Here is a 57,671-nt window from a genome sequence, read left to right on the forward strand (position 1 = left end):
GAGCTCGTCGGTCTTGACCGCACTCAGCATCTTGGGATGATAGGATAAGAACTCCTTGATCTGGGGAATAGAAGACTCTCTTGTCTTAAGCGTCGGAATATATCCCAGTTGATCCGCCATATCCGATTCCTCGATGAGAAATTTGATCCATGCCTTGGCGGCAGCCTTATTGGGGCTGTTCTTGTTGACGCCAAGAGAGTAGTCGGGGTTTAAATAGGCGTTGGGCGTTCCCGTCTCCGAGACCGGCAGCGGCATAAATCCGATATCTTCCGACTTAACCCCGGTATCCGTCTTCTCCAGAACCTGTGCAATGGCCCAGTTGCCCAGGTAATACATGGCTTCGTTTCCTTTGGCGATTTCGGATTTGGATTGTTCCCAGGTATCCCCGAACAGATCGCTCTCCGCGTAGCCTTTCTGCACTATGGTGCGGATCACCCCATAGGCTTTGCCGATTTCCGCATCTTCGCGGAACGGCCGATCGGTTCCGGTCATGTACTGGAGCCGGGACTCATCTCCTGTAAGGATGGGCGACATGGAACCGCCCCAGTTCGTTAAGGTCCATCCTGACGAGAAGCTTAAGTGCACCGGCGTAATTCCGGCTTGCTTCAGCTTCTCGCAGGCAGCATAGAATTGTTCCCGGTTGGTCGGAACGGATGTGATACCGGCGGTTTTAAATGCTTTTTTGTTGTAGATGATGCCCACGGCGGACACGCCGATGGTAATTCCATAGGTTTTTCCCTCATAGGCATTGTTATCGTTGAAGTAGAGATTCTCCCCCAGCCCCAAGTCGTCCAGCGGTTCAAAATAGTCCCCCAGGTTGCTCTTGTCCATGTCCAGCGGCAGAATCAGAACATCGCCGTAATGATTGCTAAGAATCTTCACCCGTATGTCTGTGGCGTAGTCGTTGAGCGACGTGACGTGAACATCGGTAACCGCCGGATATTTCTTCTTGAACTGATCAACATAGCGATTATAAAATCCGTTCTCGACCAAGTCCGGCCGATTGGAGATAAACGTAATCTCTCCTCCGATCCCGGAGGAGGCAGCCGACGGAGAAGCAACTTTCTCCCGCTGCGCCGCCTCTTTCCCTGTCTCCGAGCGCTGACAGCCCGCAAGAATCAGGGAGAGCGCCAGAATAGCCGCGAGCCATGACGAATAAGGTTTCCTTGCCATATCCATTCCTCCTGTATGGGATTACATCCTGAATAATGCCAACGACTTTTGCAACGATTCCGCTAGCTTGTCCATCTCTTCCGATAAACCGACCAGCCGCTTGCTCATCTCCAGCTGTTCGGCGCTGATGGAGGCAACTTGCTGGGAAGAAGCCGATGTCTCCTCGGATACTGCACTGACATTAGAGATTGACTCGTTCAATCCCTGCTGAGCCCGGCTCAGCTCTTCGACCGTGCGGGTGACCTCTGCGGATCTATCCATAAATTCATTCATCTGGTCCTTGACGCGAACCAGAATGCGGTTGGTATCTTGAACCGTGGCCGTCTGGGCTTGATAGAGCGGGTAAGCTTCCGTCAGGATTTTGACCGTATCCTGCATCTCCTCCTGCACTCTCCGGGTGATCCCTCCCACAATTTCAATAGACTGCTTGGACTGCTCCGCCAATTTGCGAATTTCACCGGCTACCACTGCAAATCCCCGGCCTGCTTCGCCGGCACGCGCTGCCTCAATCGTGGCGTTCAAGGAGAGAATATTGGTCTGCTGGGTCATAGCGGTCATCGTATTCAGAATTCCGGCAATGGAAGAAGTACTTTCCTTCAGCGCCCCAACCTTGTCCATCATCTCCCGGGTAACCCTCTCGGTGGACCGGGTCTTCTCTATAAGATCACTCATATATCGGGTTCCCTGCTCGCTGATCGCATTCACCTCGCCGGCCGCATCGTTCATCTCCCGGTTGGAGAGAACCACCTTCTCCATTTGCAGGCTTATGGCAGCGGACAAGCTATGACTCTTCTCAGCCTCAATGGCAAGCGAAGCCGCTCCTTGAGCAATCTGTTCCGTGGCGGCCGTAATTTCCAGAGCCGCTCCCGAAGATTGCTTGGAGGAATCCGTTAAATGCTCGGCTGTGGCCGATACCTGGTGCGCCGATTCATCCGTCTGCCGGACCAGCGCAGCCATGCTCTCCATCATCGCGTTGAACCCCTCGCCCAGTTGGCCGATCTCGTCCTTTGTGCGAATCGGCGCACGCACGGCCAGATTGCCGCGGGCGCCCTCGGCCATCAGCCTCTTCAGCCGGATGAGCGGGTTGGCAAAGATTCGAATCATTGCATAACCCAGTCCCACGGAGAGAATGGTAGAGACTATCAAGATAACGACAACGAACGCCAGAATTCGCTCGGCGCTGGAGAGCAGGTCACTGACCCGCACTTCGCCTGTCAGGACCCAACCCGTAACGGCCGATTGATCGTAAATTTCCAGATAGCGTGTGCCGTCTGAGTGGGTGGCGGTGAATATCCCCTGGCCCTCAAGCTTCCCTTTTGCGCCATCCAATTGCAAGAACGGCGACTTCCCGCCAATGCGGCCCATTTCCTTGTCATACACAATCGCCTGCGTCGCCGGGTCCAGCATGGAGACGCCGCCTTTGCCCTCCTGACTGGAAGTCGTTAAGGTCATGCCGGCCAGCTGCGAAGACAGCGCTTCGATCTTGATCTCAATCAGGATCACGGCTACCGGACCGTCATAGTTGCGGAGAACGCGCGCAAGTCCGATACTGTTCTTCCCGCCCACAAAGCCCTTTCTGGACGGAAGCCATACCTCTTCCCCTTGAGTCCGAGTCACGGCGCCGAACCAATCCGGTTTCTCAAGAGAGGCCAGGTTCAAGGAATAGGTGGAGGCGGCTGCCGAGCCGTCCGGATGAAAGAGCGTAATTCCGTTCAGGTTGTCTACAGAAGACATCGTCTTCTTCATATAGCCCACCAGATCACTCTGCTTGTTCATATAGTTCAGCGAGTTGCTCGGCATCCCCATGTACTCCGTCAGCCGCTTCATGAAATCGACATCGGAAATATACTGCAGGGAATACTCTCTGTACTTGTCAAAGACCAGGTCCAAATTTTGGCGCGCCTGAACCAGAGTCTGCTCGGAGGAATGCGATACCTCGTCCAGAATCGAGTCTTTGGCAATCCGGTAGGATTGAATCCCTACGACGCTGACCATGACAACAACGGTTGTAAAAAAGAATAAAAACAGCTTGGCCCCCAAGCTGTTTCTGGGATCAATCACTCCCTTTAGGCGTGAACTGCGCCCTCCCGGCGCAGACGTCTCTTGCCGCCTGTGATCCATTTATCAACACCTCCGTAAATTTCACTGACACCCAGGGTTAATTTCGGAGATAACTCTTATCTTTTAAATATAAAAATTTCGTTGTAATTCCTTGCACTTTCTGCCGTTTGGTTTCACAAATTTGATCCATTTATGTCATATCCATTCTCTGTCCAATGATGTATACTATTTATTTTGAACCCTCTTTATCTTCCGTTCGGGTAATGGAAGATAAAAATGACTGATAAAGGGTACTTTATGGGTATTCTTACTAGGGGATCTTTTTGCAGCAGACTATCGGTTACCATCAAGGGAGGACACAGCATGGCGGGTTTAGACAAGCAGAAAATTGCGGAGAGTGTGCCGCAGAAAGGATTTTTCGGACATCCTAAAGGGTTGTTCACTCTGTTCTTCACGGAATTTTGGGAGCGCTTCTCCTACTACGGAATGAAGGCTATCCTTGTTTATTATATGTACTACGAAGTCAGCCGGGGCGGCCTTGGCATGGAGGAGAGCACGGCTCTCGCTATTATGTCCATCTACGGTTCTCTGGTCTATATGTCCGGAATTATCGGCGGCTGGCTGGCGGACCGGATCTTCGGCGCCTCCAAGGCAGTCTTCTACGGCGGTATCCTGATTATGCTGGGCCACATCGCGCTGGCGATTCCGGGCAGCGTTCCGCTGTTCTTCATCTCCATGGTGCTGATCGTGCTCGGTACCGGCCTGCTGAAGCCGAACGTATCCAGCGTTGTCGGAGAGCTTTATACCGAACAGGACTCCCGCCGCGATGCCGGATTCAGTATTTTCTATATGGGCATTAACCTGGGAGCGTTCCTGGCCCCGCTCGTGGTGGGAACCGTGGGCGATTACAACTTCCATCTCGGCTTCGGCATTGCCGCCGTCGGCATGCTGCTGGGTCTGGTTATCTTTGCTTATACCAAGAAGAACAATCTTGGACTTGCGGGCACGAACGTCGCCAGTCCGCTGTCCCCGTCGGAACGCAAGAAGGTGTTCCGCAATATCGGAATCGGCGCAGCCCTTCTGGCTGTCGCGCTGGCCGTCACCATTCCGCTCGGCCTGCTGACCTTCGACTCGCTGATCGTGATTGTCGGCATTCTGGGTATTCTGATTCCGACGATGTACTTCATCGTCATGTACCGCAGTCCGCGCACCACCAGTGTGGAGCGCTCCAGACTGATTGCCTATATTCCGCTGTTCATCGCCGCCATTATGTTCTGGGCGATCCAGGAGCAGGGCTCCACCATCCTGGCGAACTACGCGGATAAGCGGACGCAGCTGGACTTCGCCGGCATTCATATCAAGCCCGCCTGGTTCCAGTCGCTGAACCCGCTGTTCATCATCACCCTGGCCCCGGTCTTCGCCTGGTTCTGGGTGAAGCTCGGCAAGCGGCAGCCTTCCATTCCGAAGAAGTTCTCTTTGGGCCTGCTGTTCGCCGGATTGTCGTTCCTGGTCATTCTGCTGCCGGCTTACTTCGGCGGCGAAGATTCTCTGGTGAACCCGCTGTGGCTGGTACTCAGCTATTTCATCGTCGTCCTCGGAGAATTGTGCCTGTCTCCGGTAGGTCTGTCGGCGACAACCAAACTGGCGCCTTCCGCCTTCTCGGCCCAGACGATGAGCCTGTGGTTCCTGTCCAGTGCGGCGGCTCAGGCTATCAACGCGCAGATCGTGAAGTTCTACTCGCCGGCTACCGAAATGGTCTACTTCGGCGTTATCGGCGGAGCGGCCATCGTGCTCGGCATTCTGCTCTTTGCGCTGTCGCCGAAGATTCAGGGCTATATGAAGGGAATTCAATAAGCCTGGCCGCCTCTGAAGCCGCCCCCCGGAAGAAGCGAGATTCGTCTCCGCTTCTTCCGGGGGGCGGCTTTTTTATTCTTCTGCGGATAGGCCCGGACGCCTTGATTCAAGCGCAGCCAAGAGGACCGGTAAAGGTGATATGATAAGGATAAACCCATACCCGAAAGAAGGGATTCTATTGATTATCCAATCCTATTCCGCCGAGGATTTTCAGGCCTGTGTCCGCTTGTTCATTCAGGTGTTCCGTCAGCCGCCCTGGAAGGATCGTTGGAACGAAGCTGACGCGGCCTGTTATCTAAGCAATTACATCCATACCCCCGGCTTCCGGGGAATCGTCGCGAAGGAGGGAGACCGCGTTCACGGGCTGATCTTCGGATTCCGCAAGAGATGGTGGAGCGGCGACGAGTTCTACATCCACGAAATGTGCGTGGACAGCGGTCTTCAACGGACCGGAACCGGGACGGAGATGCTGCGCCATCTGGAGAACACCCTGAAGGACGAGTCGGTAAGCCGAATTACCCTGTTGACCGACAGGGGAATTGCCGCCGAGGACTTTTACAGAGCGAACGGATTTGAGGAAATCGAACGGTTAATCTTTATGAACAAGGAGCTTGGAGAGGGGAATATCCGTTGAAGCGTCCAAGAAGGCCAAGAAGAAAGGTCATTCTGCTGGTGCTCGTTTTGCTGATCGGCTCCGCCGCCGCCGGTTCGCTAATGGTCTATGCCAAGCCGGTACGGGCTATATTGGTAGATTATTCGAGCATGAACGAAATCGGCAACCGTATCTATCTGGAAGCCGGTCTCCAAATGGAGGATACCCTGGCCTCCAACCTGCTGACCCAGGCCGAAGCGGCCGAGGATCAGGTGGCGGAGGTGTTCGGCAGTCGGGTCTCTGCGCCCTACTTAATCTTCGCCATAACGCCCAAGACATGGAACCGATATGCGGAGAACCCGACCGGACAAACCTATTATTACCCCTGGAGAAATTACATTGTCATCGGTCCTGAGGGACTCAACGAGAATGTCATTTCGCATGAATTCTCGCATGCCGAGTTGAGGGAACGGCTTCACAACAAGAAGAAGGTCCCGGCCTGGTTCGATGAAGGATTAGCCACCATGATCGACGGCAGATATCTCCACAGTGAAGCCGTATGGAAAGAACAGACGAACGACGGCCGGCAACCATTCAATATGGACACGCTGGATTCTTATCGGGACTTCGATTATGGAACCCCGGAAGCCTACCTTCATTATAACTTGGCATGCCACGAAGTGACGCGTTGGTACTCCTTGGTCGGAAGCGAGGGGCTGACCCGGCTCATCGACGAGCTCAATAACGGCAAGAAATTCGGGCCGCTGTACAGGGAGATCGAAGGCATAAGGGCTGGTTCCGGCGCGCAGCCCCGTTCATTCCCGGCATCCAAGGCCCCGGCCAAGTGACTCCGGTCACTAACAACGCGGCAGAGAGGTGTATACTGGGTCGGGTACAGCGATTACGCACGGGAGGAATTCTACAGCATGGGACGATATGAACAGCAGCGAAATTTCCTGAAGTCCAACTTTCTGGAGTTCAAGCACGTGAAGACGGACAAAATCAAGGGTCTGCCGCAGCCCCCGGCCGTCAAACCGTATTCTTCTTCATCCGTTATCGTCGATCTGCCGGAATTTAGCGGGGACATTGCGGGGCAGGCCACGGTCTATGACTGCATCAAATCCAGAAGAAGCACCCGCTTCTACGCGCAGGAGAGCCTGCGTCTGGAGGAATTATCCTATCTGCTCTGGGCCTCGCAGGGAATTACCGGAGCGACCAAAGGCGGACTTATGCTGCGGACGGTGCCGTGCAGCGGTGCTACGCACACGTTCGAGACCTATCTTTTTATCACGCGGGTCGAGGGTATTCCCCAGGGGGTCTACCGGTATTTGCCGGTGGAGCATAAGCTTCTCTTCCTGTTCGAGCTGGATGAGATTGATCAGAAGATTGATGCCATCACCCTGGAGCAGCCCTTTGTTCCGAACTTTGCCAAGAAGGCAGCTGTCCTGTTCGCCTGGAGCACGACGCCCTACCGTTCCGAATGGAAATATGACATCTCCGCCCACAAAAAAATCCTGATCGACATCGGACATGTCTCCCAGAACCTTTATCTCGCGAGCGAGTCCATCGGCGCAGGAGCCTGCGCGATCGGGATCTACGACCAGAACCTGATCGACGACGTATTGGGGCTGGACGGCGAGGAAGAATTCGTGCTGTTCTTGAGTGCGGTCGGGAAGAAGAGGGAATAAATCAGGCGAAAGAGGAAAAGGACAGGGCTTAAGCCCTGTCCAAACATTCAGTTTTCCAACAAGGAAAGCCTCCCCAACTGTCCGACAATGTAGTTCCGCAATTCTGGATTACAGCAATATACGAAACAACCCTTCATTCCTCTAGACATTAAGATTTTGTATATATTTTTAATTAATTTAGTAAGCTGCTCATTATTATTTTTCAGTCCTTTTTTTCCTTGTTTATCCTTATACTCGTCAAAGTCGGCATAAATATGCTTAGACTGAGGGTCATACTTTAAGTCGTTTCCTATAATGACACCCACAAAGTCAAATTCTAATCCCTGTGAAGTATGTACGCATCCCACCTGCTCAATTCCGCGTTCATCAATAGCCCACGTAGAAAGCGCCCGCCCATTCCAAGGCATCTCGAAATTGTACTCTGGTATAGTTACATCTCCAACTTCTCCATTTGGATTACCTTCTTTAGCATCGGTCCATTTCCATGCATATCCAGCCAACATCCGGGCCTTGTATCCTTCATTTACTTTTTCTTTTATTAGTTTATATACATCATTTGGATCTTCTACTAGTTTAAATCGAAAAACATCTTGGTCCCATCCATCAAAGTTTGCCGTTTCTCTGATTTGAAAAATGTGATCTATCCAATTTAGAAAACCTTCCGCTCCTGCACATCTAAATTGTGCAGATAAGGTATACTCCAGAATCTCAGAATGATTAATTGTCGCAATTCGCTTTATTTCTTCAACGCTGCCAATATCATCAGGCCTAATCCGTTGATTATCGTCAATGAAAAAAACATTTACTTTTGATGCTTTTATTATGTCCTCGACTTGATTTATACCCTGATACATATAAGCACCTTTACCCTTGAGACGGTGAGCTTCATCCACTATAAGTACATCAAAGAAATTAGCAGGCGAATTATAAAATTGACCCGAGCCAGAGAATAAAACTCTCGCTCTTGTTTTATCTTTTGCCTGCTGCTTAATTAATGTTTCAACCATAGCTGTTCTGAATGATGCATTGGGAGCGACAAATTTTACATTAAGCTTCTTCTTCAAAAGATCGCCTAAGGCATTCATTGAGATAACTGATTTTCCTGTCCCCGGTCCTCCCTTAACGATTATTGTTTTCTTATTTGTTAGTTCCTTTGCCTCGCTAAGAATCGATTCATAGGCAACCTTCTGTTCATCTAGTAGAGTAAATTCTGAGTTTCCTTTAAACAATCCATTTACGTGTTCAATTAATTTCTTAGAAGGGCGTATTTTTCCGTTTTCGATTAAATAAAGAAGATTGATTCCATCTCCTTTACCGATATGTTTATAAAGGAACTCCTGAAGCTTAACTCTATCCTCTGATAAAAATAGAGGAGCCTTTGCTATCGCAGATTGATATTGCTGATGTTGAAGTGGATCTGGTTGTCGGGTTCTATAATTATGCAAGTATGCACAAGAATAGCTCTGCAGATGATTCTTTTGGATTGCCTCGTTCATATCCTCAAGGTGTTGCCTGTATGACCATGCTTGATAGGACGGGTGTGTTACTTCTCGTTCCCTGCCTCCAACCTGTGCAATAACAACATCATCTCGGTTTGTTGATTTAGCTGAATCCCACTGTTTTAATTCAACAATAACAAAGTTGCTATTCCCAGATTCATCTCTCCCTGTGACAATGAAGTCTACCCGCTTGCTTGTCGTGGGAATATTATATTCAATCATTATTCCGCAATCATCAGAAACTTCTGAATTTCGTATAACTCGTTCCATAAATTGCATTGAATTATTCCAGGCCCTAATTTCCCCGCGGCTGGGACGCATACCCATTTTCTCGAAAAAAGCTTCCTCAATAGATATAGTAAGTAAATTACTATCCACTCTCTGCCTAAACTCTAGTGCGCTGCTGCTGTAAATAATCATCTGTTACACCTCTATAATTATGTGTATTTATCTTTTTTCCATAAGCCTTCTCTATCATTTCATTAACTTTAACTTATTTTGTATTAGATCTACTAGACTACTGTTCGTAATGGACCAGCCCCTGTCCGGGACTAGCGCAACTACAATGGAATAGGCTTGCATATTGCCGCTTGAAGAGGCGCCAATGCCTGCCTCCAGAATCTCGTCCAGCACTTCCCGGCTATTTCCGTATCGACCGTTGACCGGTAACCGTGGATAAGATCTATGAGCTGCACTGCATTTCCTCCCCCTGATGCCTAGCCGTTTATTTCCCTCATTATAGCGTATAAAAAGGGCCCGGTGGGCCCCTTTCCTTCTTTTTGGCTGTGCGCTGTCCGCTTACTGCTAACTGCCGGTAAACCTCCAGACGGCTACGGCATCGTCAATTCAAACTTCGTACCGGCATCGCCCGCAAAGACAATGGATCCGCCCCAAGGCAGCGCCGCTTGATTCTGCTCCTCCAACATACTGAAGGAGACGCAGGTTCCCTTTACATCATAGACCGCAAAGGATGCATTTTCAGAAGACTGGCCCACCTTGAGGCTTTTGCCTGCATCCTCCTCGCTGATTGTATACCACTGGGCATATCCGCTCGGCGGGATGATAACGCTTGAGCGCTTCGTCATGCCGAGCGGCTTCACGGCATCCTGGCTCACCAGAACCCGGCCGTTCGTCTCCAGGTATTCCACGCCGTTATGCTTGACGAACGTATACCCGGAGAGGTCCCGTCCGGCTGTTCCCGGAATTTGCAGTTCGGAGACCGCCGTATTCGGACCGGTTATTCGCTTATCCTGCACATAACCTGCCAACGGCTTCGATACATCCATCTGCTGAACGGGCTGCATCAGCATATAATAGAGCGATGAGTATTTCTCTGTCAGCAGGTAATACTTCTTGCCATCCCGCTGCATCCATGCCTTCGCGGTCGCTGCCGGGAGCTTCTGGGGTTCGAGCTTCTCGCCGCTATATTCCGATACCGCAGTCTGCCCGAGTCCCAACAGCGGCGTGTATTGGCGATTCCATACATAGGTATGACCGTTCCCCTTTGTTACGAAGCGGATCTTCGTATTTCCATCCGTACTCCGGAATGTGCCGTCCTCCGAATATTCGTAGCGTTGGTCCATACTTCCGGGCAGTTCACTGTGGACCGTCATCACGCCGTCTGCTGTAATTTCAAGGCTGGCCGTCGCCCCTGATGCGCCATAGACTCCTGCATACTGCATCATGGACGTTGGCATTTCGGCCTTTACCGAAACGCCATACGACTTGTCGGGCTTGCGCCCGGCAATCGTTCCTTTCTCCTTCAGCGCTTGCAGCAGCATTTCATTAGCCAGAAGCTGATCATGCGTGCTGACTCCTCCAGCCGATATGACAGCGGCCGCCATCTCCTGCTCGGGAAGCACCACGAGCGAGGCGTGATAGAGGTTGGTGTCCCCGCCCTTGGTGAGCGCCTTTATTCCGTATTCGCCAAAGGGATACAGATCGACACTGTCCCAGCCGAGGCCGTATCCGATGGAGCTGTCCGCCTCATCAGGCCATAAAGGCGTCTTGTATTCCTCCTCAGCCATCGCCGCTGCCGACTCGGCGGACAATCCCGTATTGGCATTCCCCGTGAACAATTGGCTGAACCGAGCCAAGTCCTCCGCTGTGGAATAAATGCCTCCCGTCCCGATCACATTGACCCGCTCATTCGGAAGCTGTCCGATATAAGCGGGATAGTAAAGACCCGCCATCTTCGTCTCGTCCAGCGAATCGAGCGGCGTCCCTGTATGCATCATATCGAGCGGTTCCGTCATGTACCGGTGAAGGTACGCCGTGAAATCCATACCGCTGACACGCTCCACCAGTATTTCAGCCAGGGTAAATCCGTCATTGCAGTAGACCGAATAGGCGCCCGGGTCCGCCTTCAAGGTCTGTCCGGCCAGTTGCTTCAGCAGCGTATCATGGGCATAGGTATCGCTGTCTCCCAACAAAAAGGCGTTGGTAAACGATGAACCGTTCAGGCCGGAAGAGTGATTCAGCAGCATGCGCGGCGTTATTTTCTGGTAGCGTTCGTCTTTCATCGTAAAGTCGGGGATATACCGGACGACCGGCGTATCGAGGTCGACTGTGCCCCGCTCAACCAACTGCATGACCGCAACCGCAGTGAACATTTTACTGACCGAACCGATTCCGTACAGCGTATCCCCGGTGAGCGGCTTCTGCCCTTGCTCGTCATTCTTCCCGGCTTCACCGGATACGGCAATGCGGCCATGGTCGATAAGGGCGTATTGCACGCTGTATGTACCCTGCCCTTTGGACAGGAAGTCGGCTTTCTCCCGTGCAGCTTGCACGGTTGCCGGATAACGGCTCACAGCCCCGTTCCCAAGCGAGTCCGAAGCCGACGCCGTCGGTACCATTGCCGGAACCGCACTTGGCTTAGCCGCGCCCGATGAGCTCGCCTCACAGGCGCTTAGCAGCAGACACGAAGACAGCAAAGCACCGAGGTACCATTGACTTGTTCTCATAATCATTCATCCTTTACTGTCATTCATATTTTCCCTCATCCCCATTCTAGCCGAGCACACCAAAAAAGACATGCAGTAACCTCACATGTCTTCCTGGTCTTCATAAACGATAATTAAGCGTTAACCGGAGCGAACTTGGCGAAAAAGGCTTCATTGTCGCCGAACAGCTTGAAGTTCTCCTTAATCTGCTCGTCGGGCCAATTCCACCATTGAACTTCATTCAGAATTCGAATCTGCTCCTCGGAGAAACGGTAGCGTTGAACCTTGGCGGGAACACCTACGGCCACGGCATAATCGGGGATATCCTTGGTTACAACGGCATTAGCTCCAATAATGGCTCCGTTGCCGATGGTTACGCCCGGCATAATCACTACATCCGTACCAATCCATACGTCATGGCCGATATGAACCTTGCCGTTCTTGGATATCTCATGCAGCTTGAGGGTCTCTCCGGGATTCATGATTCCCGGAACATTCTCGGGCGGGATACACACATCTTTATTGACATAAAGAAAAGTATGGGTGGTAATAAACTCCGTAGGATGGTTAGGGACAATCTTGGCTCCGGGATTAATCGAACAGAATGCGCCGACTTCAGCCAACAGACCGTTATCGTCGATCAGATGCTGATAACCGTAAGAGTACTTGCCTACCTTTACTCCCGTTATTACCTGATCCTGTGTAGTTCTCGGTTCAGCCGTTCGATTCGGCAACAATACGACCATATAGTGAATATCTTTCTTTAAGCCGTAAGACGCCAATTGGTTCGAGATGGCGGGATAGTGCGAACTGGCCACTAAGATAAAGTCGGTTGGCTCGGTCTGCTTCAGAACTTTAGGATCAAGCACCAGAAGCTCTGCTACCCTCTTTCCCCACATCGAGGAGTTGTTATCGACGAAACAAACCTCGCCCTCCCACTGAAACTGCTTCAGTACAGACAGAGACATCTTCCCAATTCGTTTCGTTCCGAAAATATAAATTCGTTTCTTGGTTCTCAAAAGATCAAGAGCATCCAGGATGCTGTCCAGAATATCCTCGTACAACCCAATTCCTCCTTACAAATTATGTATTACCTCTTAGTTATCGGACGAAGGATCTGGATTGTGAAGAAAGAACAACCCATCTTAAGGCATTGCCCCTGTGACCATTTACACTTTTTTCCACATGCAATATTGATAAAATTAATGGATTACAGATTCCCTGGAAAAAGGGTGAAGAGATATGATCATCACGTTTCGCGAATACCAGGAGGAAGACTTTACGAAGGTCCGCGATATGCTGTCTGCGTGTTTTGGATGAACGGGACCTACGACAGTTGGGAGATACCGTTGGGATCTGGGAAGAAGAGACGGGCAGAGTAGGGGCGAAGCCTTCTTTCAACTCCGCCACCCGCTACCCTCGGCAGTAATAGAAGAAATGTTTCTCTTTGCGGAAAAGCATTTGTCTGTACAAGAAGCGAATCGTCGGGTCTTGCGCCTGCAAATCCCCCTGGGAGATTCGCTCCGCGAATTGATCGCTCAGCTCAGAGGCTTCCATAGACTGGATGGCGACGATACCATGTTCGCCCTTTCTCTGCATCTTCTCGGTTTAGACCGCGCCAAGCCTCCGGCCTGGTCTTACCCGTGGCGGTCAAGGCAGGAGAATCAGCTTGCCGCGGGCCTGCCCTCCCTCGCTGATGGCGAGCGCCTCCCGCCATTCTTCAAGCGGGAACGTCCGGGCAATCGGTATAGTGAATTTGCCCTCCGCGGCGTACCCAGCGAATTCTCCCAGGACCTCATAGTGCGTCGAACGGTCCTCTGCCGAGGTACGGATTCCGAGTTCCGCAGCGGCAGCGAAGTCGCTGATGGTTTTGACCCGAAGCGGATCGCCGCCGGCGATCCGGATCAGATCCGGCAGCGAGCCGCTGGGCGGCGCTGTGTCGAGGACCCTGTCTACGGGCTTTCGCGTCTCTTCCCGCACCCGTTCGGCCATCCCTTCTCCGTATGGGATTACCGCGGCGCCCATCCTTCTTAATGGTTCGCCGTAGGTTGCACCGGCAGCGGCAATAACCCGAACGCCCCGAAGCAGGGCGATCTGGACGGCGGCGAACCCAACCATGGTGCCGGCTCCGTGCACGAGCAGAGTATCGCCCTCCTTAACCTCCAAGTATTCCAGGCTGCGGAAAGCGGTCTCGGCCACCATAGGCAGCGCCGCCGCCTGAATGAAGTCCAGTCCTTCCGGGATGCGGGCCCAGTGATCCAGAATCGCTCGGTCCGATGCGCCCGCGATAGGGGCACCGGCATAATCCGCACTGCCCAGCACGGCATCCCCTACGGCAACATCGGTGATGCCCTCGCCCACCGCTTCTACAATTCCGGACACATCCAGACCGACTCCGCAGGGCAGCTCGCCGGCAAATAATCCTCGGCACAGCGCCCAATCGGCCGGATTTAACCCGCAAGCCTTCACGCGGACCCGTATACGTCCCGGTGCCGGATCCGGAACCTCCGCCTGTTCCAGATGCAAGACCTCCGCCGGTTCGCCGTAACGGTTAAAGCGGAGCGACCGGGTCATTTCAAGGTTCCTCAAATCTCCCATGCTTCCATTTCCTCCCTTTGGTATAGTTAACTGGGGTGCTACTACCCGATCATAAACGATGAAGTTAACTTGAAGGAAAGAGGCGAAAGGAGAGACGGGGATGAAAATTAACGAACTTTCCGAAAAGACAGGTTTAACGCCCCCTACCATACGTTTTTATGAAAAGGAAGGCTTGCTGGACCACCGCCATGTTCAGCGGTTGGAGAACAATTACCGCGACTATTCCGATGACGCCGTCCGCCATCTGAACTTGTTAAAAAGGTTCCAGAGCGTGGGCTTCTCGCTTGACGAACTGAAAGAGATCAATCAGGAGACGGCCGGGAATCAATTCACCCTGGCCAAGTCTATCGAGGTCCTTCGCAACAAAATGTTGGAGATCGAGCGCAAAAGAGAGGAATTCGATCAAATCTACCGAACGCTGGAGGAAATGCTGGGGCACAAAGCGGCCATGATGAAGGATATCGAGGGAGGAACAGTACGCCGCACCAGCCTATAAAAGCGCCTGTCGCCCGGCTCCGCACCGCGAACGAATATTTGAAGGGTTCATGAAACGGAGTCTCATAGCTGCCGATCAACCATTGGAACAACCCTCTATATTCGTCAAGCGATGGAACGTCCATGTGCAGATACGTGAACAATTCGGGATGCTGCATAAGCTCGAAGGACTCCATGAGATCTTCCTCCGTATACGGGCGGATGATCAGCCGTTCGGACTCCAGACGCATCCGGGATAATTCAGGGTACATCAAAGTTCCTTCTCATTCTTTCTCTACAGTCTGATAATTAAGCCAGGTTCTGTCACCATTACGGGATACACTATAAATAAACCGGCAGGAAGATTAAGGAGGAGAACATCCGATGTCCAGAGAACAGCGTCAAGCACTCGATAAAAGCCTGCGGCAACCCCGGCCCGCCAAGCCCCGGAGCCTTGAAGAAATGCGGGCGGACTTCGCCGCAATGATGGCAGCCATGTCCGTACCCGGGGACGTCCGGACCGCCCCGACAACGCTTGGGAAGCGTCCCGCTGTAAGAGTGGAGCCTGAACAGGAAGCCCGTCCCGGTCTTATCCTTTATTTTCATGGCGGCTCTTATATTATGGGTTCCCCCTATACGGCCATGTCCCTTACCGCGAGTCTGGTCAGCAGAACCAGAGTACCGTCTCTCTCGCTCGATTACCGCCTGGCTCCGGAGCATCCGTTCCCTGCCGCTCTGGATGATGCTCTTGAAGCCTATCGCGAGCTTCTGCACAACGGGATGGAGGCCTCATCCATTGTATTCGCCGGCGATTCAGCCGGCGGCGGGATTGCCGTCTCAGCCTGCCTGATGGCACGGGCTGCCGGGCTGCCGCTGCCGGCTGCGGTGGTGATGTTCTCTCCAGGTCTGGACCGGACACATTCCGGGGACAGCATCGACAGCAAGGTGGGGCTCGACCCGTTCTTTACCCGTGAGAGCTTTGCTTGGACAGATCAGCTGTATCTCGCCGGGCAGGACCCGACTCACGAACTGGCGAGCCCCGCCAGATTTGCCGATCTCGCCGGATTCCCGCCTCTCCTGCTTCAGGTCGGCACGAACGAGCTGCTTCTGGATGACTCTACGCAGTTGGCTGATCGGGCACGAGCGGCGGGCGTGGATGTCATCCTTGACGTGACCGCCGGTGTTCCGCATGTGTTCCAGGCCTTCACGGGGATACTGGATGAAGCCGATCAAGCGCTGGACCGGGCCGCCCTCTTTATTGCACAGCATCTTTGATCTGCTTCCTCCCGCCTCTAACCCCGCTGATAAGGGGTATACGGCTTTATTGCTGTAGTTCAGCGGCTTGACTCTTTCATTTCCGTCCATGTCAATTCGGTCTCGCCCTCCTCTTTATAAGCAATAGCGGGAAAGTCTGTTCTGCTCTCACCTATGCGTTCAATAATCAGATGGTACGGCTTCAGTCTCTGATGCCAGTCGCTGTCTTGCCTTGTGGAGACAGAATCGGACAAATAATCATTGATGATCGTGTGTAATTCTTCCTTGGTTAAATTCGAGTCATAGCCGATTCCAATCTGGAAGATAAGATGGCTTGGGTCGGATGCATAACCGACCAGCGTAACGCCTTGCTCCTCTTTCAATTGGCTGGAATGAAGGGCAAGGCTCTTATTGATAACGGAGAAGTCACCATTCTTACCGGAGTCCCGGCAGCCCGTCAGTGTGACAAGGATCAGCGCACTCATTGCCGCCAGGATTTGCTTTCTGTCCTTCATTCCTTATTCCCTGCCCTCTACGTTCAACGCGTTGATATGTAATTTATTGGTTTTCGCTTGTGCCTATTGTATCAGCAGTTCTCGCCGATGATCAAGAAACATAAATTATACCCTCCATATATCCGTAAGGATACATAGAGGGCATGCCAATCACGGGTTAGCTGCTCCGATCACATCTACATTATAAAGCGAATAGCCCCAGCTCGTTGCTCTTTGAATTCCATAAACCCTTACAAACTGCGCATTTGTAGGGCTGAAGGTGATATCGTCAATCCCGCCGTCCCCTGTTGCGGTCGAATAGACATCCGTCCAATGGACAGCATCGCGGGATACTTGAATTTTATAGGCTTTCGCATACGCCGCTTCCCAGTTCAGCTTCACCTCGCTCACCAGATAGTTTCCAACGAGGTCGATAAATATCCATTGCGGGTCCGAGTATGAAGAGGACCACCGGGTGGCCGCATCGCTATCGAACGCGTTGGCCGCCGTAAAGCCTTCTTCCGCAGAGCTTGCAAATGCCGGCTTGTTGACGGCAACGCTATGCGGCTCTTCGGAAGCGAGCGCTGGCCGCCCGAACATTGTGCAGGATACCAGAACAGTTAAGGCCGCAGCTAACGTTACGATTCTCTTTTTCATAAACATGGTTGGATTCCTCCTCTATCCTATTTTCTCCTGATCCAATCTTCTCTTTTGGGCCGTATCTTGGAGTATCTATGTAAAGGGTTTGAAGAATTCAAGCTTCTCCCCCTTGTTGGATCGCCCAATTATTTTAATTTAATGTTATATGTTTCCATAATTTTCTGTCAAACTTCCTAATTTCTTTATTTTGTTATTTCCAATCATTTCGGCTTTATTTTCTTTTTTTTATCCAATTATTGCATGATTACTTCCAAATAACTTCAGTTTATTCCATTTTTCTGGACTTGTTATAAAAATTATTAGTTTATTTCTGTTATAAATCAATAAAAGTTATTATTCATCTGCAAAATCAAAAAGGCACCTCAACGGGTGCCCTGCTTGTGTGTTATGTCTTGACGTATCATTAAGTCTTTACGTATCGTTTCTTGGCTGTTCCTCCAGGATAGGGGACGCCGCAGGCTGCTGCACAGGTTCCTTATCATGCTGGAGAAAAGAATGGGATGTAACATGGTTCATAAAATCCCGGATGAACATCAGCTGTTCCTCTGTGTATTTCGCCAGCAGCCGAGCCGCGCCGGCCTGAACGCGTTCGTCGAACTGCTCGTGCAGCTTGTAGATGAGATCACCCTTTGCGGTCAGCTCAAAATATAGTTCCTTCTTATTGTCCGGAATGGTCACGAACTTAATCAAACCCAGCGCTTGAAGCCGCTTCGTCAGTTTAGAAACGGTCCCCTTCGGAATCTCGAACCGGCTCGACAGCGCACTTCCGTTCGCCCGGCCGAGCTTGCCGATCCCATCCAATACATGAACCATCATAAAAGTCATCTCGCTCAATAGGGCATGCACCTGTGGATCGGTAACCTGCGCCAGCAGCCAAGCCTTTTCCTCATCGTCTTCCTGGTGGATTTTCTTCGCAAATTGCCCAAATGCTTCGAACACTTCTTGAAGCAAACGTTCATCATGAGGCTGGCTCATGCTTCCTTCTTCCTTTCAATCGTAGGATTGTCCTTAGTATAACAAATCCCTTCCCAGCGCGTAATTATTGTTTCTAAGAAACAATATTGACAGTACCGTCCGCCGGTGCTATATTGTTTCCAGGAAACAAAAAAACAAAAACGGGAGTGACCGCCGTGAATCAATCTTCTGCTTCCGAGACGAATGCAGTTCTGGCAACAATCATGAACCATCGCTCGATCCGTAAATTCAAGAATATCCCCCTGACCACGATGCAAATCGAAGCGATTGTCCGGGCCGCCCAAATGGCCTCTTCCTCCAGATTCATGCAGGCCTACTCCATCATTGGACTTACCGATCCTGCCTTAAAGCACGAGCTTAGCGAAATTACGAAGACACCGTATATGGAGGAGAACGGGCACCTGTTCATCTTCTGCGCAGACCTTCAGCGGCTCACTCTTATGGCAGACGAGCAAGAGAAGCAGGAGATGCGGATCATGCTCGGGAGCTCCGCTCTCTATCCAATCGCAGTTACCGACACAGCGCTGGCGGCACAAAATGCCGTCTTGGCTGCAGAATCGCTCGGACTTGGCGCCGTCATTATGGGATCGGTCACCCAGGATATTCGGTGGCTTGACCGGATGCTGTCTCTTCCGGACTATGTCGTTCCGCTCTTCGGCGTTGCTGTCGGCGTACCGGATCAGCAGCCCGAGATTAAGCCCCGTCTTCCGCTGGAAGCCGTTTACTTCGAGAACTGCTACCCGTCTGAAAGGGATTTACAGGCCCACATCCAAGCGTACGACGATGACATGCGGCACTATTACCAAAACCGCAGCGGGAATAATCGCAACGCCTGCTGGTCGCGAAGCCACATCGAACTGCTTAAGTTACCTATACCGCTCGACGACATGACCGAGTACTTGCACGGCAAGGGTCTGAATCTTACCTAAGAGAAAACGACTTTACGACGCTGCGATAACTTCAAGCGGCAAATTGAGTTAAATCTCCGCTAGAGGCTGCTCTCCTTGATGAGATCGTCGCAGAAAGCCGCTACGTCTCTGCCCGTCACTTCAAGTACGCCTTTGCCCATGCCCGCGCCTTCTTCAAAAAGATCAAGGATTCCTGCGAGCAAATCATTTCCCTCGGTCACCTCGGCAGGGCCTGCTTTGAAGAGATACTTTTGTATCTCTGCATAGACCGTCTGATATTCCCGGGGGAGCGCCTTAACACGCGCTACATGCGCTCTCCATTTCTTTTTGCCTTCGAAGATATCCCGCAGGGTCATTTTTTAGCCCCCTGTCCATTTAGCTTTTTGGCAATCCTGTGGTTGAGCTGCTCACGCCATTTGTCCCGATAAGACTTTGCCCCTTCATCGCCGGCCAGTGCGGAACAGAAGCCTCTGATATCGTTGCCCAATGCCTCTTGCACAGTCTGTCCTTCCATCGCCATTTCTTCAAGCAGGCCAAGCGCACCGTCAAGAATGGGCATAAGGTTACGGCCGCTGAAATCAGCGTACGTCCAGAGATTGGCCTGAATCTCCTCCCATGCCGCCAGATAGTCCGCCGGGAGCTTGGCGGCTCGCCATTCCAAAGCTTTCATTTCTTTGACCATGTCGCTTCCCGTGACTTTTTCCCAAATATTCATTGCTTCTCCTCCTTTAACTCGCTCATTTTGGAGGATAGGAACCCCCATCTTTCCCAGAATTTCCGCAACTCCTCACGTCCGGCATCATTCAGCGCGAAGAACTTTCGCGGCGGTCCCATATCAGAGGGCTTCTTGGTGATCTCCACCAGCTGATTTCTCTCAAGCCGGACCAGGATCGTATATACGGTTCCGTCCACAACTTCGGTGAAACCAAGGGCGTTCAGCCGCCGTGTGATTTCGTAGCCATAGGTTTCCTCGCGGTTTATCATTTCAAGAACACAGCCCTCAAGCACGCCTTTTAGCATTTCCGTCAGGTTCTCCAGCAAAATCACTCCTTGCATGGTGTACGACATGTACTAAGTAATACTTAGTACAGCTATAAAGTAACACATAGTAGCGGGCGAGTCAATCCTTATGCGAAGTGACCTGTCCGATCACGCTGACTTCGATCTGGCGGCGCAATTCATCGAGCGGAACCCTCTCAAGCGGCGCATTCACGGCGATGCCGGCATTTAAAAAGACCGCCCTCCTCCCTGAACAACAGGTTGGATGGGCGATCTTCGACTTTCCTCTTTCCTAAACGGACTCATCGTCCGGCTGGCCGTTTAGAATGGCCGGCATGATGCTCTCCCGAAGGAGATCACTGACGTCTTGCCGGGGCGGCCCATTATAGCAGTGCTATATTCGAGTGTTCAGTGCGCCTCTCTCCAGGCGTCGTCCAGACGTCCCTTCTGAAGCAAATGATGGCGATAATGCATCTCGGTCAGCCTGAACCATTCCAGCGCGTTCAAGCCGCCGAATCGCGGATGGAGAACCGTATAGGGCGCCGCCTCCTTGCCCGAATCAAGCTCCGCCGTGATCCTGGATTCGATCTCCTCCATTCGGCGCAGCGTATCCCGCAGCCCCTCCGCAAGCTGCCCCTTGCTCTCCGGCTGCGGCGGCGTATACTGCGGAGACGGGGGAACATGGACGCGGTCCGGCGGGAAGCTCCCCGCCTTGAACACTTCCTCTCCCGCCTTCGTCTTGCCCGTCTGCGACACTTCCGTGCTCTCGCCGGGTTCCAGGCACAGGGCGGCGTTCCGTAGCTGCATGAACTGCGCGGAACGGATTAAATGCATGTACATCTGACCCAGCGACCACTCGTCCTCCGACGGCTTCCAGAGCAGCCGCTCCAGGCTTGAACTCTCCAAATCGCGAATATACCCGCGGACCGTCTCTTCGAATTGGCGCAGCGTTTCCTTCGTATCCATTGCCGAATCCAGCTCCTTTATCCTTCAACTGAACCCAGCTTACAAGAACGCCACTGACAGCTGTCTGTCAGTAGTGTTCGAGCATGTTTTGGATTTCTTCACGCACCCTTTCGCGCAGCGATTCCGGCTCCAGCACACGCACCGCCGCTCCCCATCCAAGCGTCCATTGAAGGAGGTCTTCCACCCGCCGGACACGGAACGTTGCCAGTCCCCTCTCCTCCCCCGGCTCGAACGACTCCATATAGAAATTGTCCGATTCCTGAATCCGGTCCGCAATGGAGGGATCGACCGACAGGCGCACGGTCACATTCCGGTCATCGGCAGCCCGGTGATTCCGGAATTGAAAGCCGGGAGAAACCTGGAAGGAATCTTCCAGAACAGCAAGTTCGTTCATGCGGGACAGCCGAAAGTGCCGGATGGCGTGCCTCAGCCCGCAGAACGCTACGAGCATCCATACGCCTTGGGACAAAACAAGCCCGTACGGATCGACCGTCCGCTCGTTATGGCGATCTCCGTCTGAATCCGGCAAACTCTTGGAATAGCGGAAACGAACCTTGCGTTTCTGCAAAATCGCATGCCGCAGCTGCTCGAACGTCTCTTTTTCCCGGCCTCGCATCTTCGACCCTTGTTCATTCAGCAGCCGGATCGAAGACCGGAACCGCGCGGTCTCTTCACGTACATTCTGCGGAAGAATCGCTTCGATCTTCTCCTGCGAGGCGCGGGCTTTCGCGCCGTATTCCGCATCCAGCCTCATCTCGACGAAGTCCGCTCCGATGAGCAGCGCCACCGCTTCTTCCGCCGTGAAGCTGACAGGAGGGAGAAAATAACCCTCCATCAAGGAATAGCCCACCCCCGGCGCACCGGCCACCGGAACGCCGGCTTCGCTCAGTGCCTGAACGTCCCGGTAAATTGTACGGATACTGGTCTCGAACTTGGCGGCCAAATCCTCGGCCCGCAGCACGCCCTTGCGCTGAAGCTCGATGACGATGGCCAGCATCCGTTCGGTTTTGTTCACCTTATCCGCTTCCTTTCCGGCCGGATTCTCTCAACCTTCCCGATAATCAACAGTTCAACAGCGCCAGAGCCTCTTCATTATCCGGCTCCAGCTCCAATAGCTTTTGCAAGTACCCCTTGCCCTCCTCGATGAAGTCCAACTCGAAGCAGCAGATGGCCAGGCAGTAATATACCGTGGAGACGACCTCATCTTGCTGTTCCTCTACGGAAATCTCCAAATAGAATTTGGAGGCTTCATACCTATCCATCTCGAACAGGATCAGCCCGGCATCGAGCGCCAGATCATACCGCTGCTCCATGATATAGTACGACGACCACATCCGCTGAATGCCATGAAGCAGATCCTGCTTCTCTTCATCATTGGACTCCGGAAGCAGGGCGGAAATGCGCTTTGTACTCTGAATGAAGAATTCCGCATCATAGCCGCCCAGACGCCAAAAGCTCAGGATCTGCTGCATCCCCATGCTGTCCAGATGGAGGTCCACCCACCATTTCATATTAAAAAAGTCATCCGGGCCAAAGCGCTCCATCCAGCGGCGGTAAGCTAACCGCAGATTGGGATAATCCAGCGGTTGATTCAGGTGGAGAATTGCGCCCACATTGATATTTTTATAATGATGAGGAGGGAATAACGCCATTGCCCCTTTTTGTTCATAGACATATTGAATCGCGTGGTAGTTAGCCGTTAAGGAGAAGCTTCCGTGGAGAACCAGCTCCGGCGGTTCCGCGAACTTCCAATTATCCAGCAAGTGGTCGCCTTTGTCTGCGGTGATCAACACAAACCCCGATAGGGATAACCGATTCAGCCGCTCCAGGCAAGCGATGCCGGCCGCAGGGAACAGGAAATGGGAGTCTTCCAGCTGCTCCTGATAGAGGGCAATCACATCGCGGTAAGGATACGTCTCCTGCTCGTACTCGGCTGCCCGCCGGTGCTCATAACGCAGCTTGATCTGCTTCAGCCATTCTGCGGGCTGCAGGGAAGCCTTCGATTCCGGTTGTTCCACGTATACATCCGCTTCATAGACTTTGCCATCGCCGATGTAGAGCAGTTCCTGCGGAATGCCGTCGAAGAAGTAGTTCGCCACCACGATTAACGGCTGCTGCAGCTTTCCCTCATCAATCGTAATTCCGGATACCACTAGATGCAGTACGGAATCCTGCACGGCATCAAATCGCGCGAAGTCCAGTACGCCCTCGGCAATGAACCGCTGAAGCGCCGGGTGCTCTCTCCACGCCTGAACGTTGTTCATCGCCAGATCCGTCATGATATAGCAGAACGGAGGCAGGGAAATGCCGGCATAATCAATGAGCTGAGTCAGCTCGATCAACACATGGAACGCCAGCCGTCCCGCGCCTGCTCCAAGCTCGACGATATACACAGGCTCCGAGCGATCTCCCGCAGCCGCCCGGTCTTGAAGGAACCCGAAGATCATTTCGGCATAAGCCGTAGCGATCATGGGATTACTCGTTATATACTGGGGAACCTGGTCATTGTTCCAGGCTTTTGTCCCCTTTTCTTCATAATACTCCCGCTGGGCTTGCCAGATTGGCGCTTCACTGTAACGATAACGAGTACCTTTCATTTAGGCCTGCCGGAAAAACACTTTGTCTTCGTTATACTTCGCTTTGCCTTCGTTAATGAGATACGTCTCATAGATTTCTCTATGGACCGGATCTTCTACGATGCACACTTCAATCTTGGTGACTTCGTCTCTGTGCATTCGGATCGGAGAAACGGAATCCTCAAAATGCTTTTTGATTCTCGGTCTTAGCTTTCTGGCTTTGCCGACGAACAGCAATTCGTCGTTCTCGTTGTAGAACATGAAGATTCCGCCCAGTTCTCGGGTAATCAGGTGAAACTCGGTGAAGCCGTAAATATTGCTTTCCTGGGGATCGATTTTCTTCGTAATAGTGACATTCGGTTCAGGAATAGTAATCTGGATCATGATCGTATACATCCTTTGTCTGTATTTGATAGTCCTTACAAGATATCATTATACCCCACTTCTTGCGAATGACGTACAAGGGTACTATGGCTTCCCTGTCACCGCTTTGTTAGAATGTTTCAAGAACAACCATCTCAAGGATATAAGGAGCGGTCTCTTTGCTTAAGTCTATCCGAATACGCAGCCTGGTCCTTTATATTTCCTTGGTCATTCTCATTTCGGTACTGATCTATGTTCCGGTCACCCTGGGGCTTGCCGATAATTCCGACTTTAACCGGACGATGAGAGCTTTTGGACTGACTTCCAGCAGCGGGATCAAGTATTGGAGTGCTGATTATCTATTTAAAATAGCGGGTCCTGCCAGTATATGGCAGTATTTCATCCATATTTTCCTGCCGGTTACCGGTAACCCTGCCGAATATTACTCCACGCAGTTCATCTTTACGAAGATCGCGTTATTCCTGAATGCCTTAGGCGTACGGCTTCTTCATCAGGCGCCGGATGTGTTCCATCTTGTTTTTCAGACGGTCCAGTATATTGGGATCTACGCCCTGGCCTTCTTCTTGTTCATGAAGGAAAAGTGGAGACCCCGCGCCTATGCCGACCTGGCCGTTAAGGCTGTATTTGCGCTGATCTTCCTGGACTGCGGTTATTTGGTCTATTTCAATTCCTTGTACGGAGAACCGACGACGCTTATCTTTCTGCTTCTTTCCTTCGTCCTGCTTCTGTACTTGGAGAAGAACAAGACGGCCTATTGGGTCTATGGCGGCCTGATCCTGTCCCTCCTGATGTTCTCGGGGTCCAAATCCGCCAACTTCCCTTCCGCCCTGCTGCTGTGCGTCCCTCTTGTCTACGCTATCATCCGGAAGGAAGGACGGAAGAAGAAGATTATTCTCTGCACCCTGATCGCGGCGATGCTCGGCGCCTCTTACGGCTATGTAAGGCTCATCCCGGATTGGATGAAGAACAGTACGACCTTCCAATCGGTGTTCTACGGTGTATTATACGATAACCCGTCGCCCGGGAGTGCCGTCCGGGAACTGGGCTTGCCCCGGGAACTCGCCGGCTTCGAGTCCATGACCGCATACAACTGGGCATCCTTAAGTTCCGGTCAGGCGAAGGATACCGACTTTCAGACGTTGTTTTTTGACCGCATCAGCCAGACGGGAATCATGAAATATTACCTCGCGCACCCGGCCTTCTTCGCTGAAAAGCTGGATATGAGCGCCGAGGCCGCTCTGCCGCTTCGCCCTACCTATTTAGCCAATGTCCATCTGCCTTCCCAACAGGCGGATTTGATCTTTGATAATCGAATGAATGTTTGGGAGAGCATCCGAAAGCAGTTTTCCGGGTGTGCATCGGTATTCTTCGGTCTGATCCTGGTGCTGTCCGTTATCAACGTGGGTGCTCTGCTGAGGACAAAAGCAGGGACCTACCGCATCCTGCTGCGGCTTGCGCTGCTCGGGGGCGCTGCGGGGCAATTTCTTGTACCCATTCTGAATAACGGGAACGCCGATCTGCAGAAGCATATGTTCTTGTTCAATGTCCACTTCGATCTTCTGATTATCGTTCTGCTGCTGGACAATCTGGATCTGGGGAACCGCATCTTCAAATGGATCGGCGGCGTCACCGCGGCGCTCCTCCTTGCGATCTCCTTCTATTCAAGCAAGCCGGAGACGTTATCCTTGGGCCATCAGAACGGACATCCGATTCAATGGTACGTGCTGGAGAAGAAGAACGGCTGGACCAAGGTCATCGCCAAGGATGCTTTATTCCGCAGCGCATATGGGACGACTTCTAATGATTATACGCAATCCGGCATACAAGACAGTCTGAACGCGAAGATGGACATCTGGTTCACGCAACAAGAACGGGCCCGTATCCGGCATTCCGAATATGAAGCGATTGCAAGTGAGGCCACCAGGCAGCAGGCGGATGCCGGAGACCGGCCCCATTACTGGTTCTCGCCGATCAAATATGCCGCTCAGGACAGCGGCCGGGCATTCCGGCATCGGTATTCCGCCTATCTGACGCTTCCTTCGGTAGACGATGCCGAGCGGCTGTTCCGCCTGTCGAAGAGCGCTTCCGTCTTGCCCGTCGATTACTGGCTCTCCACGCCTTACTACAGCAGTACCGATCAAACGCGGATGGTGTCCTCCGATTATCAGGTCTATTCCCGCAAAGTCGATGCGAAGCTTGGGGTGCGGCCGGTTATGTGGGTCCGGCAGTAAACGCGGAGAGAAGTCCCTTCATTTTATCCGCAGTAGGTCCATCCAAAGGAAGGTTAACGGTAACCTGGAGGTCCACGGCGTCTGTCGCCCGGAAGGACAGATGCCCGAACCGAAGGGAACCGGCAATCGGATGATGCAGCAGCTTCTCACCTTCCGGCACATTTATCACTTGATGCAGCGGCCACCATTCCCGGAACTCCTTGCTGTTCTGGTGCAGGTCCTCAATAAGCTCCTCCCACCCGGGGTCCCCGACGGCATGGGCATAATTCGCCCGGAACTGGGCCAATCGATGTCTGGCATTCGTCTCCCAACTGTCACCGAGCATCCGCCTTGCATAATCCGCAGTGAACAGACGCCATAACGAATTTCTCTCTCTTGCCGGCATGGCCTCATAATCTCCGAAGACAAGAACCGCAGCCCGGTTCCACGCGACGACATCCCACCTTGAATTCACGACATAGGCCGGGCATTCTCTCTGTCTGTCCACAAAATCCTGCATCAGCCGGCTTACCTCATTCTGCGGGGCATGAGCATTCGGCGGTACGTGGCCTGCAGCCAGCAAGAAGAGATGTCTGCGCTCAATGTCGCTTAATTGCAGCGCCCGGGACAGGCTGTCAAGCACCTGGGTGGATACCTGGATGTCTCTCCCTTGCTCGAGCCAGGTGTACCAATCCACACTGATGCCGGCGAGTATGGCCACCTCTGCCCGGCGAAGCCCCGGGGTCCGCCGTCTTCCACCGGAAGGCAGGCCTGCCTGCTCCGGGGACAGACGGGCCCGCCGGGTACGGAGAAATTCCGCCAGTTCCCCGGTCTTCTCACGTTCCTCCTGCATGTGATCCCTCCTTCCTGTCATTCTCCGTCATCTGGGAGTAACACTCCTAGGTTCATTCCCTCTCTCGTTATCCAATCTCCTCGATTATATACTGAACAAAGCTCATGATCACAGGAGGAGAGACGCTATGAATCAGGAAAAAGCACCTTTATTCGATTGGAACAAGACGGCCCTGGTCATCATTGACCTGCAAAAATGGATTGGCAATCGGTACGCGCCTTATTCCGCCGAAACGGTCATTGCCCATTCCGCTAAACTGGCGAAGCTATTTCGCAGCAAGGGGGCTTTCGTGGCTCTTGTACACGTCTCCAGTAAAGACTTCAAAGATATGCCTGCTCCCAAGCTCGATACTCCCCCGCCCGCACTGAACCTGATCGAGGGATGGGACGAATGGGTTCCCGAGCTCGAGGTGAGCGAGACCGACCACATCATCTCCAAGAAACAATGGGGAGCTTTCCATGGAACCGACCTTGATCTGCAGCTGCGCCGCCGAAACCTGGATACTCTCGTTCTATGCGGGATCGCCTCCGGCATCGGTGTGGATACAACGGCCAGAGAGGCATATCAGCACGGCTATCATCTTATATTCGCGATAGATGCCATGACCGGGTTCACCCAGGCCGAGCATGAGCACGTTCGGGACGTTATTTTCCCGAGGATAGGCCGGATTCGCACAACGCAAGAGATTCTTGAAGAGAGCGGTCTGTAACGGGCAAATAAAAAGGCTATCCGCAAAGGATAGCCATTCTTGTCCCTACTGTACGTTTATAAGTCCTTCCACTTCGCGACCGTAAGCTGCACCGTCTGCGGACCGCCCGACGGCGTCAAAGTGCGGTTCGCGATATCGGCTCCGCCCGGCGCCGTCTCCACGCTGGTCCAGGCTCCGCGCGTGAACTTGTACGTTACCGCCGTACCCGCCGGCAGACTCAGCGTAATGCTGTACGTCCCGTCGCTTCCCTTAGCCAGCTGGTAAGCCGGGTCGGCGGTGTTCCAGTTATTGAACGAACCCGAGAGGTAGACCGGCCCGCTGCCCGGCGTCGTTGCCGGCACAGTCACCTTGAAGGTCACACTGTCCGCTGCCGGAACGCCCGCGTATAGATTGCCGTTCACGAGACTCCACGTTCCGCTGCCAAAGTGATAGTTGGCCGTCCCATTGTTATCCCACGTGCTGCCCCCATTATTAAAGGCCGCCGTCAATCCGGCCGCCTTGCCCAGCGGAACCGTTACGGCGCTATAACCCGCATAGGCAGAGGCGCTCATCTTCACACCCGGCGGCGTCGTCCACACGGTGGTTCCATCCAGCTTGTAATGCATGTACGAGGTGCTGAACGAAGCATTCTTGTAGTAGATCGTAACGGAGTTGCCCTCGGCAGTCTTCACCATTGCCGCTGCGCTCGCAACCGAGACATTGCCAGCGGCGTCGAAGGCCTTAACGGTATAGCTGTAAGAGGTGCCGGCCGTCAGACCGGAGTCGGAATAGCTGGTTCCGGCTGTCGTCCCAATCTTCAGCTCGTCCCGGTATACCTCGTATCCGGTCACCCCTACGTTATCCGTGGACGCAGTCCACGTCACCGTCGCGGCAGAAGCTGAATCCGACGCTGCCGCCACGTTCGCCGGCACGCTCGGGGCTTCGATGTCCGGGGTCGGCAGCGGTCCCGGGAAGTTCTCGACAACTTGTCCGGCGCTGATCGTAGACACTCCGGAATAGAGCGTATAATTTTGACCCGAATTATTGTCCCATTTGCCGTTGCCGTCGTTAAAAGCGCCCTTTCCGTTCACGCGATCGGTTCCCGTATCGATCACGCCCTTGCTGTATCCGGGGAACTCGGACGGTGTCAGAAGAATGTCCTTCCATATCTCCGTCGTGCCGGCCGGCGAGATCGTATAGTGAAGATACGGCGTCTTCGCATTCGTTTGGTAATAGACGATAATTTTATCCGTGCTGGCCGGGGTGACGCGGATGACATTGCTGTCAGCCGACAAGTTCCCTGCCTTATCGGCTGCCCTTACCCTATAGGTATACGAGGCATTGGGATCGGAGAACCAGGTCTTAAACGTTCTTTCGGTAATCTCCACGAGCGGCAGGCCGTCTTGGTAGATGAAGTAGCTCTCCGAATCCCCGCTAGAAGACGGTTCCCAACTCAATCCGGCACTGCTCCGCGCCACATAAGGAGCCCATAGTCCTGTAATGGCAGACGGACCGGTGTAGTCCCCATATACGCTCACCGTCATACTGCTGGAGCTGGCTTGCGGAACGTTCACGTTGATTCCCGTATACTTGAACATCGCATTATAATAGCGGTCGCTATTCGGAGTCGTAAGCGGAGTGAAGCTCGTCCCGTTGCCCGCATAGTAATACGGATTGTCCGCGCTTACTTCCTCTAAATCGACGAGACGGTGAGCGTCGTTGTAGTTGCCCCCCATGCTCTGATCGATATGCCAGATCGCAACGCCGCCATGAACATTCAAGCTGCGGTCGTAGCCCTCGTACTCTCGGTTCTCCAGCAGGAAATACTGGTTGGGGTCCAGGGTCGGGACCTTGACGATATTATAGGCGCCTGTTCCCGTTGAATTCAGCGTATAGGATACGCTCGTATCCGACCGTGCGGTAACCACGTCGGCGAATCCGAGCATCTGCTTGCACCAAGCATCCATATGGACCGGAGTCGCTCCCAGATATTCGCCCGGCAGACTCCCCCAGCTGCCGTAAGACATCAAGCTATTGTTGCCGATGCCGCTTGAGCTGCCATCGGTATCATAGAGATCCGGCAGACCCAGCATATGGCCTAATTCGTGGGAGAATACCCCGATGGTTGCCTGATGGTCGTCATGCCGTTCACCTTGCTGGGTATATCCTGCGCCCATGGAACCGACGCACAGCTTCTTGCCGTCTAGAACCGGAGCATCCGAATCCCCCAGGCTCGTAAAATGCGCCCATACCGACTGAGTCGCAGACGAACCGTAAGACTGTTCGAATCCGGCGAGAATCGTAACGACTTTAAGTTCATCGTTCTGAATATAGCCGTCTCCGTCGGTATCGTAGCTTGCCATATTGATGTACGGATTAGCCGCATTCAGCGCTTCGACAACCGTCGTGGCTCCCGAAGCGTAGGCGTGATTGAGATGCACCTTAATGATTCCGTCGTTGGCCGTCCCTGCATTCTCAGTTGCCGGAACGAAGTTCAGGCGGCCTTGGGACACCTCGCGATAGTAATCCTTGATGCTTCGATTGGCCGTGCCGAAGAACGTCTGGTTCCACTGCGAATCGGAATATTTCAGAGCAATATCATTGAATTCAACCAGCAGGACAAGAATCGGCTGTGTACCGGTCGTAGCATTGCCGTCCATTCCGAAGAACAGCCCGGGCCCGCCTGCCGCCGCCGCTTCCGAAGAAACTGTGCCTTCCCGGAGAGCGGGTGCGCCTTCGCTTGCCTGAGGCGGACTCAGCCGCAGGGCTTCCTCGGCAGTGTTCAGTACCGCTGCGTTCTCCTCGAGCCATTTATCCATGTCCCGCTTATGCTTAACTGCTTTGGGCTTACTGTCAATCTGGACTCTGGCCGCGCTCGGCTTCAGCGTTGTAGAACCCAGCTCCGCATAATTCCAATATCCCTTCTTATCCCGAACGATGATCTCATCCTCAGGCGTAACCGCCCAATTCAATCGCTCATCCCCCTGCAGCCTAGCTGTGAACGTCTCCCCGCTAGGCTGCTTGAACACTTGCAGATCGGTTCTGGCCGGCGCTGCATACATGATACTTCCTGCACAGAGCATGACAACGAAAAATAAGGCAGAAGTAACAATCACCCGATAACCTTTCATTCTCCACTCTCCCATTCTATTCTTTTTTGCGCAAACGTTTGAATGCAAAAAGAGAATAGCATGAAAAACGCTGTGAATATACCACTTTTAGTTTATTTATGTTAAATAACTACTTTAGTCCCGTTAAATCCCTGTTCGCCTTTGCGCATTGGCTCCTTACAGCCGCTCAGCCCTACTCTGATACTGCCATCGCGCTGTCTGTAGCGAAAAAATTACGGCCAACCCTCTCGGGCTGGCCGTAATCCATCCTTTATTTCTTCGCAACCGGTATCCAGATCTCACTTTTAAAGGTCGTGGATGAGAAGTCTTTGCTTTCATTCCAGAGCATTTCCGGCCCCGCGGCCAGTTCGTAATTTGCAGAGGGGAACCATTCCGAATAGATGCGCCCCCATACGTTCTGCAAGGTGTCCGGAAATGGACCTGTCGCCTCAAAAACGGCCCAAGTCCTTGAAGGAACCTCTAATTTCGCCAGCTGCTCCGGACCCTCCAAGGTGGTCGCTACACCAATATAATGATCCAGCTCCCCATTCTCCTCCATCCGCTCTTCGGAGAAGTTCGTTGATGCTTGAATAATCCCGAACGGTTCAATATTAGAAAGTTTCTTGATCTGATCGATGTCATCCTTGGTTAGGTGGTTCCACATGGCTGAAATTTCAGGATTAACTCCGTTGAATTGAATGGGAACTCTCTTCATAGTGCCTACGATACGAAACGGTTCTTTCTCGACAATACGGTAATTCATGGCGCTTCCTCCCTGAATGGTTAATTGGAAGGTCATTCGCGGATAGGCCTTTAACGATGCAACCTGGGACTTTACCGAAGATGGCAAGATCCCGTGCAGATTCTGAAAGGCTCTGGAAAAGGCATCTGCCGAGTGGTAGCCGTACTTCACTGCCACATCCAGCACTCTCAAATGACTTGTCTGAAGTTCAAATGCGGCCAGCGTTAAGCGTCTTCGGCGGATATATTCCGACAAAGGGATGCCCGCGAGGAACGAGAACATTCTGGAGAAGTGATACTCCGAACAATGTGCCAGTCTGGCAGCCAACTTCAGGTCAATCTCCTCTTCCAGATTGTCTTCGATATAGGCCATTGCCTGGTTTAATCTTGCCAGCCAATCCATTCAAATAACCTCCTTTCCATTCCCAGAATAGCAGGGTCCGCAAGCCCTCGCCCGACTTCCCATGCACCGTATTGTCGTGTGTGGAGATCAATATTTAAGCTTCACATTCCTCCACAGACTATTCCCGCTCTTATCATAACCTGTCATCTCGGTGGCGCTTATCAACTTGCCTGTCTGAACATCTCAAAGTCCTGCCTATGGTACGCGGTCTCTATGCTGACCGTCTAGCTGCCTGGGAAGCCTAGGAGAACGTCTTGAATGCAGCGCAGGGCAGGTCTGTGCAGTAAGTTGCTGCAATTGGATAGGAGCGGACGTCAAGGAACCTCTCCGATTTTTCGGAGAGGTTCCTTGTCTAAAGCTGCTTAATGATCTCTTCCAGCTCGTCGACCAAGACCTTTGCCTTTTCAAAATCCGTATTGTTCAGGGCTAATCCGATCTGCAATTCAACGGCCTTTTTCTTTTGTTCGTTCTCCAAATAGTCTTTATCAAAATGACGGGCGTAAATCATCTGTCTGAATTTGCGCATACTCATTTTCCGGATCGTCTTGTTCTCAATGATCAGCACATAATCCATGCCGTTTACGACGGAATAGAAATCGTGCGAAATCATCAGAATCGCGCCTTTATAGTCTTCGATAGCTTTCTCCAGTGCAATCTGCGCATAGAGGTCCAAATGGCTGGTCGGTTCGTCCAGCAGCAGCAGGTCGGCTTGTTTACCCGCGACTTTAGCCAGTTGAAGCATGTTCTTTTCTCCACCGGATAAAGATTGGATCTTCTGATCCAGGATTTCACCTTCAAAGCCGTAATTCACAAGATGCGCTCTAATCTCGTCATACGTGCTGAACCCCGCGTCGATGAATTCATCAAGGATTGTGTTCGAGTCTTGCAGCGTTTCGTCCTGAAGCTGCGATAAATAGGCCACTTTCACATCTGCCCGGATTTCGATGGAGTCATGGTGGTTTTTGAAGATTTCGCGGAGCAAAGTCGTTTTCCCGGTGCCGTTCGGGCCGATGATCGCGACTTTATCTGTAGCTTGAATCTCGAAATTAACGTTGTGCAGAAGCAACTCGTCGAAGGCTGCGCTGTAATCGGCAACCTTTACAATAGCAGCGTCTTCTACTTCATGATCCAGCTCAAAACGAATATTCGGCTGCTTGATCTCCACAAACGGCGCTTTGATCCGGCGCGCTTCCAATCTTTCCTGGAACTTTACTCTGGCTTTCAACGCACGGCCTCTGGACGCGTCGGCAACATTCGTTGCGATCTCTCTAAGATTATCGATAATGTGATCGTATCGCTCAATTTCTTCGGCTTCGGCGACTGCGATTTCTTGCAGCTCGATCTTGGTCTGAAGCAGCGAGAAGTTATAATCGATATACCGCCCGTCGTACTCCTGGATCTCCATGTTTTCAAGGTGGATGATTTTATTGAAGCAGTGATTCAACAGATAGCGGTTGTGCGTCACGACCAGCAGCATGCCTTTATGGGAATTGATCAATTTCTTGAGCGCATTGAGATTGTCAAAATCCAGAAACACGTCCGGTTCGTCCATGATTATCAGGTCGGGGCTGCCGAGCATCTCTTTCATCACTTCAATCAGCTTGAATTCTCCGCCGCTCAAGGAAGAAACTTGGGCGTCTTTCAGCTTCATCAGATTGGCGAGATTCAGCTGCTTATGAATCGTGCTCTCGAAATCATCCCCGCCTATCGCATCGAGTGCGTCCAACGCCGATTGATACTTCTCCATCAGCGCATCCATATCCGGCGTGGTTGCCATCTCCGCATAAATCGCGGTGAGTTCATCCTGAATCTTGATAAAGTCTTCCCCGATATATTCAAAAACGGTCATTTCCTTCGTTCTGTCCACCTGGGAGAACTGACTGACGTACCCGATTCTGCAATCGGGGTCGATCTCCAGCTTGCCCTCGAACAAATGTCTCTCCGGGTCCATCAGCATCTCGAGCAGAGTACTTTTCCCGCTGCCGCTCGTGCCGATAAAGGCGCAGTGTTGGCCCTCTTCGAGCGTGAAGGAAATATTTTGGTAAAGTTCCTTTTGCGGAAACGAGAAGGATAGGTTGTCTACTTTAATCATGGTGTACCTTTCTGAATCGCCGTAACGGCGGATATTGTGGGGGGTTCGGTCTGTCTGCTTAAGGTTGCCGATTTTCAGATTAACACTGTTTGGTGGGGAGTACAAATGATTTGTAGAAATGTTCCTGAAGTGAATACGAACGGCTTGCCGGTGCCCTCCAGCGCTGCACCTAATGTCTCAACAGCGCGGAGATCGGCTGCAACTGCACCTGCAAAATCCGAGAAATCGGTCTGAAGCCCAGATGAATGACTCCAGCCCTACTCGGACAGCATTAATCCTTCTTGATAAGTTCAAGCGCAATGCTGATCTTGACTTCTTCACCGACGACGATGCCCCCAGCTTCGAGTGCAATATTATAGGTCAGCCCGTAATCCTTGCGATTAATCACCGTCTCTGCTGCGAAGCCGGCACGTTCATAGCCCCGATGGTCCTTGACTAAGCCGCCATATTCTACTTGAAGCGAGACTTGCCGGGTGATACCTCGCAGCGTAAGATCCCCATTCAGGATGTATTCACCCTGTTTGCTTCGGACGATTCCCGTACTTGCGAACTGAATCAGCGGATATTGATCCGTTGCAAGGAATAGCGCTCCCCTGACGTCCTCATCCCGCTTAGGATGGTCGGTCGTGAAGCTTGCAGCGTCGATCGTCACGTTAATATCCGCTGTCGTCATATCCTCGGGATCAGCTTCAATATCTGCCTCGAAGCGCTCGAAGCGCCCCTTTACTCTAGAAATCATCATATGTCTAACCGAGAACTCAATCATGCTATGAGCCAAATCTATCGTCCATTTCGATCTGTTCATTTTCCTCGCTCCATTCTTTATAATTTGCCTGACCTCGCTCCAGAAGCCTGCTCCAGATTGCTACTAGCCTTGCGAATTAGACGATGAAAGGTTTCCCGTTCCTCGATTGAGAAGTCGGCAAGCATCCGTTGTTCTAGGCTGTTCCACTGCCTATTGGCCGGTTCGTACAATTTTTGGCCCTCTTCCGTCAAGTAGACGCGTGAAATGCGGGAATCCTGCTCATCCCGAGAACGAACGACAATGCCACCCTGTTCCATGCGTTGAATCGATTTCGTCACGGTGGGCAATTCGAGCTTCAGACGTGAGGCCAGCTGCGACTGAGACAAGCCGTCTTCTTCTCGGAGAAGGAATAGGATCAGGTCTTGGGCGATATGCAAACCTATGCTGCTAAGTGCCTCCTCCGCCAAAATACGATGTTTCTTAACTAGATGAATTAGTGCATATCCGATATCTTCTTCAAAATGTCCCATGGAAGCCTCCAATCGCTCCATATATACTTAGCCGGCTATTTATTATTATCACAGACGGGAAAATCTGTCAACCGTTGAGCCCTCCGACGGGCAGAGACAAAATGATTATGTTTATTCCCGCTTAAATCAACTATAATGGGGGATGGATTTATCATTTATTGGAAGAAGGTTGAGAAGTGCCGCTGCGCAACTGGAAATATACACCGCTGCTGTTGATGTTGATTTTCCCGGTGCTCGGGAAGATGTATGCCTGGGTCAACAAGCCGAGAGGCAAAGTCTATCATCTGATGACCTCATGGGATAACGCCATCCCTTTCGTCAAATATTTTGCACTGCCTTATTCCGTTTGGATCTTTTATATTTATCTATGTCTTTACTATTTCTTCAAGAAGGATTTGCGTGTGTATTACCGTGCTTTGTTGATTTATACCGTATGCGCCTGCATTTGTTACGGCATTTACTCTGTCGTCCAAACAACGGTGCCTCGTCCCGAGTTGGTGGGGCATGACGTCTTTACACTGATCGTGCGCTTTGTGTACCACCGGGACCAGCCGTTCAATTGTTTCCCCAGTATCCATGTGTTCTCCAGCTACATGGTGTTCCGCCTGACCGCCCGCAGCGGCTTCCGGAACAGATGGAACATGCTCCTAATCGGGGGGATGTCCGGGATGATTATACTGTCTACGCTGTTCATCAAACAGCATTCGATTCTCGACGGCCTTGCCGGTATGATGCTGGTTGAAATTGTATTGCACGCCGTTCTGCTGGCGGAGTACTTGTTCGCCCGCAGCAGCACTCCCCAAGAGCGTTCTTTACAGAGATAGTCCTCAAAAATCCTGGAGCCCCTTCCGCAGATAAACGAAGGGGCTTGTGTGTAACCACTTTCATCTACACAATCTCTTTATTAAAATGTCCTCTTGTGTCCGTCTCCTGATCAAAGACAGCATGATTCATCGAGCCGTTTAATTTGCCTGACGCCATCTGAATGACTTTCATAACCTGCTCTTTTGATTCAATGGTGAAGTTTAATCGGAATGCCTCAATTCCCTTGATGGTGTGCAGCTCATCTAATAGATTAAGCGTCTTCCCATTAAGGAGAGTCGCTGTACAATCCTCATGGGAAAGGATAGGGAACGTTCCATGCTCATTTTTTAACTCATAGCTTCTCGTTTTGCAAATGCTGCATTGATTCATTTTTTTCATCGGGCAGTACTTGGTAAACATCAGAGGAGTCCTGCCATACACAATCATTTCCAGCGCAGGAAAGCCATCATTTTGTTCATAGTAGGCATTCATTAAATCTTCAATTTGGCTCTTATTCAACTCATAAGATAAAGTGACTCGTTTGGCACCTAATTTATATAATTCATAGCAAGTGGCCGCATTAACAACATTGAGAGAATAGTCTGTAACGAACGGATTTGTTCCTTTATAGTGATAAATTCCCCCGTATCCGCCAATCAGCAGCTGCCCTACTTTGTCCTTATACCGGTTCTGATTTCTTCTAACCACGTTATCAAAATAGATCTCCTTAATTCCACCGCTCACGCAAGCGTCATACTGTTCCTTCGTCGTTACCGAGGCTGTAAGGTAGGGTTTTACAGGGGCAAAGCTTATTTGTTCGTCTGGCTTCAGAGTCTTGGTTCTTTTCTTTTGGCTGTTAAGCTTTAAGTCATATAAGCCCAGGACAATAACTCTTCTTGCTGCATTTAACAGTTTCGCTGGAATAAATGCATTGCATTCCTCAAAATCCACATGATTAAGTTCGAATATCGTATCATTTAATCTGGAAAATTGTTTGATTACCTGGTCTTTGGTTGTGGGATTATTAATAGCTTCGCTTAGAATTTCCTCGCTTTCATATGAATAATGATGGCCCAAGCCCTCCGCATCGATGCGAAGTTTGGAATCCGGACTTGCATATACGCTAATATCCAGGCTAAACCGCTTAAATTCTTTTTCCAGCGATGCTTCCAATTCTTTGTTATAGAAATAATCCTTTGTTTTATAGACTTGATCACCCACAGACAGCTTTTCTTTCACTTTGATATAGCAGACATGATCTGCTTTGTTGATCAATTCGCCGTCTTTATCGTACAGTTTTACAACAGTTAAATTAACATCCTCCCGGTTGTGACTTATCCGGATGGTATCGTTTTGGTTTAAAGTACGGGTAAGTGTGAGTTCATACGTGTCTTTAACCACCTTGCTGATGGTTCCAATTGCATAACCAAAGTTATTCGGTCTTGCGGTGTTTGTTATCTCTCTCTTATCTTCGCGAAATAAATACCCTTTCGTAAAGGTTCGATTGAATGTTTTTTTCAAATTCTCCTTCTCTTCTTCGGTGATTTTATGATCTAAGGCCATGCGGTATTTGGATACCACATTAGCAACATAGGTAGGCACTTTCATTCGGCCTTCTATTTTTAAAGAATCGATTTCTTTCAAATCCTCGATATAATCGATGGTGTTCAAGTCCTTCGTAGATAGAATATAGCTTTCCCCTAGAGAGGTATCGGTTGTCTTATCCATGAGTTCGTACGCCTTACGGCATGAACCCACGCATCTTCCGCGATTAGCGCATCGATAGCCGATTAATCCTGACATGAGACAGTTTCCAGAATAAGATACACATAACGCACCGTGAACGAAAATTTCTAAAGGGATTTCAGCACTTCTTTTGATCTCTTTTACTTTTCGCATCTCAACTTCACGGGACAGAACCACTCTTTTTGCACCAAGCCCTTGAAATAATAAAGTTCCGTCTACATCGTCTATTCCCATTTGAGTTGAACAGTGGGCTTCCATATCAACAAAGTTTTTAACGATATAATCGAATGCGGCCAGATCCTGAACGATAATGGCATCCACGCCGATTTCATTCAATTCGCGTATCTGCTCTTTCATCTCTTCAACTTCGTTCTCAAAAACGACGGTATTCATTGCCACATAGATTTTAACGCTTCTCAGATGCGCATACGCAACAGCTTCTTTTAACGATTCCCAATCAAAATTAGATGAGTATGCACGTGCACCAAATTTTTGCATCCCTAAGTATACGGCATCACAACCATTCGAAATTGCAGCTTTTAAGGCTTCCATATTTCCCGCCGGGGCTAGTAATTCAGTCATTTTTTACTCCTTATGACCCATAATTAATAAATCGCTATCCTTGAGTTTATCCCGATGGAGCAGCATGAGGCTGTGACCCAGCGCATGGAGGATATGAGGCGGGCTATGAAGAAAGGACAGAGCGGTCGCCCCTGTCCTCTTTTGCTGGAACTAGATTTTTCTGTTATAGATTTTAACTGTAAGCGGAGCGACAATCACAACAAGGAGGATGCCGATAAAGAGGGTCATGGATGCGCTTGAAGTGAACTCTCCCTGATTGGCTAAATCTTTGAAAGCCGTGACCAAATAAGTAATCGGATTATGTTCAGCTACGCTCTGCAGAAAATGGGGCAACGTATCAATAGGCACGAAGGCGTTGGATAGAAACGACATCATCATGGTGACCATGGTCGAAATACTGGAGATCGTTGATGCAGACTTGGACAGCAGACCAATTAAGGCAAACACCCAACTGATTGCGCAGGCGCCGAATATGGCCAAGAGCAAAGCGACGACCAACCACCCCCACCCGGCTTCCGGACGCCACCCAAGAATGAAGCCCGTACCGATCGAGAAAAAAGCCGCCGCGGCATACCGCAAAATATCCGATACCACTAAACCAGCCAGTGGAGCAATCCGGACAATGGGTAATGATTTAAACCGATCAAAAACGCCAGTATCCAAGTCTTCCCGCAATTGCGTGCCCGTTGCCGCTGACGACATGACCAGGGTTTGAATGAGAATTCCCGGCACGATGATGGGCAAGTATCCTTGTACACCTCCAGCAATCGCACCTCCGAACAGATAAGAAAAGACGATCATGAAGAAAATAGGGATGACGGTTACATCGATCAATTTATCGGGATTATGTTTGATTTTCAGAATGTTTCTTTTTGCCATTACAACAATATCATACAGAGCGCTCTTTAAGTTGTTTTGCTTACTTATCATGGATTCCATGTCTATCCCTCCTACTTATTTAGTCAGTTCCAGAAACACCTCATCAAGCGTCGGCTTTCTAACCGAGAACTCTTTGATTTCTATATCTTGCTGAGCTAGATCTAAGAGTAATCCCGTCATCACTTTCGTGTCTGCCAGCTTAACGGTCAACTTGGTTCCTTCGGGTGAAATCATAGCCTCCTGGGCGATTTTCGCCTTGATTAGTCCTTTGGCCCTTTCGGCATCGCTCCTATGCTCCAGAGTAATTTCGAACTGGGTGTCGCTTAACAAGGACTTCAATTCATTCGGCGTTCCCTGAGAAATGATTCTTCCATGATTAATGATCGCCAGTCGATCTGCGAGTTGATCCGCTTCCTCCAAATACTGAGTTGTCAGCAAGATTGTTGCCCCGTCGCTTGCCAAGTTGCGGATCACCTCCCACATCTCTCCTCGTGTGCGTGGGTCTAAGCCCGTTGTCGGTTCATCCAGAAAAATGAGGGGTGGCTTCACGATTAGACTCACCGATAAATCCAGCCGTCTACGCATCCCGCCCGAAAATTCACGAATCGGCCGATCCTTTGCCTCGGTTAAGGAAAACTGGTTGAGAAGTTCAAGCGCCCTCGCTTTGGATTGACTCGCTGATAAACCGTTCAATTGCCCGAAGAGCTTCAAGTTCTCCATCGCGGTCAATTCCTCATCAACGGTTGCATATTGGCCGGTCAAGCCAATCAAGCTTCGAACCTTTCGAGCATCTTTGGTGACGTCTTTGCCAAAAATCATGGCTCTGCCTTTTGACACTTTCGTAATCGTTGCAAGCATTCGTAAGAACGTTGTCTTTCCTGCACCATTCGGACCCAGAATACCGAAGATCTCTCCTTTCTTAATATCCAAAGAAATACCATCGACTGCTCGCTTGTTAGGAAATTCTTTAACGAGCCCTTGAGTGGAAACGGCTAGCTCTGTCATTCTGTGTTCTCCTTTGCCTATTTAATAAGGATACCTTACTAATAAAATAAGGTACCCTTATCAAATTGTCAACACCCTAATTTGAATTACTTCGGTGACCTGATAAAATAGAGGGGGACGGAGAACACATAAGGGGAAATGGGTATGGATGAAAAACAGCTGAATATCGATATCACTACGAATTTTATGAAATATTATGATTTACTCACCATGTTCTTAAAAGAAAGCATGATTAAAGGCAGCGTGTATACGATCCAAAATCGAGGGCAAGGAAAAATACTGGGCATTCTTCGTCAAACACCACATCTTTCTCAAAAAGAATTAGTCAGTCAATTAGAGATGCGCCCGCAATCTGCTTCTGAAATGATTAAAAAGCTGGAAAAAAAGGGGCTTATTGAGCGGTATAAATCGGAAGAGGATCAACGCGTGATGATGATTACGCTAACTAAAGCCGGCAAAGTGGTATTAAATCAAAACGGAGATTTTCAGCCTGCATTCTCAAATGTTCTAACCATAGAGGAAAAACAACAGTTTAATCGAATACTCGAAAAGCTTGTATCCGAAATTGAACCCGAAGTCGCGAAACTTCGCAACAAGCCATAGGGGCGTCATCTAAAGATGACGAAGGGGGTTACCCGCTCCACGCCTGAATTTCCGGAGAAGGTAGATTGCGATTAGCAAAGGGAGCCGTCCCTAAGTCGATGACTGGGACGGCTCCCTTACGGATTCCTTCACTTGGAGCAGCCACCATGTTCGCGGCAGTCTCCATCCTATGAACTTGTGGCCAGAGGGTCATTACGCAGATGTACCAAATACTCCATCGCTATACGTTCTTTATCGGCAATCTCGAGTAAAAGCTTGGAAATCCGGGTTAACTCCTGATGGTCTCCCGTCCTTCCTGCCAGGTCGATCAAAGAAGATACGGTAACCCACATTGGAGCGATATCTGTAAACGCCAAGTATGCCTGTTCTACTTGTGGGTCTCCCAACAGATCCACACATTCTTTTAGAAAATCTCGATATAAATTTCGAAACAGAGCGCCGCCGGTTCCCGCTCTTTCCATTAACAATGCAGTTAAGCATAAATCATGCTCAAAATTGTTGCTGCGAGAAGGCCACTTCAGGATTTCACGGCTCATTTTCACAATGCCTTTATTCCCCATATTGCGAATAGGCGGATTCAAATAGTCCTGTGCATTCTTGGTTAAGGATGATCGGATAGCCGGGATAAGCGGCGGAAGGGTGCCAATCGGATCGATTGTAAAGGAACGATTCCTGGAGCTCATGGGCCCCTTTGCGTTTCTGGCCATAGCCAAATGGGCCAAACTCGTCTTCACAAGTCCTCCCTGTTGTCTAGTATCCGCCATGTAGGCGTATTCGTCATCCATGCCATATATGACCGCATAATGGGCGGCAAAGTGCACTTTGTTCGTGAAATAATCCAAATAGTAGGAGTCTAGCTTAAGCCCTACCGGAATTCCGCTTTCGAGGAACCTTCGTACGTTCTGCCACGCTTTTTCAACAGACGAGGTTTCTTGCGCCTTGATGGATAAGTTGAGTCGGGATGCTAGGCAGTCCGTTAATTCATCCGGCTTCACCCTTCCTCCAATAAAAGGGAAGTCCATCCCCTTGGAATCCCAATAAATGAATCCCAACCCTTGGCCCAGACCGAATAACATTGGCTCCGATAGTTGAACTCCCGCAAAGTGAAGTAAATTGCCCATTGTTGTCGTCTCGCAGTGCTCCCCTTGAAAAGGGCGGAACCCTTCAATGATAGTAGGCATGATCTTTCATCTCCTCCAACAATTCATTGATTAGGTTCGAAACGAATACTTGTTCACTCTCGATAAGACTCATTGGATGGAGGAAAAGCATCCTTACATGCAGCGGCAATCGAATGTCCCCTTGCGATTCATACTTCTGCCTTATATTTTCCGAAGCCTCCCCAAGAAAATCCAGCCGCTTCCGCATAGCTTCAACTGCTTCATTTTTATCGATAAAGGATAATGCGGCAAGACCGAGATCGAATCGTTTATCACGCTCTCGCGAAGATGATAGGCAGACGATGATTTCATTCCTCAGGGTTGTCCTGCCGACTTCCGTTACGACATATCGGATTGGCATAGGTCCCTTGCCTGACTTCTCGCCTGCTACTTCGGACTCGATCAAACCTTTCTTGTTCAATTTCTTCAGTCCCGCGTAAATCATTTCAGCGTTCCCTCCCAAAACATTTAAGGTGCCACCTAAGTGTACTCAGCAATTGTAACTATGTTTTATTTCTTTGCCATCAAAAATAGTTAACTAGAAACCTCTGATGTTATTGGAGGCTCACCATGTGGTTTCTTATGCTTGCTTTGAAACAATATATAGCATTTTCATCTTCGCATGGTAGTTTATCAAGTGCTCACAGTACTCCTATTCTCTAGCACCAGCTATCCCTCGGACCTATCGCTTCGTCCAATCTATCAGGAATTAAATCTTTTATTCCTGAAATATGTAAACTTAATCCACGTAGCAGTACAACGTAGCTCCTCTTATTACGACCAAGTATCTGTATTAAATGTATATTTCTTATCAATAATGTCAAACTCAATCTGATGGTCGCGAATTCGATTGCGAAATACGCAGGGTTCACAGGATTCGGAGTACTGATCCATACCCAATAGTCTAGGGTTCCATTCTTTTCTGGCTTTGAGATTCTCTGCCTAGAAACTCAAAATTTACATATTCCTATTAATTCCATAAATCCTCTTATTTTTGTAATATACGAGTAATACTTGTTGGTGTGATTGACTGGAGTTCCCCGGAACTCAAATAATAGTAATTACAAACATATAAAATATTATTAAAATTCAAGGGTATCGGTATCTTTATCTCTGAGAGCTTTTCTAATAATTCATTTCTATCGATACGAAATAAATTTTTCAATAATTTTTTATTATCTTTTAGCAAAATAGTCTCAATATCTGCATTTAATGGTGTGTTTTCAAATCTCAACCTAAATTTATTTCGCATCATGGGAATAATATTCGAATCTCTATAGTTTCGGTATGATAAGTCAGAAAATAGCGTCATTATTGACCAGTCGCAGGTTTCTAGAGTCGCTACTAAGCCGTTTAGTGTTCTAGAGTGTTCGTCGTAGGCTCTCCATTCTTCTTCACATTTATATCTCAAATCATGTTCAACCTCATGCCATCCTTCAGAGAATACTGTTCTTAATTGTAACTCAAAGGTGTTATCGATAAACTTTCCATGTATAGCTGGCAGTATTTCACGAGTAGTTACATCATCCAACCTATAAATAATATTTGTCCTTGTCGGTTTAAATGTAGAGGAGTCTGGTTTGTCTATCGATTCTCCCAATTTTTCATATATTCTAGAAATTAGTTTTCCGCATATTTCAATATCATCATTAAAATACAACACTATTCTTACCCCTATAATGTCCTGCATTTTTTTATTATCACTATAGTCCTTAAAACTAAACTTCTTTTCTATTGAGTCGTTGGTTTTTACTCTAGAAAAAATCCTATAAAATAATCCGATTTTATCTAGTTCTCTAATTATTTTTTTTTCGATAGGTTTCAACAATACCTCCGGCACAATGATGTCTTCTCTATCCATTAAATTCCCACACACCTTTTCCATTCTTAATCTCCTGAATTTCACCCATTTTGCTAACTTCAAGAATATACAATGTAGATGAAGCGGCCTTAAGAATCCCTCTTTTCTTTAATCTTTCAATTGCCATTTCAACATATACGTGATCAATATGTTCTACCCCATAGAATAGTGTCCTATATGCTCTTTTCAACTGTGCTGCTTTTTTTCCTGGTGGCCAAAACTGTTCGATGACAATTCTCTCATATTTTTCTATTATATCGTCTTCAGTAATACCATTTGATTTAGTATCAGGGCTATCCTCTATCAGCATATACTCTTCATTATCACTACTACAATTGATAAAATGTATTAGCTGGTTATTCCCAGTGTCACAATTAAAAGAACAACTGAAAAACTTACAATCTATAAATGTAGTTTGATAAAATATAGATTTATTAAAAATCATATTTGTAAAAACACATGAGTAAAAGACACTTGATTCAAGTGTTTCATTAAATGAAAAATTATTAAACATTCTATTCTCAACTGACAGTGATTTGTATCTATTAGTAAGGCTGTTCTTCAATTTAATGTCTACTTCTAACTTCTCCATATCCATAAGAGCATCAGATATCTCTCTAACTTTCTCATATAACCGATTCTTACTTATCTCATCTCTTATTTCAAACGAGGTACAAGCAAGATCAATAAATTTCATATCTAAATATTCCATCGTCGGTTGTTTACAAACCACATTGCCAAGAAGTATTCCGAATATAAATTCGTTAATAAAACCAACTTCATCTGAAGAACCGTTTCTATCTAAAAGCACATGACCTGCTAAAGTATTTGCTATACTCTCGGAATCCGGTTTATCAGAGCCATAATAATTTTCAAGAGACTCTTCAATCATCTCCCAGTTATCTTCATAAATCATAGATTTAATGTTATCTCTACTGTCAGAAGTAATTCCGTTAATAGACATTTGGTAAGCAAGACTTTCAAATATGTTTATTTGTTCATTAACACTAAGCCTTATGTTTTGGCGTGTCTGTTCTCTAGTCAGAAGAGTAATAAAATAATCATCAATGAGCTTTTCTATGTTCTTGTTATGCAGATCATCAACTGTGATGTTCTTTATATATGCCAAAATTACAGGATTCAATAACATTCCTACGGATGTTCCGTGGCCATTAATAATTGATGTTTTTTCTAGTCCAATCCAATCTCGTGTTGAGGGTTCATTTAATGTTATCCTTGTAACTCCGAAAAAATTTTCTCCATTATTAAGCCAACTGTGAAATTTATCTCCTGATAATAATGCTGTTTTTCTAGATGTAAGTATTATTTTTGCATTACCTTTCAACATTTCACCAATTGTTCTCAACATTGATTCAATATCATCAAATTCGCTTACTGTATCACTACTATCTTTATTAGCATGACTACGAATCAATAATTCATCGAAACCATCTACTATGACAGGAATTCTCCCACTAAATATTTCCTTTTCGACCAACTCCGAATTTAACCCTGGAAAATTCTTATCTATTTCATCCAACAAAACATATCTAAATATTTTCGCTTTTCTATTTCTTGAAAGTTCGGTCATAAGAGGTATACAATAATCACCTGTATTGAGTGCTATTTCATTATTGAGCTCATACACAGTACACGTTTTTCCATATCCTGCTGCTGCTTCTAATACAATAAGCTGAGGCCCCTCTTCGTCTAACTTCTCGATCATACTCTTAATAAGATTATCATACTTTAATTCTATATCTTCGTAATAGGATCCTTTAATGTACTCATAGTCAAATCCCAATATCTTAGTTTGGTTTTCCTTAAAGCTCTGATACCCTTTTTTCACTTTAGATTTATAACTATCAACTTTAAAAAATCCCTTAAATAATTTTTGATTTAATTTTTCAATTCCTGGAAACAGTGTCACTTGAGGTGTGTACTCTAATACCTTCAAGCTTTCCAGTAGTTCATCGTCTACTTTAATATCTGAAAATTTTATTACCTCTGCGTTTTTGAAATATCCCTGATCATAAATAAAAACAAGCAGATCTGGTCTTTCTTCGAAAAGTAAAAACCCATACAGTTCATATAATTTTTTAACTTCTTCTTGTAGCTCCATATTTAATAAACCCTCCCTTTGGCCGCTTTTCAGTTACCTTTATTTAGTATAATCAATCAATTAGGTCTTAGGGAAGGTATAAGGGAAAATATTCCTACCTTCTGATTATTTTCACCCTACTTATGATACGGTTCACCGTATCATTTATAAAGCGAAACTTAGGGTACCCAGTTGGGTACTCTTTCTTAGTTTGAACCTAATATGTAAAATTCTAGATATAAAGCTTGAAAACTATTCCAAACGTTGTATTACTGCATCCATAGCAATGACTTGTCCAACAAAAATTGTTACAATACTACTACGGAGGGCCTATTAATGATAAACAACTATTTTTATAAAGCTTTAAGCATTACGTCAGACACAGAATTAAAAGCATTCTCAAAAAATTCTGGTATTAAACTGAACAAACTTAAATATTATGCTGAAGAAATGATCTATCCTCACAGGGGCGATCTAGAAAAAATATTGGCTATAACTGGTCTTAGTGAAATAGAATTACAACTCAAACTAGGGCATATGAATAGTGATCTTAGAAACCTTTTATCTTTGCACTCATCTCAAATATCTGAGATTCTTAAATTAGTCGAAGAAAATAAAACAGCTAGAAGTACCGACTCTATTCAACCTGTTTTTAAGACTCAGTTCGGGCAACTCTTCCAGAATGATTGTATGGCACTAATTGAATCACTTCCCCATGAATCTGTAGACTTAGTTTTTGCAGATCCCCCCTTTAACCTTAATAAGGAATATGAGTCGGGTATAAATGATAAACTCTCCAAAAGAGAGTATTTAGAATGGACTGAAAGATGGGTGCTCGGTTGCATTGATTTGCTGAAAGAGGGCGGATCATTGTTCATCTGGATTTCACCAACCTGGGGAACACACATAGCTGAAACTCTCAACAAACACCTTACATTTAAACATTGGATAGCTGCAGACATAAAATATAGGCTACCTATACAAAACCGTCTTTATCCTGCTCACTATGCATTACTTTATTATACAAAGGGCGATAAACCAAATACCTTTAACGGGGAACGACTTCCACTCGAAATATGTAGGCATTGTGGAGGAGACATCCGGGACTACGGAGGGTATAAAGACAAGCTAAATCCACTCGGTATCAATCTGAGTGATATTTGGTATGATCTATCTCCGGTAAGACACAGCAAATATAAAACTCGCACAAGCAATGAGTTACCCCTAAAATTATTGGAGAGAGTAATATCGCTTGCTTCAAATGAAGGTGACACCATATTTGATCCGTTTGGGGGGAGTGGAACCACCTTTATTGTTAGTGAAATTCTTAAGCGCAAATGGATCGGAAGCGAGATTGGACCAGTTAACACTATCCGGGATCGTTTTAGGGATATTGAATTTCATGAAAAAGTTATTCGTGACATCCAAAAGAATAAAAATACACTTTTTACAGAAGAAGTCCGGAAAATTCGAATTAAGAATGGGAAATGGCTTCCAGAAACCTTAAAAAATTAGATTCTCAACCCATCAAATTACACAATTAACTCTTGATCTTGTGGGTACATTAAAATTTATATGCAAAACGACTAGGGACTCACATCCTTAGTCGTTTTTTGAAATTTATTATGGAATCCTCTTCAGTGCTCTAAAGTCTAATACTCTGTCCCTTAGTTCCTCAATATTAGATTCTAGATCTGTATAGTCAGGTCCATATTCTAAGGGATAGATATTATAGCAATCTCTCCAGTGTTGCTTAATTTCTTCCTCCAATCCATCCTTTACTACTACATAATGCGGGCTACTAAGCGATCTTGCATTTGCAGCTAACTCTAGGATTAAATTAATATCAGGATCATTTAAGCTGTACCCTAAAAAAACTACCGTGTTTGTTAAGAACAACGCACTGAGAATATTATAGAAAACTGGATGCTTTAGCTTAGCATTATAATATTGCTTTTGAGTAAAAACAAGATTATCAACATCATCAATTGTCCCATGGGCTTTTATAATAAGATTTTCGGTTGATCGCATATTTGTAATTATTTTCGAAATTTCGAAATAGTTTGCAAATACATAATCACTACACAAATTTTCATATATTCTATCAAAGTTAGTTGTTATAACTATTTTGGAATCAATATCTTTTATTAATTGATGCGTTTTAGATGCTCTATACCGAGGTCTGCTGTAAACTTCTCTTAGATACGCTGCATAAGCACCTGGGTCACAAGAATCGGCTATTGCCTGTAGAGCCAACAAATAATTTTGCTGATCCAACATTTTACTAATGAAATCCAATTTCTCTTGTGAGGGTCTATTAATTAGACTAATAGCATCTCTAATGAACTCCCCCCATTTTTTTGGAGAAACTCCTTCTTCATTCTGAGCAGTAGCGGAAATGCCAGCGCCTACAAAAATAACACAGCGACGATATGCAATCTCTTCTATTAGATGGCTTGGCCAATTAATTTGCATCCGAATCTCCTAAGTTATCTCTAATTTTATTACATACGACTTTTAGCATTTCTTTATACTTTTTTACTGAACTTGATTGTCCACCAACCACACCATCAGCACGAGTAAGATCGTACATTGGAGCTTTGCTAGTTTGAGCTAAAGGTACTAAGCTATATAAATACGGAATATCTCCTAGATTTAGGTCATCTATCGTTAATCCATTCTTAATTAAAACCTGTAAGTGGGTTTCTATAGCCTCGGGAACGTTTTTAATGATTTTATCATATGAGGCAATTGGTCGTCTTCCACCTTCAGCAAATGTTTTTGTTACATATTGTTGTATAGAAAATCCGACTAGTCTTGACGCATTCTCTATATTCAAGTTAAGTGGATATTTCATAATTGATACAGGATTATGTTTGTCATGTAACAATCCAACGGCTGTTCTATAAGAATTCATCCAGTTTCTTACCCACGTCGACATATTTGAAATTCCAATAAGGCTGAAAATATCTGATCCCATAGGGGTAATAATATAATCTGTATTAACTAAAATACTTCTATTTAAGGCACCTAAAGATGGCCCAACATCAATAAAGAGGTAGTCATAGGAATCTTTAAAATATTCCTTTAGTAAACTTAGCCAATTTGTTTTTCTAAACCCGCCTAAATCTCCAGAAATACACTTATTCCAACCATCACTTAGAATGTCCTCAATAATCGCTAAACTAGGATGTCCTGGAATCAAATCTACAGCAAATCGGTTCTCAGTTTTTTTAAATGGAACATCGACATACACAACATCCGAGTTTCCCTCTTCTATAGAGGTTAAATAATTCATTATAGTTGGTCGCTTTGCATCGAATCCATAAAAATCTTCCCATATTTCATCAGGAATCATCATTTGAGTTGAGTTAGCCTGTGGATCCGCATCTAAAAATAAAATTCTATTTTTCTTCTCATACTGAGTGGCAATAAATGATGCAACATTAACTGCAAGAGTAGTTTTTCCGACTCCACCCTTATTATTGAAAAAAGTTATTACTTCCATATTATACGCCCCTTCAGTTGTAATGAAATATATCCCAGTCGAGCTAATCTGGTATGCCTACTTATGTATTAGTACTGAATATAGTATATTGTATCAGTTAAATGGTTTTTTTTTCTACATAAAATCGGGAATTCTCTATTATTCATTCTTCTTTATATTAACACTTATACAGCATACAGGGGCTAATACATTAACAACAGTTAAACATGTCTTATCATATTTTTACATATTTATTCTTCATTTTAAAAATGTTTTTATAAAAATTATAGTTATATATTATTAAAATGAAGGCTGCCTCATTAGGCTGCCTATTCTATTATGGAGGCTCATATATGCGCATTATCCAAACCCAGCAAGACCTCACCTCTCTACATTCCTCAAGCCTTATCCCACCACTTCTATCTCACATCGAACGCTATTTCGACCAGCTGAGGGAAATGCACGGCGACACAGAAGACACCGTCTTCACCCTTCAAAAGCACGGCTACATTGTTATCCTGGAGCCAGGCGACAATCTATACGATCTGAGCATTGTCGGACTAAACCCGGAGGATGCTGGACTCATTGGTAGCAGGCCAGAATATGTAGAAGCCATTGATCTAAATGGCATCACATTGTACAAGATTGTGGTCATGTACACGGACGACTACCTCATGACCTTCTTCACGCTAGCCAGTTGGCACGATGACGTAATCGAAAGGTGGCTACGGCAAGAAGCTGGAATAGGTTGGTGGGCAGACGAGCTCATAGCAGACAAGCTCAGGAATTTGTTTGAACGAAATGACCTCAGTGCTGAAAGCCAAACCGGAAGCAACGTCTGGGTTTCTCTTGCGTCAACACTTTCAATCACCGAAAGTACCCCCTCCGATCTTTTCCCCGAATACGCCCGACCATTCACATTTGATAGTGATCCCTTTACCTTAAGTAATCAGCCTACTCATATTGTCCGCACCGTTCTACGTACCACAGACCCTGACACAGGAACCAGCGAATATGTAGATGGGAACACCTTTCTATTTCGGGTCAATGAGGCAACAGACAAAGCAGAACTCATGTATGAAGAAGACTCTTTCGGAGACTCGCCGGATTTTCAAGGTGGCAATGTTCCTGATGCCTATCGCTGGGTATTCGAGTTGGCCAAGCCCTTCTATATACGTCTGAAAGATCCTTTCCTCACTTCAGCACAACGCACTCTCCTCAATTGCCACGATCAAGACGAGCCGCTCTCCGATCTCACAGTAACGCCAGCCACTCCTCCATCTTCTGATACGATCGAACTCTCTCCTGAAGATTTCGAAGGTCTCTTCTAGCTCCCCAAAACACCGCCATTTTCGCCATTTCCGAATACTAAATGAATAGGAGTCCTATCCAGTGAATCTTTCCCTCAGTGAAAGCAAGAAAAAAGCGCTCTATGGCCTCATCACCCAGCGCTATGATGTGCATATGTCCCGCTTCCCTTACGCCAAATACCCTTCCGAACCGCTTAAGGAATGGCGGAAGCAGTTTGCTGAGCCTCAACATGTCCGCCCGGACATGATCCGTTCTGCCTTGAACTGGCGATGTGGCTTTTGGCAGCGCAGTAACGCGCCTTTTCCACAGAAGAAAATCGCCATTTCCGCCATTAAGGCATGGCCGGAGTTCATAGAACAAAAACTGACTGACCAAGCGGCAATTCTTTCGTTCTGGATGGACAAGCTCGGAGATACTACTTTCGGTTTTGACGCAGCAGCCTTTCTCCTGCATCTTCTCCATCCCCCCGATCTGGAACTGGCGGATACTCAGCGGCTAACTGCTATGCGTGATCTGCTTGCCGAGGTTGGGTACGAGGTACAACCTGAGGCATCTGCTTACAATCTCGTCGCTTTGTCGCTTTACACCGAGTTTTTCCGTAGCCTCCTGCCCAAGATGCAGTTACAGCACGGCGAGCGGGCAACTCTCAGGCTCGACCGGTTCCTCATGACATACGGGAACCGGGAGGCACTGGCCAAGCTCTCTGAAAAGTTTGGTCCCAGCGTTGAACCAATCGTTTCCTACTTGGACTGGGACGATCTGAACAGTGAGCATTTCCTTCCTGACAAAATACTCGGACGCGCCAACGCCGATATTCTCTTCGCCTGTCTCTTGCTCGCCTTGGATCACAATCCCGATAAGGCATCCGTTCTGACTGTTGAAGGAGTTGTCGAGCTTCTCCCTCTCGGTAGCGGGGGCATTTGCAATCCGGGTAGCTATCATTACGCCATGATCGCCTTGTTTGGAGGACAGAAGGAGCGGGATTTCTTTGTATTTGAGGATGAAGCTCTCTCAAAAGCATTCACTGAGCAGGCCAACAATTCTACACGTGACATGCGCTTCTATCGCAAGCACGGACATGCCAAGATCAGTATCAACCCCAAATATATCAGTACCTAAACCTCACAAAGTTTCCTCAATTCCGTCATAGTCGACAAGGGCGATATGGACGATACAGGGTCTAAAATAATATGGTCATTATCAAAAAGCATGGGAGTAAACGCAAATGAAAAAGAAACCTCGACAGGAGATGGCACGCCTTACCGAGCAGGAGGATGACCTGCTTCAAAAAGTAGAAGCCACCCAGTATTTGCTTACGGCAATTATCCGTCATGTTGAAAGCGAACGTACCCTGGATTACAAATCAGCCCGATCCGTTCTCTTCGAAGCTCATAGGCTCTTTGCTCAGGCAGATCGAAAACTCATGAAATGTCGCCTCAAACAAATCTATTTCAAAAGCCATACACATGACGAAACGTAAAAAGGCAAGCAAACTAGCCTACGCTAATCGCTCACCCCCTAATTATCTCTCGATTTTCTCCTGATCCAGCGTATCGAACATATCCTTGGCCATGCGCTGGACCAGTTTCACCTCTGCCAGGCTACGTTCACGTAGCAAGGAAATATGGATATCCAGAACGTTTTGCTTGTCCTTTTCCTCCTCCAGCACTTCCAATCGGCCGAACTTTAGAGCCTCCGCCGGGTCGGCCTCCAGGGCTGACATAATCCTTTCCAACGAGTTAAGGGAGATATTCCGCTTTCCCCGTTCCACCCCACCGATATACGTATCTTGAAGGTCAGCCATTTCAGCAAGCTTTGCTTGCGACAGACCCTTTTGTATTCTGAGTTGCTTTATTCTAGCTCCTACCAGCGTCAAAAAATCCGCCATCCCCTACCACCTCTACTCTCAAGCGTAAGGATTAGAGCCTGCCTCCGACAGGATAACAAACTACAAGAAAATGCTGTAAATATAACTTATAAGTTCGTATAATGGAATTACTGAACGATTAGTGCTGGTAGAACACTTATAGAACGCTAATCGACAATCTTACATGAGAGGATGCAATAACATGTCACGTATAGAAGTCATACAGGAAGCCCCTTTGACCGACGATCCCCTCTACGCTCACGAGATCATTGGATACGTCCTCGTCACCTGCAAAGAGCTGGGTATGGAACGGTACCATGGAGATCACCTCGCAGTGCAGACAGCTATCCAGATCAAGAAGACCAGTCCAAAGGTTGCCGAACGTGCTTTCAACAACGCGAGTTCCCTAAGCAAGACGAAGGGTATGGGCGTAGGAGAGCTGATGAAGTGGAGCAAAGCCAAGTCCCTAATGAAGAAACCCGTGGCACAAGAGATTCTGGATAGAATCTCCGCTGATGAGGAATTGGATAGCAAAGAGGTTTCCGAAATCCAAGCCGCTGGATACCTAAGTCTGGCTGCGCTGGAACTGAATTTCTTGAGTGGGCAGCTTACACCGCTTGAGATGGAGTTCAACTATCAGCTTAGGGTATTGCCCCCAGACAAGGCTAATACTTTCGGCCTGAACTTCCTAGGGCTGGAATTGGAAGAAAATTAAGGGGCGAGTATGAAACTCACTCTACTTCCTACTTCCATATTACTGATCCAATTTCACAATATTAGCTCAAGGAGCAGATCGCATTGACAAGCAAACAATTTACAACATTTCGAATTCCAATACTCAAATTTTACTCGCTGGGGCTGCTGCTTTTGACGGCAACCCTTCTGTTGGTCTCCTGCACAAATAAGCCGCCTAGCCAAGACAAGCAGATCAAGGTCGTTCAGGAGTTTTTCCAGGCTATCATGACTCACAATACCCAGTACGATGAGAGCCTATCTGACCAAGTATCCGATTCCGGCAAGCTGTGGACATATGCTGAACAAGCTGGGCTGACCAAGCAACTCTCCCCAAGTTATCTTGATCCTTACAACTTTAACTCCTCATATACGGTATACTCAGAGGTCGAAGAGAATCTAATGGAGGAGTTTCGTCCAATAATCAACTACTTGCAAGGTTATGAAATGGACGACCTTACCTTCGACTACAATAAGGAGCTCGAGGTAATAACCGTCTCCATTAAGCCGGACCGCGTAGCTAATGGTATCTATTTTCTCAATGACCCGAGCACGCCCCTCTTTTTCACTTTCTATGTAGACAATGTCAAGGAAGACGGTGTAAAGATCGTTTCAATGGCCTGCGCTCAGCCTGATGCTGTTATCAATAAGTATGAGTGGTACACGAAGGAAGCCTTGCAGGACCTAAAGGACCAGTATGGTCATGTCTCAAGAGAAGCGGATACAGGAGTTTTAGCTGAGGCAACACCACCTTCAGTGCCAGCCTCGGATATTGAACCTACAGCCCCCCCGCAGGACGAGACACTGAACGATGAGGAATACGTCACTGACTTAGATGAACCCCTTGAGGGAGACACCCCAGAACTAGAGGCTATCCTTCGCTCCGGCAATGGTACCTCGCTAGTGAAGGCAGAATGGCTTCCAGGGGCATCAGAAGTTGCAATTCCGCTACATTTTGGATCGGTAGAAGCAGAACTTCTGCTTGGAGAAGAGTATCCGAATGGCGTAAAATCGCTTGTTGTGTTCCCTTCTTCAGGACGGGCTTGGTCACTGGACCCCGGCGATTATGAGGATAGCAGCGCCTTTGATAATTACGGTGACCTGCAGTCCGGCTATCGCCTGCAAGCCGGAGTCTACGATTTTGACGGTGATGGTACAAACGAATTACTACTTGCAGCCGGGGATCTTCAAACAGACAGTAGCTTATGGGTCTTCTCTTTCGACGATGCAGCTGATCCAGAACAGGGCAATCCACTTACTCAGCAACTTGCGCTCAATGGACAAACATATTTTGCACTGGAAGGAAATATGCTACAGGTTCCTTATGGTTCTCAAGGCCTTTACGAAGCTTTTAGATATGAAGGTAATAAATTCGTGAAGGTGTCTGAGTGATGAATTCCTGTGCCAAAGGTATTTTCAGTATGACTACTCTACCAAGTTCGCGTATTCTTGATTTCCCAAGATTCTTGTTGACAGATGTGGGGGTTTCCTGATACCATGCTAATACAATTCAATACTTGGCCGAGGCAATGAAGGATCTGATGATGAGAAAACTATCTCTAGGATCGAAACGCCACGTAAAAGCGAATCTTAATATGATGAGCGCCAGTGAAAAGACCTGCAAGGCAGGGGTCTTTTTGCTGGCGCTCTTTTTTTGTCTCTTTTTCGCGCCATGACCTCAAAACCCATAACGAAAAGGAGTGCAATGCCAATGTCTACTAGTCAAAAATCTTCAAAAAAACGAACCAAAAAGAAGGCCCCCAACCACTCAAAGGCTTCATCAAAGGTGCAAACTGAATCCACCCTTGACTTCGACTTCAGCAGCCTTCGTCCTGTCCGCAGCAAACAAGGCAGCTACAGATCAACCGAGCCTAGCATGCTGACCATTGTAAACACCAAGAAGAATGGAAAGCGGATCGTGCTAGCCCCGGAAATCGTTGAGACAATTGGCTCCCCATCGGAAGTTGAGATATTCCTCAATGACTCTGGGCTAGTCATTACTGAGGCTCTCTTTAGCGGTGACAATACCTTTCAGTTGAGAACATCTGCGAACAGGTACGTCATCTACGCGGCCGAACTGGTGCAGGAGGTCACGGAAATTTTCAATTTGGATTTTTACAACACAACATCCTTGTCATTTCGAACGGTGCAGTATATTAACCGGGAGGACGATACCGTCGCCTTTGTCGATCTAACTACGCAAGGATAGGCTTGATTGGGTAGAGCTGCCCGATTCTCCAATCGGGCAGTTCCATTCCTTCACGTCTCAGTAAAAACTACGGGGAAATTGAAATTCAACACAACGATACGGAGTTGAAAATAAATGATAAGAAGTACGGAACCTAATCTACTGACAGCAAATGCCTTGAACACAATGACACCGGGAGAAGCGGCGGAAGCTATGGCCTCAGCCAAAGTGGGACCGAAATACCTTCCTGTTTGCCCTCCCGATCATCAGCATGTTTCCAAGCAGCATGCCGCAACTTGCATGCGTCCTGGAAAAGCGCCCACCATTGGAAATTGGCGCGAAAAGGCATCGGACGATCTGACTATCTTGCAGAAATGGTTCGGACGACACCCGAACCGCAACCTCGGGATGACACTGGGTGGAGAGGTCGGTATCGTCGGATTCGATGTCGACGGCGAATACGGAAAAGTAAGAATGGAAGAGCTTTTTGATGGTAACATTCCTGAAACATGGCAGTTTTCTACTCCCGGAGACGGTATGCGATTTCTGTTCAGCGTGCCCAAGGACCAGCGGATTCGGAAACTCACTGATGCCCTTCCAAGTGGTGAACACCAAGAACTGGCCCTTCTTGCTGACGGTCAAATGACTGTCCTTCCACCTTCCCTGCACGGAAACGGCGGGCAATATCGCTGGATGCCAGGAAAAGGTCCTGGAGATGTGCCGCTGGCAGCTCTTCCCGAAGAAGTGCTCACTACGATGCGAACACACATTACCAGTAGCAGTTTCCATAAAACACAAAATGCGAACATAGGACCAGCCGGGAGGAAAACAGTGAGGCTCAGAAGAGGCAACAGACCACATAGTTCGGCATCGTTCACCACCTTGCCCGACCCAGACTTGCAGAAGCTGGCTGAAAAATGCCACCAGGTCCAGCAAGCCGTTGACGAGCAAGCCTGTGGCGGATGCCATGAGGAGCGCTGGCACATGATCACCTCCATGCTCGTCAAGGCAGGGTATCCAAGTGCGGCTCTAGCCTTCTCAGAGCTGAGCGAGAAACACGATAACCGCAGTGAAATTCGTATTCAGGATATGGATAAAGAGAGGGAGGTTACCAATTATGGACCTACTCGCTGTGTGACTCTCGGTTGTAATGCTGAGCAAATTGCCTCTTGTCAGGGCTCAGTAAGAAAGAACCAGCGAACAAAGACACCCTCCAATACTCCTGTGACGCTTCTTTCCGTTAGGGCTATAACCGTGGCAGAAGAGCCAACGTCATCCGCCAATTACGCTAATTTAATTGATAATAAGTATGCTCTGAATAACGACAATCTCTGTGCGGTTCGTGTAAACGGGGACGGTTCGGTAGACTTTAAACCGTTAGCAAATTTCGTTGCACGAATCGCAAAGAGTGTCATGAGAGACGATGGAGCCGAGCGTACCACCATGTACGAAATCGATGGGGTCATTATCTCCTCCGGGAAGAAACTGTCTCCCGTCCGAATTCCCGCCAGTGAATTTGAAAACATGAAATGGTTGTCCATGTGGGGTCCAGAACCGAACATTCTGCCTGGTAATAACATCCGGGATAGTGTACGTCACGCTATCCAGTCTACAGCGCCGAGAGCTGAGAACAAGCAGGTATTTGCACACTTAGGTTGGATCAAGATCGACTCAAAATGGAAGTATCTCCACGCCGGAGGGGCAATCGGGCACTCAGGCATAGAGGTAGAGCTGGAACCAAGGTTGACAAACTATTTGCTTCCCGAAACTCCATTTAATCCCCAGCAGGCTATGATTGCCAGCATCAAGCTTCTGGACATAGCGCCGCGTAGCGTGACGCTTGTACTGTGGAGTCTAATATTCCTGACCCCAC

At 48.4% G+C, this 57,671-nt stretch carries 50 protein-coding genes and 2 pseudogenes (2 of these 52 cut by a window edge); 19 read left to right on the forward strand and 33 right to left on the reverse strand.

What is annotated here, in order from left to right:
* Together F4V43_RS07250 and F4V43_RS07255 are read right to left on the reverse strand one after the other, a co-directional pair.
* Positions 1-1,173: the 5' portion of an ABC transporter substrate-binding protein gene (locus tag F4V43_RS07250; RefSeq protein WP_191089512.1), read on the reverse strand. Its footprint begins 153 nt before the window's first position; the window shows 1,173 of its 1,326 coding nt (coding positions 1-1,173); its start codon is at positions 1,171-1,173; its stop codon lies off the left edge, out of view.
* Positions 1,174-1,194: 21 nt separating this feature from the next.
* Positions 1,195-3,294 carry a methyl-accepting chemotaxis protein gene (locus F4V43_RS07255; RefSeq protein ID WP_150457566.1) on the reverse strand — a complete coding sequence of 700 codons (2,100 nt, stop codon included), beginning with the start codon at positions 3,292-3,294 and terminating at the stop codon, positions 1,195-1,197.
* A gap of 303 nt (positions 3,295-3,597) precedes the next feature.
* On the opposite strand from F4V43_RS07255, the gene F4V43_RS07260 reads away from it, so the two are divergent.
* The 4 genes from F4V43_RS07260 to F4V43_RS07275 all read left to right on the forward strand — a co-directional run bounded on the left by F4V43_RS07260 (position 3,598) and on the right by F4V43_RS07275 (position 7,368).
* The gene (locus F4V43_RS07260; RefSeq protein ID WP_150457567.1) at positions 3,598-5,088 is read left to right on the forward strand and encodes a peptide MFS transporter; all 1,491 of its coding nucleotides are present in this window, start codon (positions 3,598-3,600) and stop codon (positions 5,086-5,088) included.
* 178 nt (positions 5,089-5,266) lie between these two features.
* Entirely contained in the window at positions 5,267-5,722 is a 456-nt protein-coding gene (locus tag F4V43_RS07265; RefSeq protein WP_223879811.1) for a GNAT family N-acetyltransferase, read from the forward strand.
* Complete coding sequence (locus F4V43_RS07270; RefSeq protein WP_150457569.1) at positions 5,719-6,528, forward strand: hypothetical protein; 810 nt, start codon at positions 5,719-5,721, stop codon at positions 6,526-6,528. The genes F4V43_RS07265 and F4V43_RS07270 overlap by 4 nt, the downstream gene beginning before the upstream one ends.
* 78 nt (positions 6,529-6,606) lie before the next feature.
* The gene (locus F4V43_RS07275; RefSeq protein ID WP_150457570.1) at positions 6,607-7,368 is read left to right on the forward strand and encodes a SagB/ThcOx family dehydrogenase; all 762 of its coding nucleotides are present in this window, start codon (positions 6,607-6,609) and stop codon (positions 7,366-7,368) included.
* Positions 7,369-7,415: 47 nt separating this feature from the next.
* Here the strand turns inward: F4V43_RS07275 and F4V43_RS07280 are convergent, their stop codons facing one another.
* From F4V43_RS07280 to F4V43_RS07300, 4 genes are all read right to left on the reverse strand, one after another.
* A complete protein-coding gene (locus F4V43_RS07280; RefSeq protein ID WP_150457571.1) occupies positions 7,416-9,287 on the reverse strand; it encodes a DUF2075 domain-containing protein in 1,872 nt (623 codons plus the stop codon).
* Between the two features lie 410 nt (positions 9,288-9,697).
* Positions 9,698-11,833 (reverse strand): serine hydrolase domain-containing protein, encoded by a 2,136-nt coding sequence (locus F4V43_RS07290; RefSeq protein ID WP_150457572.1) that lies wholly within the window; start codon positions 11,831-11,833, stop codon positions 9,698-9,700.
* Positions 11,834-11,946: 113 nt separating this feature from the next.
* Positions 11,947-12,876, reverse strand: a complete 930-nt coding sequence (locus tag F4V43_RS07295) for a CatB-related O-acetyltransferase (RefSeq protein WP_223879812.1) — start codon at positions 12,874-12,876, stop codon at positions 11,947-11,949.
* 586 nt (positions 12,877-13,462) lie between these two features.
* Complete coding sequence (locus tag F4V43_RS07300) at positions 13,463-14,410, reverse strand: NADP-dependent oxidoreductase (RefSeq protein ID WP_223879813.1); 948 nt, start codon at positions 14,408-14,410, stop codon at positions 13,463-13,465.
* A 100-nt stretch (positions 14,411-14,510) separates the two neighbouring features.
* On the opposite strand from F4V43_RS07300, the gene F4V43_RS07305 reads away from it, so the two are divergent.
* Positions 14,511-14,906, forward strand: a complete 396-nt coding sequence (locus tag F4V43_RS07305) for a MerR family transcriptional regulator (RefSeq protein ID WP_150457573.1) — start codon at positions 14,511-14,513, stop codon at positions 14,904-14,906.
* Between the two features lie 34 nt (positions 14,907-14,940).
* On the opposite strand, the pseudogene F4V43_RS20015 reads toward F4V43_RS07305, so the two are convergent.
* A pseudogene (locus tag F4V43_RS20015) lies at positions 14,941-15,156 on the reverse strand (GNAT family N-acetyltransferase); the annotation flags it as partial.
* Positions 15,157-15,268: 112 nt separating this feature from the next.
* On the opposite strand from F4V43_RS20015, the gene F4V43_RS07315 reads away from it, so the two are divergent.
* Positions 15,269-16,159: an alpha/beta hydrolase gene (locus F4V43_RS07315; RefSeq protein ID WP_150457574.1), complete on the forward strand. Its 891-nt coding sequence runs from the start codon at positions 15,269-15,271 to the stop codon at positions 16,157-16,159.
* A gap of 59 nt (positions 16,160-16,218) precedes the next feature.
* On the opposite strand, the gene F4V43_RS07320 is transcribed toward F4V43_RS07315, so the two are convergent.
* The 3 genes from F4V43_RS07320 to F4V43_RS07330 all read right to left on the reverse strand — a co-directional run bounded on the left by F4V43_RS07320 (position 16,219) and on the right by F4V43_RS07330 (position 18,267).
* Complete coding sequence (locus tag F4V43_RS07320) at positions 16,219-16,653, reverse strand: hypothetical protein (RefSeq protein ID WP_150457575.1); 435 nt, start codon at positions 16,651-16,653, stop codon at positions 16,219-16,221.
* A gap of 150 nt (positions 16,654-16,803) precedes the next feature.
* On the reverse strand, positions 16,804-17,295 hold the full coding sequence (locus tag F4V43_RS07325; RefSeq protein WP_150457576.1) for a discoidin domain-containing protein: 492 nt from the start codon (positions 17,293-17,295) through the stop codon (positions 16,804-16,806).
* Between the two features lie 408 nt (positions 17,296-17,703).
* Positions 17,704-18,267 carry a MarR family transcriptional regulator gene (locus F4V43_RS07330; RefSeq protein ID WP_150457577.1) on the reverse strand — a complete coding sequence of 188 codons (564 nt, stop codon included), beginning with the start codon at positions 18,265-18,267 and terminating at the stop codon, positions 17,704-17,706.
* Between the two features lie 155 nt (positions 18,268-18,422).
* On the opposite strand from F4V43_RS07330, the gene F4V43_RS07335 reads away from it, so the two are divergent.
* Complete coding sequence (locus F4V43_RS07335; RefSeq protein WP_223879814.1) at positions 18,423-19,196, forward strand: NADPH-dependent oxidoreductase; 774 nt, start codon at positions 18,423-18,425, stop codon at positions 19,194-19,196.
* A gap of 59 nt (positions 19,197-19,255) precedes the next feature.
* On the opposite strand, the gene F4V43_RS07340 is transcribed toward F4V43_RS07335, so the two are convergent.
* From F4V43_RS07340 to F4V43_RS07375, 7 genes are all read right to left on the reverse strand, one after another.
* Positions 19,256-19,531, reverse strand: a complete 276-nt coding sequence (locus F4V43_RS07340; protein WP_150457578.1) for a DUF1048 domain-containing protein — start codon at positions 19,529-19,531, stop codon at positions 19,256-19,258.
* On the reverse strand, positions 19,528-19,890 hold the full coding sequence (locus F4V43_RS07345; RefSeq protein ID WP_150457579.1) for a DUF1048 domain-containing protein: 363 nt from the start codon (positions 19,888-19,890) through the stop codon (positions 19,528-19,530). The genes F4V43_RS07340 and F4V43_RS07345 overlap by 4 nt, the downstream gene beginning before the upstream one ends.
* On the reverse strand, positions 19,887-20,195 hold the full coding sequence (locus F4V43_RS07350; protein WP_317983775.1) for a PadR family transcriptional regulator: 309 nt from the start codon (positions 20,193-20,195) through the stop codon (positions 19,887-19,889). Before F4V43_RS07350 ends, F4V43_RS07345 begins: the two co-directional genes overlap by 4 nt.
* 387 nt (positions 20,196-20,582) lie before the next feature.
* A complete protein-coding gene (locus F4V43_RS07360; RefSeq protein ID WP_150457581.1) occupies positions 20,583-21,140 on the reverse strand; it encodes a DinB family protein in 558 nt (185 codons plus the stop codon).
* Between the two features lie 67 nt (positions 21,141-21,207).
* Positions 21,208-22,155, reverse strand: coding sequence for a helix-turn-helix transcriptional regulator (locus tag F4V43_RS07365; protein ID WP_150457582.1), 948 nt, complete (start codon positions 22,153-22,155; stop codon positions 21,208-21,210).
* Between the two features lie 46 nt (positions 22,156-22,201).
* The gene (locus tag F4V43_RS07370) at positions 22,202-23,737 is read right to left on the reverse strand and encodes a tetratricopeptide repeat protein (RefSeq protein WP_150457583.1); all 1,536 of its coding nucleotides are present in this window, start codon (positions 23,735-23,737) and stop codon (positions 22,202-22,204) included.
* Positions 23,738-24,100 (reverse strand): nucleotide excision repair endonuclease, encoded by a 363-nt coding sequence (locus tag F4V43_RS07375; protein WP_150457584.1) that lies wholly within the window; start codon positions 24,098-24,100, stop codon positions 23,738-23,740.
* 158 nt (positions 24,101-24,258) lie between these two features.
* Here F4V43_RS07375 and F4V43_RS07380 point away from each other — a divergent pair, with 158 nt between their 5' ends.
* Positions 24,259-26,331, forward strand: coding sequence for a DUF6273 domain-containing protein (locus tag F4V43_RS07380; RefSeq protein ID WP_150457585.1), 2,073 nt, complete (start codon positions 24,259-24,261; stop codon positions 26,329-26,331).
* Here the strand turns inward: F4V43_RS07380 and F4V43_RS07385 are convergent.
* Entirely contained in the window at positions 26,312-27,163 is an 852-nt protein-coding gene (locus F4V43_RS07385) for a helix-turn-helix transcriptional regulator (protein ID WP_150457586.1), read from the reverse strand. The genes F4V43_RS07380 and F4V43_RS07385 overlap by 20 nt on opposite strands.
* A gap of 127 nt (positions 27,164-27,290) precedes the next feature.
* Between F4V43_RS07385 and F4V43_RS07390 the strand changes: the two genes are divergently transcribed.
* On the forward strand, positions 27,291-27,872 hold the full coding sequence (locus tag F4V43_RS07390) for an isochorismatase family protein (RefSeq protein WP_150457587.1): 582 nt from the start codon (positions 27,291-27,293) through the stop codon (positions 27,870-27,872).
* A 56-nt stretch (positions 27,873-27,928) separates the two neighbouring features.
* Here F4V43_RS07390 and F4V43_RS07395 read toward each other — a convergent pair whose 3' ends face one another.
* From F4V43_RS07395 to F4V43_RS07420, 5 genes are all read right to left on the reverse strand, one after another.
* The gene (locus F4V43_RS07395; protein ID WP_191089513.1) at positions 27,929-30,913 is read right to left on the reverse strand and encodes a M6 family metalloprotease domain-containing protein; all 2,985 of its coding nucleotides are present in this window, start codon (positions 30,911-30,913) and stop codon (positions 27,929-27,931) included.
* Positions 30,914-31,232: 319 nt separating this feature from the next.
* Positions 31,233-32,105, reverse strand: a complete 873-nt coding sequence (locus tag F4V43_RS07400) for an AraC family transcriptional regulator (RefSeq protein ID WP_150457589.1) — start codon at positions 32,103-32,105, stop codon at positions 31,233-31,235.
* A gap of 352 nt (positions 32,106-32,457) precedes the next feature.
* Positions 32,458-34,197, reverse strand: a complete 1,740-nt coding sequence (locus F4V43_RS07405) for an ABC-F family ATP-binding cassette domain-containing protein (RefSeq protein WP_150457590.1) — start codon at positions 34,195-34,197, stop codon at positions 32,458-32,460.
* Positions 34,198-34,468: 271 nt separating this feature from the next.
* The gene (locus tag F4V43_RS07415; protein ID WP_150457591.1) at positions 34,469-35,002 is read right to left on the reverse strand and encodes a YceI family protein; all 534 of its coding nucleotides are present in this window, start codon (positions 35,000-35,002) and stop codon (positions 34,469-34,471) included.
* 17 nt (positions 35,003-35,019) lie between these two features.
* Positions 35,020-35,472 carry a MarR family winged helix-turn-helix transcriptional regulator gene (locus F4V43_RS07420; RefSeq protein WP_150457592.1) on the reverse strand — a complete coding sequence of 151 codons (453 nt, stop codon included), beginning with the start codon at positions 35,470-35,472 and terminating at the stop codon, positions 35,020-35,022.
* 176 nt (positions 35,473-35,648) lie between these two features.
* Here F4V43_RS07420 and F4V43_RS07425 point away from each other — a divergent pair, with 176 nt between their 5' ends.
* The gene (locus F4V43_RS07425) at positions 35,649-36,296 is read left to right on the forward strand and encodes a phosphatase PAP2 family protein (protein ID WP_150457593.1); all 648 of its coding nucleotides are present in this window, start codon (positions 35,649-35,651) and stop codon (positions 36,294-36,296) included.
* Positions 36,297-36,360: 64 nt separating this feature from the next.
* On the opposite strand, the gene F4V43_RS07430 is transcribed toward F4V43_RS07425, so the two are convergent.
* The 3 genes from F4V43_RS07430 to F4V43_RS07440 all read right to left on the reverse strand — a co-directional run bounded on the left by F4V43_RS07430 (position 36,361) and on the right by F4V43_RS07440 (position 40,488).
* On the reverse strand, positions 36,361-38,604 hold the full coding sequence (locus tag F4V43_RS07430) for a U32 family peptidase (RefSeq protein ID WP_150457594.1): 2,244 nt from the start codon (positions 38,602-38,604) through the stop codon (positions 36,361-36,363).
* Between the two features lie 150 nt (positions 38,605-38,754).
* A complete protein-coding gene (locus tag F4V43_RS07435) occupies positions 38,755-39,543 on the reverse strand; it encodes an ABC transporter permease (RefSeq protein WP_150457595.1) in 789 nt (262 codons plus the stop codon).
* A gap of 15 nt (positions 39,544-39,558) precedes the next feature.
* Complete coding sequence (locus F4V43_RS07440; RefSeq protein WP_150457596.1) at positions 39,559-40,488, reverse strand: ATP-binding cassette domain-containing protein; 930 nt, start codon at positions 40,486-40,488, stop codon at positions 39,559-39,561.
* 144 nt (positions 40,489-40,632) lie between these two features.
* On the opposite strand from F4V43_RS07440, the gene F4V43_RS07445 reads away from it, so the two are divergent.
* A complete protein-coding gene (locus tag F4V43_RS07445) occupies positions 40,633-41,091 on the forward strand; it encodes a MarR family winged helix-turn-helix transcriptional regulator (protein WP_150457597.1) in 459 nt (152 codons plus the stop codon).
* A 167-nt stretch (positions 41,092-41,258) separates the two neighbouring features.
* Here the strand turns inward: F4V43_RS07445 and F4V43_RS07450 are convergent, their stop codons facing one another.
* The 4 genes and pseudogenes from F4V43_RS07450 to F4V43_RS07465 form a co-directional block, all read right to left on the reverse strand.
* On the reverse strand, positions 41,259-42,272 hold the full coding sequence (locus F4V43_RS07450; RefSeq protein WP_150457598.1) for a BtrH N-terminal domain-containing protein: 1,014 nt from the start codon (positions 42,270-42,272) through the stop codon (positions 41,259-41,261).
* A pseudogene (locus F4V43_RS07455) lies at positions 42,256-42,693 on the reverse strand (PadR family transcriptional regulator); the annotation flags it as partial. The pseudogene F4V43_RS07455 and the gene F4V43_RS07450, both read right to left, overlap by 17 nt.
* Positions 42,694-43,239: 546 nt before the next feature.
* Positions 43,240-44,136 (reverse strand): RelA/SpoT domain-containing protein, encoded by an 897-nt coding sequence (locus F4V43_RS07460; protein WP_150457599.1) that lies wholly within the window; start codon positions 44,134-44,136, stop codon positions 43,240-43,242.
* A complete protein-coding gene (locus tag F4V43_RS07465; RefSeq protein ID WP_150457600.1) occupies positions 44,105-46,234 on the reverse strand; it encodes a hypothetical protein in 2,130 nt (709 codons plus the stop codon). The genes F4V43_RS07460 and F4V43_RS07465 overlap by 32 nt, the downstream gene beginning before the upstream one ends.
* Positions 46,235-46,549: 315 nt before the next feature.
* On the opposite strand from F4V43_RS07465, the gene F4V43_RS07470 reads away from it, so the two are divergent.
* The gene (locus F4V43_RS07470) at positions 46,550-47,728 is read left to right on the forward strand and encodes a DNA-methyltransferase (protein WP_150457601.1); all 1,179 of its coding nucleotides are present in this window, start codon (positions 46,550-46,552) and stop codon (positions 47,726-47,728) included.
* A gap of 108 nt (positions 47,729-47,836) precedes the next feature.
* Here F4V43_RS07470 and F4V43_RS07475 read toward each other — a convergent pair whose 3' ends face one another.
* Entirely contained in the window at positions 47,837-48,688 is an 852-nt protein-coding gene (locus F4V43_RS07475) for an SIR2 family protein (protein WP_150457602.1), read from the reverse strand.
* Positions 48,678-49,721 carry a ParA family protein gene (locus tag F4V43_RS07480; protein ID WP_150457603.1) on the reverse strand — a complete coding sequence of 348 codons (1,044 nt, stop codon included), beginning with the start codon at positions 49,719-49,721 and terminating at the stop codon, positions 48,678-48,680. Before F4V43_RS07480 ends, F4V43_RS07475 begins: the two co-directional genes overlap by 11 nt.
* Positions 49,722-50,053: 332 nt before the next feature.
* Here F4V43_RS07480 and F4V43_RS07485 point away from each other — a divergent pair, with 332 nt between their 5' ends.
* From F4V43_RS07485 to F4V43_RS07495, 3 genes are all read left to right on the forward strand, one after another.
* Positions 50,054-51,031, forward strand: a complete 978-nt coding sequence (locus F4V43_RS07485) for a hypothetical protein (protein ID WP_150457604.1) — start codon at positions 50,054-50,056, stop codon at positions 51,029-51,031.
* A 61-nt stretch (positions 51,032-51,092) separates the two neighbouring features.
* Entirely contained in the window at positions 51,093-52,130 is a 1,038-nt protein-coding gene (locus F4V43_RS07490) for a hypothetical protein (RefSeq protein ID WP_150457605.1), read from the forward strand.
* 106 nt (positions 52,131-52,236) lie between these two features.
* Complete coding sequence (locus F4V43_RS07495; RefSeq protein WP_150457606.1) at positions 52,237-52,491, forward strand: hypothetical protein; 255 nt, start codon at positions 52,237-52,239, stop codon at positions 52,489-52,491.
* A 42-nt stretch (positions 52,492-52,533) separates the two neighbouring features.
* Here F4V43_RS07495 and F4V43_RS07500 read toward each other — a convergent pair whose 3' ends face one another.
* On the reverse strand, positions 52,534-52,899 hold the full coding sequence (locus F4V43_RS07500; RefSeq protein WP_150457607.1) for a helix-turn-helix domain-containing protein: 366 nt from the start codon (positions 52,897-52,899) through the stop codon (positions 52,534-52,536).
* A 181-nt stretch (positions 52,900-53,080) separates the two neighbouring features.
* Here F4V43_RS07500 and F4V43_RS07505 point away from each other — a divergent pair, with 181 nt between their 5' ends.
* The 4 genes from F4V43_RS07505 to F4V43_RS07520 all read left to right on the forward strand — a co-directional run.
* On the forward strand, positions 53,081-53,593 hold the full coding sequence (locus F4V43_RS07505; RefSeq protein WP_150457608.1) for a hypothetical protein: 513 nt from the start codon (positions 53,081-53,083) through the stop codon (positions 53,591-53,593).
* 83 nt (positions 53,594-53,676) lie between these two features.
* Positions 53,677-55,002, forward strand: coding sequence for a hypothetical protein (locus F4V43_RS07510; RefSeq protein ID WP_150457609.1), 1,326 nt, complete (start codon positions 53,677-53,679; stop codon positions 55,000-55,002).
* A gap of 319 nt (positions 55,003-55,321) precedes the next feature.
* The gene (locus F4V43_RS07515; RefSeq protein WP_150457610.1) at positions 55,322-55,819 is read left to right on the forward strand and encodes a hypothetical protein; all 498 of its coding nucleotides are present in this window, start codon (positions 55,322-55,324) and stop codon (positions 55,817-55,819) included.
* Positions 55,820-55,933: 114 nt separating this feature from the next.
* Positions 55,934-57,671: the 5' portion of a bifunctional DNA primase/polymerase gene (locus F4V43_RS07520; RefSeq protein ID WP_150457611.1), read on the forward strand. Its footprint extends 1,235 nt past the window's final position; only the first 1,738 of its 2,973 coding nucleotides appear in the window; its start codon is at positions 55,934-55,936; the stop codon falls past the right edge of the window.

The sequence above is a fragment of the Paenibacillus spiritus genome (assembly GCF_008710135.1).
Lineage (GTDB): Bacteria > Bacillota > Bacilli > Paenibacillales > Paenibacillaceae > Paenibacillus_AQ > Paenibacillus_AQ glufosinatiresistens.

Excerpts from the sequence above, each read along its gene's own strand:
- F4V43_RS07415 (WP_150457591.1), bottom strand. The coding sequence starts at position 35,002 with ATGAACAGATCGAAATGGACGATAGATTTGGCTCATAGCATGATTGAG.
- F4V43_RS07325 (WP_150457576.1), bottom strand. The coding sequence starts at position 17,295 with ATGTTTATGAAAAAGAGAATCGTAACGTTAGCTGCGGCCTTAACTGTT.
- F4V43_RS07345 (WP_150457579.1), bottom strand. The coding sequence starts at position 19,890 with ATGAATATTTGGGAAAAAGTCACGGGAAGCGACATGGTCAAAGAAATG.
- F4V43_RS07395 (WP_191089513.1), bottom strand. The coding sequence starts at position 30,913 with ATGTATGCAGCGCCGGCCAGAACCGATCTGCAAGTGTTCAAGCAGCCT.
- F4V43_RS07405 (WP_150457590.1), bottom strand. The coding sequence starts at position 34,197 with ATGATTAAAGTAGACAACCTATCCTTCTCGTTTCCGCAAAAGGAACTT.
- F4V43_RS07465 (WP_150457600.1), bottom strand. The coding sequence starts at position 46,234 with ATGGAGCTACAAGAAGAAGTTAAAAAATTATATGAACTGTATGGGTTT.
- F4V43_RS07445 (WP_150457597.1), top strand. The coding sequence starts at position 40,633 with ATGGATGAAAAACAGCTGAATATCGATATCACTACGAATTTTATGAAA.
- F4V43_RS07315 (WP_150457574.1), top strand. The coding sequence starts at position 15,269 with ATGTCCAGAGAACAGCGTCAAGCACTCGATAAAAGCCTGCGGCAACCC.
- F4V43_RS07480 (WP_150457603.1), bottom strand. The coding sequence starts at position 49,721 with ATGGAAGTAATAACTTTTTTCAATAATAAGGGTGGAGTCGGAAAAACT.
- F4V43_RS07485 (WP_150457604.1), top strand. The coding sequence starts at position 50,054 with ATGCGCATTATCCAAACCCAGCAAGACCTCACCTCTCTACATTCCTCA.
- F4V43_RS07460 (WP_150457599.1), bottom strand. The coding sequence starts at position 44,136 with ATGGAAAAGGTGTGTGGGAATTTAATGGATAGAGAAGACATCATTGTG.
- F4V43_RS07385 (WP_150457586.1), bottom strand. The coding sequence starts at position 27,163 with ATGCAGGAGGAACGTGAGAAGACCGGGGAACTGGCGGAATTTCTCCGT.
- F4V43_RS07470 (WP_150457601.1), top strand. The coding sequence starts at position 46,550 with ATGATAAACAACTATTTTTATAAAGCTTTAAGCATTACGTCAGACACA.
- F4V43_RS07350 (WP_317983775.1), bottom strand. The coding sequence starts at position 20,195 with ATGCTAAAAGGCGTGCTTGAGGGCTGTGTTCTTGAAATGATAAACCGC.
- F4V43_RS07495 (WP_150457606.1), top strand. The coding sequence starts at position 52,237 with ATGAAAAAGAAACCTCGACAGGAGATGGCACGCCTTACCGAGCAGGAG.
- F4V43_RS07320 (WP_150457575.1), bottom strand. The coding sequence starts at position 16,653 with ATGAAGGACAGAAAGCAAATCCTGGCGGCAATGAGTGCGCTGATCCTT.
- F4V43_RS07430 (WP_150457594.1), bottom strand. The coding sequence starts at position 38,604 with ATGACTGAATTACTAGCCCCGGCGGGAAATATGGAAGCCTTAAAAGCT.
- F4V43_RS07440 (WP_150457596.1), bottom strand. The coding sequence starts at position 40,488 with ATGACAGAGCTAGCCGTTTCCACTCAAGGGCTCGTTAAAGAATTTCCT.
- F4V43_RS07340 (WP_150457578.1), bottom strand. The coding sequence starts at position 19,531 with ATGACCCTGCGGGATATCTTCGAAGGCAAAAAGAAATGGAGAGCGCAT.
- F4V43_RS07400 (WP_150457589.1), bottom strand. The coding sequence starts at position 32,105 with ATGGATTGGCTGGCAAGATTAAACCAGGCAATGGCCTATATCGAAGAC.
- F4V43_RS07375 (WP_150457584.1), bottom strand. The coding sequence starts at position 24,100 with ATGATCCAGATTACTATTCCTGAACCGAATGTCACTATTACGAAGAAA.
- F4V43_RS07330 (WP_150457577.1), bottom strand. The coding sequence starts at position 18,267 with ATGAGCCAGCCTCATGATGAACGTTTGCTTCAAGAAGTGTTCGAAGCA.
- F4V43_RS07255 (WP_150457566.1), bottom strand. The coding sequence starts at position 3,294 with ATGGATCACAGGCGGCAAGAGACGTCTGCGCCGGGAGGGCGCAGTTCA.
- F4V43_RS07435 (WP_150457595.1), bottom strand. The coding sequence starts at position 39,543 with ATGGAATCCATGATAAGTAAGCAAAACAACTTAAAGAGCGCTCTGTAT.
- F4V43_RS07500 (WP_150457607.1), bottom strand. The coding sequence starts at position 52,899 with ATGGCGGATTTTTTGACGCTGGTAGGAGCTAGAATAAAGCAACTCAGA.
- F4V43_RS07390 (WP_150457587.1), top strand. The coding sequence starts at position 27,291 with ATGAATCAGGAAAAAGCACCTTTATTCGATTGGAACAAGACGGCCCTG.
- F4V43_RS07360 (WP_150457581.1), bottom strand. The coding sequence starts at position 21,140 with ATGGATACGAAGGAAACGCTGCGCCAATTCGAAGAGACGGTCCGCGGG.
- F4V43_RS07420 (WP_150457592.1), bottom strand. The coding sequence starts at position 35,472 with ATGGGACATTTTGAAGAAGATATCGGATATGCACTAATTCATCTAGTT.
- F4V43_RS07300 (WP_223879813.1), bottom strand. The coding sequence starts at position 14,410 with ATGGGAGATTTGAGGAACCTTGAAATGACCCGGTCGCTCCGCTTTAAC.
- F4V43_RS07290 (WP_150457572.1), bottom strand. The coding sequence starts at position 11,833 with ATGAGAACAAGTCAATGGTACCTCGGTGCTTTGCTGTCTTCGTGTCTG.
- F4V43_RS07275 (WP_150457570.1), top strand. The coding sequence starts at position 6,607 with ATGGGACGATATGAACAGCAGCGAAATTTCCTGAAGTCCAACTTTCTG.
- F4V43_RS07260 (WP_150457567.1), top strand. The coding sequence starts at position 3,598 with ATGGCGGGTTTAGACAAGCAGAAAATTGCGGAGAGTGTGCCGCAGAAA.
- F4V43_RS07505 (WP_150457608.1), top strand. The coding sequence starts at position 53,081 with ATGTCACGTATAGAAGTCATACAGGAAGCCCCTTTGACCGACGATCCC.
- F4V43_RS07450 (WP_150457598.1), bottom strand. The coding sequence starts at position 42,272 with ATGCCTACTATCATTGAAGGGTTCCGCCCTTTTCAAGGGGAGCACTGC.
- F4V43_RS07370 (WP_150457583.1), bottom strand. The coding sequence starts at position 23,737 with ATGAAAGGTACTCGTTATCGTTACAGTGAAGCGCCAATCTGGCAAGCC.
- F4V43_RS07475 (WP_150457602.1), bottom strand. The coding sequence starts at position 48,688 with ATGCAAATTAATTGGCCAAGCCATCTAATAGAAGAGATTGCATATCGT.
- F4V43_RS07515 (WP_150457610.1), top strand. The coding sequence starts at position 55,322 with ATGTCTACTAGTCAAAAATCTTCAAAAAAACGAACCAAAAAGAAGGCC.
- F4V43_RS07280 (WP_150457571.1), bottom strand. The coding sequence starts at position 9,287 with ATGATTATTTACAGCAGCAGCGCACTAGAGTTTAGGCAGAGAGTGGAT.
- F4V43_RS07305 (WP_150457573.1), top strand. The coding sequence starts at position 14,511 with ATGAAAATTAACGAACTTTCCGAAAAGACAGGTTTAACGCCCCCTACC.